This is a genomic window from Rhodococcus sp. BP-241 (assembly GCF_019836145.1).
Lineage (GTDB): Bacteria > Actinomycetota > Actinomycetes > Mycobacteriales > Mycobacteriaceae > Rhodococcoides.
Window position 1 is genome coordinate 1 of the sequence record NZ_JABUEI010000011.1, and the last position, 57,671, is coordinate 57,671.

The following is a 57,671-nucleotide window of genomic DNA, read 5'->3' on the forward strand; positions in this document are numbered from 1 at the left end:
AACGCCCGGACCCATTCCGAACCCGGAAGCTAAGCCCTCCAGCGCCGATGGTACTGCACCCGACAGGGTGTGGGAGAGTAGGACACCGCCGAACAACCCTTCCCAGAAAGCCCCCCGACCACCGGTCCGGGGGCTTTCTGCATTCCCGGGTCATGCACCGCCAGAAGGTCTTTCGCCGTGCCCCCGCCGGCCGGCATGGTGCTACCGGGAGGCGCCCACTGCCTTCACGGCAGCTCCGACCACCTTCTCGACGCCGTCGACATCCGGCACACCCGCGCCGTGCTCGTCCGCCTGGAGGTCCTCGAGGGTGTCGAACTGCGACTGCAGCAGAGACGGGGGCATGAAGTGCTTCCTGCGCGACATGCGGTCGAGAAGCGTGTCGTAGTCCGCTTGCAGATGGACGAAGAACAGATCCGGGTAGCCCCCGCGCAGCCAGTCCCGGTACCGCCGCGTCAGGGCGGAACAGGCCGTCACCGACGTTCCACCCTCGCCTGCCACTCGTCCGATCTCACCTGCCACCGCGGCGAGCCACGGTCGACGGTCGTCGTCGTTCAGCGGGTGGCCTGCAGACATCTTGTCGATGTTCGCCTTGGGATGAAAAGTGTCGCCCTCGATGAAGGTGCTCCCCAGTGTCGTCGCCAGTGCGCTGCCGACGGTCGTCTTCCCGGTCCCCGACACACCCATCACGACGATGTGTCTCGGAATGCCGTCGGCGTGGTCCGTCACGTCAGAACACCACCCAGAGCAGTGAGGCGAGCGCGAAGACCGCGAGTCCCAATGTCGTTTCCATGACCGTCCAAGTCTTCAGAGTCGTCTTCTCGTCCATGCCGAAGAATCGGCTGACGAGCCAGAAACCCGAGTCGTTCACGTGCGAGAGCACGGTGGCTCCCGCAGCGATCGCGAACACGAGCAGTGCGATGTCGAAGTTACCCAACCCGAGCTCGACCACCTGAGCCGAGACCAGGCCGGCAGTGGTCGTCAGCGCGACCGTCGCACTGCCCTGCGCGACGCGGAGAGCCGCCGCGATGAGGAACGCCTGCACGATCAACGAGAACCCGAGATCCGACAGCGACTCCGTCAGAGACGCACCGATGCCGCTGGCGCGAAGAACTCCGCCGAACATTCCGCCGGCGCCCGTGATGAGGATGATCGCGCACACCGGGCCCAGGGCGTCGTCCATGAGCGACGTGGCCTTGGAGACGGAGAACCGTCCGGGTGCCAGGACCACGAGTGACAGGAGCACCGTCAGCAGCAGAGCGACGGGTGTCTGCCCCAGGAGAATGAGTGCGTCCGCCCATCCGGCGTCCTCCGAGACGATTCCGGCGGTCTGCAGCGTCGAGACACCGGTGTTCAGGCAGATGAGTATCAGCGGGAACAGGAGCAGTCCGAGGACGGCCAGGAAGCGCGGTGGCGCGACGGCAGGAGCGTCGGGGTCGTCGGCGGCATCGGCGAACAGCGCGGCCGGGCTGGTGACGAACCGGCGACCCAGGCGCGTACCGACCAGGTAGGAACCGAGGAACCACGCGATGATCGCGACCGGGAGCCCGACGACGAGAGTGACGCCGATGTCTCCGCCCATGAGGTCCGCCGCTGCCACGGGTCCCGGGTGCGGCGGCACGATCGCATGCATGGCCGCGAAGGCGCCGGCTGTCGGCAGCGCGTAGAGCAGGACGGATCCGCCGAAGCGCCGCGCCACCGAGAAGATGATCGGCAGGAAGATGACGAGACCGGCGTCGAAGAAGATTGGGAACCCGAAGATCAAGGCGGCGACGCCGAGCGCGAAGGGAGCGCGCTTTTCACCGAAGCGCGCGATGAGGGTGTCCGCGAGAACCTGGGCCCCACCGGTCTTCTCGAGGAGTCGGCCGAGCATCACGCCCAGCGCGACGAGCAACGCGACGTTGCCGAGTGTCCCTCCGAAGCCCGAGAGGAGCGTGTCGGGTACGTCCGCGAGCGGGATGCCTGCGGCGACCGCCGTCACCATGCTGACCAGAACGAGCGACAGGAAGGCGTGGAGCTTCACCCTCATGATGAGGAAGAGCAGGACGGCCACGGCGATGGCCGCGACCGACAGCAGGTAGGCCGTTCCGTGTACCGGTTCCATGATGTCCACGCCGAGTCACCCTTTCGCGTGCCGAGATGTGTCCCGACACTAACGGCGCGACTCGCACGCACGGCGTTGCACGCGCCTCACCGTGTCCGAATCGTCACGTCCGGCGGGGTGTCATCGAGCGCGTGCCACGCGGCCCTCGTCCCACACCGGTTCACCCGACTCGTACACCCGACCGTCCGCCCCGAAGACGAGGAACCGGTCGAAACTCCGAGCGAACCATCGGTCGTGCGTCACCGTGACCACGGTTCCGTCGAACGCGACGATCGCGTCCTGCAGGGAGTCGGCCGACTCGAGGTCGAGGTTGTCGGTGGGTTCGTCGAGGAGAAGCATCGTGGCGCCGGACAGCTCCAACAGCAGGATCTGTAACCGTGCCTGCTGACCACCGGAGAGGTCGTCGTACCTCTGCTCCGCCTGGCGGGAGAGCCCGTAGCGGTCCAGTGCGCGGGACGCGGCCTCCCGTCCCATCCCGTCACGGTGCGAGGTCCCGCGGTGCAGGATGTCCAGCAATGTGTTGCCCTCGAGATCGGGACGGGTGTGGGTCTGAGCGAACAGTCCCGGGCGGACCCGCGCACCGAGAGTGGCTGTGCCCGTGTGCGGTACGGGTGCCAGGTCGAGTTCGCCGACGGGGAGGTGCTCGAGGTCGGGATCGGTTCCGCCGGCAGCGAGCAGCCGCAGGAAGTGCGATTTGCCGGACCCGTTGGAGCCCAGTACGGCCACGCGGTCGCCGTACCAGATCTCCGTGTCGAAGGGCTGCATGAGTCCGGTCAACTCGAGTGACGTGCACACGAGTGCACGCTTCGCGGTCCGTCCTCCCGTGAGCCGCACAGCGACGTTCTGTCGGAGCGGCACCGCCTCGGGTGGGCCCGCCTCCTCGAACTTCGCGAGCCTCGTCCGGGCCGCCTGATAGCGCGAGGCCACACCGTCGTTGAACTTCGCCTTCTCGCGCAACCGCAGTACGAGCGCCTGCAGTTTCACCCGCTCCTCGTCCCACCGCGCCTTCAACTCGTCGAGTCGCGCGTTCCGCCTCTCGCGTGCCTCGGTGTAGGTGGAGAAGCCGCCTCCGTGCACCCACGCCGAGGCGCCGTTGATGCCCGGCTCCAGTGTCACGATGCGAGTTGCGGCCGTGGACAACAACTCTCGGTCGTGGCTGATGAACAGTACCGACTTGTCCGACGCGGCGATGGTGCGCTCGAGCCACCGCTTGCCCGGCACGTCGAGGTAGTTGTCGGGCTCGTCGAGCAGCAGCAGCTGATCGTTGCCCGCGAACAGTGCCTCGAGCACGAGCCTCTTCTGCTCGCCGCCACTGAGCGTGGACGCGGCCCGCCATTTCGCGCGTTCGAACGAGGTGCCCATCGCGGCCATGGTGACCTCGTCCCAGAACGGCTCGAGGTCGTACCCACCGATGTCGCCCCAGTCGGACAGCGCCTGTGCGTAGGCCATCTGGGTCGCTTCGTCGTCGTGCTCGATCATCGCGTTCCCGGAGTCGTCCAGTCGCCGGGCGGCCGTACGGACGGGCTCGGCGCACACGGACAGCAGGAGGTCACGCACCGTCGACTCGTCGCGCACCTGGCCGACGAACTGCCGCATCACCCCGAGCGTTCCGGAGCGCGTCACGCTCCCCTCGTCCGGCGACACGTCACCGGCGACGATGCGGGTGATGGTGGTCTTGCCGGTCCCGTTGGGTCCGATCAGTGCGGTCTTGGCGCCGTCACCGACCCGGAAGGACACGCCGTCCAGCAATTGGCGGCCGTCGGGCAGGAAGTAGTCGACGTCGGACAGTTCGAGATGGGACACAGGACGTCAGACTACGGCCGGTCGATCGCGTCCTCCACGCCATATTCGTGCGTCGCTGGAGACGTCGCGGAACCCCGTCGGGCAAACTTGACCGATGCAGCCCACACAGCGACCCGTCACTCCCGGCGAGACCGGACGGCCGCGGCTCGTCGCATCGGACGTCGACGGAACGCTCATCGACCACCACGAGCGCGTGACGGCTCGAACGAAGGCCGCGGTGCACGCCGTCGTGGCGGCCGGGGACACCTTCGTGCTGTCGACGGGTCGACCGCCGAGGTGGATCGGGCCCATCGTCGAGCAGCTGGGTCACGCGCCCATGGCCGTGTGCGCCAACGGTGCCGTGATCTACGACAGCGAGAACGACGTGGTCGTGTCGGCGCGGACGTTGAGCGTGACCGATCTGGCCGAGCTGGCCGCTCTTGCGGAGTCCCTCATCGCCGGGTGCGGCCTCGCGGTGGAGCGGGTCGGCCGCAGCGCGCACGACGCGGCGACGCCGCAGTTCGTGAGCTCCCCCGGCTACGAGCACGCGTGGCTCAACCCCGACAACACCGAGACGTCCTCGGAGGAGGTGCTGTCCGCCCCCGCCGTGAAATTGTTGATCCGGCAGTCGTCGATGACGAGCGGGGACATGGCGGCCGCGCTGACGTCCCATGTGGAGCACCTCGCCGACGTGACCTTCTCGACCGACAACGGGCTGATCGAACTGAGTCCGCCCGGAGTGTCGAAGGCGTCGGGACTGCTGGAGATCGCGCGCACTCTCGGCATCGACGCGTCCGAGATGATCGCCTTCGGAGACATGCCGAACGACGTGCCGATGCTGACGATGGTCGGCCACGGCGTCGCGATGGGCAATGCGCACCCTGCTGCGATCGCCGCGGCCGACGAGGTCACCACGAGCAACGCGGACGACGGCGTCGCCCGCGTGCTCGAACGGTGGTGGAGTTAGAGGAGAACGATCAGCCGACGGGCGCTGCCTCGGGAGCCGGGGCAGCCTCGGGGGCCGGTGCGGGAGCGTCCACCGGCGCGCCGGCGTTCATCTCCGCGGTGTACGTGTCGGTGAAGGTCTTCACGACCGTCGTCACGATGCCCGTGATCTCGTCGAACGAGAGCGACCCGTTCTCGAAGTCGGACTGCCATCCGTTCGGGATGCGGTACTCGTCGGACGTCGGCAGTCCGAGAGATCCGGACTCCGAGCCCATGGCGACGAACTGCTTGAAGATCTGGCCGAGCACCGAGACCACCTGGCCGGTGGGCGTCGTGTAGATCGATCCGTTGGCGAAGTCCGCGCGGGTCTGTCCCTCGGGTGCGGGGAGCAGTCCGGTCAGGGCGGCGCCGAGTCGACCCGACTCACCGCCCTCGGCGACCCACTTCTGCACGATCGGGTTCTGGACGCCCATCGCGAGGAGTTCGGACACGAGCCCGGTCAGCGTGTTGCCGGGTGCCGGTGACGACGCGTCGACACTCGGGGGAGCGGCGACGGGCGGCGCCACCAGGCCCTCGTCGGTCGAGGTCCCGGTACCGGGCTCCGCCGGTGTCGGGGTGCCGGTCCCGTTCAGGTTGGCTGCCGCGATGGACCGGATGTCGTCCATACGTGCGTAGGCGGCGTCGCCCGGGCACTCGGTGTTGCCGACGTCGCGGTGCGCGAAGATCACCGGGAGATCGATCGAGCGGCCCTGCTGGACGAACGTGTACTGCGTGCCCTCGGACGTCATCGTGGTGGTCCCCTTCGGGTCCAGGCCGGCCTTGCCGAGACGCCACCCGAGGAACTTGCCGGCAGCGTCGAGCGACTCCTGCGTCGGCTGTTCCGAGCTGTAGTCGCCCATCAGCGCGATGCCCATGGTGTTCTCGTTGAAGCCGCCCGCGTGCGCGCCCTCGACGTTGCGATCGAGGCCACCTGCGCGGCCCTCGAACACCTGGCCGTATTTGTCCACCAGCACGTTGTAACCGATGTCGCACCAGCCGAGGGTCTGCGCGTGGTACGCGTAGATCGCCCGGACGATGCCCGCGGACTCGTCCTTGCTGTAGTTGTTGCTGCCCGCGGTGTGGTGCACCGTGGCGCCGCCGAGAGAGTCGTCGTACGTGGGAGAACCGCAGCGCTTCGACTCGTCCGCTCCCCACTGGGCGCGGGTGATCACGGCGGGTCCGGAGCCGTCGACGGGGGTCGCGATGTCACTCAGCGTGCTGTCGGCCGCCGAGGTGCCGGGCGTGATGAGCACGGCGGTCGCGTCCGCGAGGGCGTTCGCGATCGGCTGGGCCCGCAGCGGGCGGGACGACGACGCCGGGACGTAGCCGAGCTCGGGTGCCGGCGCGACGGGATCGGCCGCGTCGGGAGCGGGAGCCGCCTCGGGTGCCGGTGCCGCCTCGGGAGCGGGTGCCGGCGGCTCGACCGGGAAGGCCGGGTCGGCGGGGTTCAGCACGGCGCCGGCCGGGACGGTGGGGCTCAGCAGGAACTGGACGCGCTTGGTCAGGCCCACGTAGATGGGCTCCGTGCCGTTGGCGACGGCGGGCACGTCCGAATCGGTGCGACCGGTGTCGATGGACTGCGTCTCGTTCCACGGACCCCAGGAACCGTCGTCGAGCTGGGCACGCACACGGGCCACCGCAGAGCCGAGCTGGTCGGCCGTCAGCGCGACCATGCTGAAGGGGGTGTCCTGGGACACCTCCTTGACCACGGCGCCGTCCTGCGAGCCGTCCACCTCGGACGGCGCGGGGGCTGCCGGATCGGTGGGCGACGCGGCGGGCACCTCGGGAACCGTGAGTCCGGGGATGGACGGGATCTCGAAGGAGTCGGGCAGCGACAGATCGCGCAGCGACCCCAGGTCGATGTCCGGCAGATCCAGCCCGGTGAGTTCCTTCACGGGTATGACGATGTCGGGTGCGTTCGCGAGCGCCAGCTTGGCGATCTGCGTGGGAACGACGGTGGTCGTGTCGTTGGCCGCGCGCACTCCGGTGGTGCTGTCCCCGACGGCGTAGACCACGACAGGACTCGTGACCGCGAGTGCGGCGACGACACCCAGAATCAGTGACGGCTTCGGTCGACGGTGCAAGACGATTTCTCCCCTGGTAGACGTTGCCCCGCGATCACCGTCACATGTGACGGATGTGACTCATGTGATAGATGATGCGCAACAAGCGCCACACTAGCCACAGAAACACCAACCATCAACCTCAAGTAGAGGGTTCGGCCAGGTGTTCGAACGATTCGCCCGTCGGGAGGGTCGACGTGCGGGTTGCGGGACGACTACACAGCGTCGGATACCCTGGTCACCCGTGACTGATACTTCGCGAGGACGGTACGACCTGATCGTCGTGGGGTCCGGTTTCTACGGCCTCACGATCGCCGAGCGGAGTGCCGCGGAACTGGGAAAACGAGTGCTCGTGCTCGACCGGCGCTCCCACATCGGAGGCAATGCCTACTCCGAACCCGAGCCCGGTACCGGCATCGAGATCCACAAGTACGGCGCCCACCTCTTCCACACGTCGAACGAGAAGGTGTGGGAGTACGTCACTCGCTTCACCGAGTTCACGGGCTACCAGCACCGCGTGTTCGCCCTGCACAAGGGCCAGGCGTACCAGTTCCCGATGGGCCTGGGCCTGGTGTCCCAGTTCTTCGGCCGCTACTTCACTCCCGCCGAGGCGCGCGCGCTCATCGAGGAGCAGTCCAGCGAGATCTCGGTCGAGGATGCCGCGAATCTCGAGGAGAAGGCCATCGCGCTGATCGGCCGCCCGCTGTACGAGGCGTTCGTCCGCGACTACACCGCCAAGCAGTGGCAGACCGATCCCAAGGATCTGCCCGCGGGCAACATCGCGCGGCTCCCGGTCCGTTACACCTTCGACAACCGCTACTTCAACGACACCCACGAGGGTCTGCCCGTCGACGGCTACACCGCGTGGCTCGAGAACATGGCGAAGAGCGACCTCATCGAGGTCCGGCTGGACACGGACTGGTTCGACGTCCGTGACGAACTCCGGGCCGAGAGCCCGGACGCGCCGATCGTCTACACGGGACCGCTGGACCGATACTTCGACTACTCCGAGGGCGAACTGGGTTGGCGCACACTCGACTTCGAGACCGAGGTGCTCGACACCGGTGACTTCCAGGGCACCCCGGTGATGAACTACAACGATGCGGACGTGCCCTACACGCGCATCCACGAGTTCCGGCACTTCCATCCCGAGCGCGACTACCCCGCGGACAAGACGGTCATCATGCGCGAGTACTCCCGGTTCGCGGAGTCGGGAGACGAGCCGTACTACCCCATCAACACTCCCGACGACCGCGCGAAGCTGGCGGCCTACCGGGCCCGCGCCAAGCAGGAGACGGCCGAGAACTCCGTCCTGTTCGGCGGCCGACTGGGCACCTACCAGTACCTCGACATGCACATGGCCATCGCCAGTGCGCTCACCACGTTCGAGAACACGTTGCGCCCCCACCTCGAATCCGGTGCTCCACTGGGTGATTCGGCGTGAGCGAGGACCAGTTGCTGGGGCGGTCGCTGCTCCAACGCATCCTGCTCCCGCGCGCCGGTGAGCCGCTCGACGTCCGCACCCTGTACACGGACGAGGCCCGCACCAACCCGCGCCGCGCGCATTCGCTCTCTCGCACCTCGGTGTCCATCGGATCCGAGTCGGAGGTCTCCTTCGGCACGTACTTCAACGCGTTCCCGGCGAGCTACTGGCGACGGTGGAGCACGCTGGATTCCGTCGTCCTGCGGGTCGAGCTGATCGGCCACTGCCGCGTCGACGTCTACCGCTCGAAGGCGGACGGGTCCCGGATCCACGTCCAGGGCGGCGACACCGACGACGCGACGACGGTCGACGGCGACGTCACGACTCTCGAGTTCGTCGTCGAGCTCGGTCCCTTCGAGGACGGCGGATGGATCTGGTTCGACGTCACCACGGACACCGACGTCGAGGTGCGGTCCGCCGGGTGGTTCGCACCCGTCGACGCGCCCGGACGCGCGTCCGTGGCCATCGGCATCCCCACGTTCGACCGGCCGACGGACTGCGTGAAGGCGCTGACGGCGATCGCGTCCGATCCACTGGTCATGGCCGTCGTCGACGCCGTCATCGTGCCCGACCAGGGCACCCGCAAGGTGCGCGACGAGCCCGGATTCGACGATGCCGCGGCCGCGTTCGGTGATCTCCTCAGCATCCACGACCAGGCCAACCTCGGTGGATCCGGCGGATACAGCCGGATCATGTACGAGGCACTCGAGAACACCGACGCCGAGCACATCCTCTTCATGGACGACGACATCGAGATCGAGCCCGACTCGATCCTGCGGGCGCTCGCCATGGCCCGCTTCGCGAAGGTGCCGACACTCGTCGGTGGCCAGATGCTCAACCTGCAGGCACGAAGTCACCTGCACGTGATGGGCGAGAAGATCGACACCGGCATCTTCATGTGGGGTGGCGCCCAGAACGTCGAGTACGACCACGACTTCGCCGAGAAGCCGCTCCGCGAGTCGACACTGCTGCACCGCCGGATCGACGTCGACTACAACGGCTGGTGGATGTGCCTCATCCCGCGGGTGGTCGCCGAGACGATCGGTCAGCCGCTGCCGCTGTTCATCAAGTGGGACGACGCCGAGTACGGACTGCGAGCCCGCGAGGCCGGGTTCCCCACGGTGACTCTGCCGGGGGCCGCGATCTGGCACATGGCGTGGAGCGACAAGGACGACGCCATCGACTGGCAGGCGTACTTCCACCTGCGCAACCGCCTCGTGGTGGCGGCGTTGCACTCCCCGGGTTCCGCCCGCGGCCTCGTGGTGAACACCGTCAAGGCCACGATGAAGCATCTGCTGTGCCTCGAGTACTCCACGGTCGCGATCCAGAACATGGCGATCCGCGACTTCCTCGCCGGCCCCGAGCACATCATGGACATCCTGCCGACGGCGCTCGCCGAGGTGCACCGGGTACGCAGGCAGTACCCCGACGCCGTGGTCGTCCCGTCGTCGACGTTGCTCCCGCCGGCCAGCGGCGCGGACGTTCCCGCCGTCGCCGAGCCGGTCGGCGCCGTGGCCAAGGTGTCCCGGCTGGCGAAGGGCCTGATCCACAACGCCCGAGGTGCGCAGCGGCAGCACCACGACCGTCCCCAGCTCAACGTGCCGACGCTCGATGCGCGCTGGTACCTGCTCTCGCAGGTCGACGGTGTCACCGTCACCACCGCCGACGGACGCGGCGTCGTGTACCGCAAGCGGGATCCGAAGATCGCCTCCGCGCTGCTCGGAGAGGCGCTCTCGCTGCGCCGCGAGCTGGCGTCGCGCTTCCCCGAGCTGTCCGACCGGTACCGTCGCGCCGTGCCCGAACTCACCAGCAAGGAGCGTTGGGAACGTGTCTTCTCCTATCCGAACTGACAACCTGGTTCGAACCGACCTGCGGGTCCTCACCGCGGTGCAGGGCAGCGTCGGATCACTGCCGGGCGCCGTGCGTGTCGCTCGGGGGATGTCGCACTTCGGTGAGCACGCCCTCGGGTGGATCGCCATCGGCGGTGTCGGTGCCGTGGTCGACTCGGCGCGGCGCGAGCAGTGGGCGTCGGTCGCGGTCGGTGCCGTCGGTGCGCACGCGGCGTCGATCGTCGTCAAGCGCATCTCGCGGCGTCGGCGCCCGACCCATCCGTCCGTGCGCGTCGGCGTCTCCACGCCCAGCCGGTTCAGCTTCCCGTCGTCGCACGCGACGTCCACCACGGCCGCGGCGCTCCTGATCGGCCGCGCGAGCGGTCTGCCCGTGGCACCGGTGCTGGTGCCCGCGATGCTGGTGTCGCGCCTGGTGCTCGGTGTTCACTACCCTTCCGACGTACTCGTGGGCTCCGCGCTCGGCGCGCTGTCCGCGGCGGCGACGGTGCGAGCCGAGAAGAACGCGGCGGTCCGATTCGGCCTGACCGGCGGAGACGCAGCGGCCACGACAGCAGGAGCAGCATGAGCGAGGAACCCGCCGTCGTCGGCGCGCCCCCGAAGAACCTGGCCACGGGCATCGTCAAGGCTGTGCGCCCGCGCCAGTGGGTCAAGAACGTGCTGGTCCTGGCGGCGCCCCTGGCTGCCGGCTCGGTCACCGAGAGCTCGGTGCTCCTGCCGGTGGCGCTCGCGTTCCTCGTCTTCTGCATGGCCGCGTCGGGCATCTATCTGGTCAACGACGCGATGGACGTCGAGGCGGACCGGGCGCACCCCACCAAGCGATTCCGTCCCATAGCGGCGGGTGTCCTCCCGGTCAACCTGGCCTTCGCGATGGCGGTGGTGCTGCTCGGCGGCGCGATCGGGCTCTCGTTCCTGGCCAACTGGAACCTCGCCGTGGTCATGGGCGTCTACATCGCGGTCCAGCTCGCGTACTGCTTCGGCCTGAAGCACCAGGCGGTGCTCGACATCTGCATCGTCTCGTCCGGCTTCCTGCTGCGCGCGATCGCGGGCGGCGTGGCGGCCGACATCCCGCTGTCGCAGTGGTTCCTGCTGATCATGGCCTTCGGATCGCTGTTCATGGCAGCCGGCAAGCGGTACGCCGAACTGCAGCTCGCCGAACGCACCGGCGCCAAGATCCGCAAGTCGCTGGAGAACTACACCACCACCTACCTGCGGTTCGTGTGGACGCTCAGCGCCACGGCCGTCGTCATCTGCTACGGACTGTGGGCCTTCGACCAGGACGCGAAGAACGGCAGTTCCCTCTTCGCCATCTCGATGGTTCCCTTCACTGTCGCTATCCTGCGGTACGCAGTGGACGTGGACGGTGGCGAAGCGGGCGAGCCCGAGGAGATCGCACTCGGGGACCGGGTGCTCCAGATGCTCGCCATCGTGTGGATCGGAGTGGTGGGTGTCGCTGTCTACCTCGCATGAGGAACTGACAGAACGTACCGGCGACGAGCAGTCGCGGGCCGAGGACCGGGTGGGAACGCCCGGGTGGGCCCGAGCGACCGGCGTCGCCGGTATCGCCGTGGTCGCGGTGCTGACCTTCTGGGGCGCCTGGGACCGCCGTTGGATCGCGGACGACGGACTGATCGTGCTGCGCACGGTCCGCAACCTCCTGGCCGGCAACGGGCCGGTGTTCAACGCGGGCGAGCGCGTCGAGACCAACACGAGCGCCGCCTGGACCTATGTCGTGTACGCCTTCTCGTGGCTCAGCGGTGTCCGCCTCGAGTACGTGGTGCTGACCATCGCCCTCGTGCTGACGACGGCGGCCGTCACGGTCGCGATGATCGGCACGGCACGCCTGTACGCCGGGCGCGCGGTGCTCGCGCTCCCCGCAGGAGCGCTCGTCTACATCGCCGTACCGCCGGCACGCGACTTCGCGACGTCCGGCCTCGAGTCGTGCCTGGTCATCTTCTGGATCGCGGTCCTGTGGTGGCTGATGCTCCGGTGGGCGGACCGGCGGGTGGAGAACCCGTCGACGGCACTCGTGCTCGTCATCGCGTTCTGGGGCGGACTGTCGCCCCTCGTCCGCCCGGAACTCGTCATCGTCGGCGGCCTCGCGCTCCTCATGCTCGTCGTCGCGACGTCGGGATGGATCCGCCGCGGCGCCATCGTCGTGGTCGCCGGTCTGCTCCCGGTGGGCTACCAGATCTGGCGCATGGGCTACTACGCGCTGCCGTACCCGAACACTGCGGTGTCGAAGGACGCCGGCGGCGCCAAGTGGGCGCAGGGTTCGACGTATCTGTGGAACCTCGTGGGGCCCTACGCCCTGTGGGTGCCCGCGGTGCTGGTCGTCGTGGCCGCGGCACTGGCCGCCACCCGGATCGGGCCCGGTGCGGCTCGCCGTGGCGAGGCGCCGAGCGGTCTCGCCGGACTGGTCTCGCGGATCCGGACGCCGAGCGCCGTGGTGGTCTTCGCGCTCGTGTCGGGTCTGATCTCCACGGTGTACGCGGTGCGAGTTGGCGGCGACTTCATGCACGGCCGCACTCTGCTCCCCGCGCTGTTCCTGCTGCTGCTCCCGGTCGCCGTCGTGCCGATCCCGCTGCGGCGCGGAATCGTGGCGCTGGTGTCGTGCGTCGCGCTGTGGCTCGGCGTGGTCGTCTGGGCGGTCTTCGCGGCCACCACCACAGGCATGCCGCAGGGCACGACGGTCGGGCGTAGCGGCATCGTCGACGAGCGGGCCTTCTACTCCGAGAACACCGGCCACCGCCATCCGATCCTGGCCAGCGACTACCTGGACTACCCGCGCATGCGGGCAATGGTGCAGACCATCGAGAACACGCCGGACGGCGGTCTGTTGCTGCCGTCCGCGCAGTTCACCTACTGGGACGTGGTGCCGCCGCCCCTGCCGATTCCCGAGGGCGGCGACGAGCACGTCGTCTACTTCCTCAACTTGGGAATGACCAGCATGAACGTGGGGCTCGACGTCCGGGTGCTGGATCAGATGGGCCTGGCGTATCCGTTGGCGGCGCACACGGAACGGCTCGACAACGGCCGCATCGGACACGACAAGAACCTGTACACGGACTGGGTGGTCGCGGACACCGGAATGGTGGACGTGCATCCCTTCCTGCCGTTCTATCTGGACGAGGAATGGGTGGAGCAGGCGCAGGTCGCGTTGACCTGTCCGGAGACGCAGGAACTGCTGACGTCCTACCGTTCGGAGCTCACGCGGGCCCGATTCGTGCAGAACTTCAAGCACTCGTTGGATCTCGCGGGGTACCGATTCGACCGGGTGCCGAAGTACGAAATACAACGGTGTAATTTAGAGATGCCCCCGGAGCGGCCCGCATCGTGACGATGTGCGGCAAGTGAGATCCGCGTCACAGTGAGATCACCGGGTCATGGCGTTTCGGTGTCGTGAGTATTCCGATTTCGACGTCCCGGCTGGATTCCGGCATCTCGTTTGTGTAACGCTGTCTCCGTCGGCGGAGATATGTGTAGATGATGTGCGTCGACGTGCAGGATCGCCCGCGGGGCGATCGTGCGCGGAAGACGAGACCGATGGTTCAGGTTCCGAGGTCTTCCTCGGAGCGTGACCGGATATCGATCGACGAAGCGGTGCGGCCGTCCGGCTGCACGGAACTGTGAGAGGCCGAATGTATGCGTGACGGGTCCGTTACCGATGTCGCTGGTGACGACAGCGCTCTGCCGCGTAAGGCTTCACGCCTGCGCACCCCCCGAGTGGGCCGACGTATGCGTCAGGCCCTCGTCTCCGTCGTGATGGCCGCCGCCATCCCTCTCGGCCTCGCGGTCGTGGGCACCGGAGCCACTGCCAACGCCGAGATCCGTGCCGGATTCGACGTCTGGTCCGACTCGTCCATGGGTCCGATCAAGAGTCGCGTCTGGCGCGCCGCCGACGGCAACACGTCGAAGGTCGTGTACCTCCTCGACGGTCTCCGCGCGACGCCGGACATCAGCGGATGGGAGCACGAGACCAATGCGGGCTCGTTCCTCTCGGACAACAACATCAACGTCGTCCAGCCGGTCGGCGGTGAGTCCAGCTTCTACACCGACTGGTACGCACCGTCGAACTTCAACGGCCAGCAGATCACGTACAAGTGGGAGACGTTCCTGACGCAGGACCTCCCCAACCGTCTCGCAGCGGGTGACCTCGGCTTCTCGCGTCAGAACAACGGCATCGTCGGTCTGTCGATGGGCGGCAGCGCTGCGCTGACACTCGCCGCGTACCACCCGAACCAGTTCAGCTACGCCGGCTCGCTGTCCGGCTACCTGAACATCTCGGCGCCCGGCATGCGTGAGGCCATCCGCGTCGCGATGCTCGACGCCGGTCGCTACAACGTCGACAGCATGTGGGGACCGCCCTGGAACCCGGCGTGGCTCCGCAACGACCCGTTCGTCTTCGCGCCGCGTCTGCGTGACAACGGCACGCGTGTCTGGGTCTCGGCTGCCAGCGGACTCCCGGGCAACTACGACCGTCCGGGCTCGCTGCTCGACTACTACAACACCGCCAACGGCATGGGCCTCGAGGCTCTGGCGCTCGCCAACAGCCGCGCGTTCCAGGTCCGCATGGCATCGATCGGCGCCAACAACGTCACCTACAGCTTCCCCGCGCAGGGAACGCACCGGTGGGGTTACTGGTTCGATCAGATCGTGCAGATGATGCCCGACCTGAAGGCCAACATCGGCTGAGTCAGCTCGGTAGTCGACAGCCCCGGCCCTCGCTTCGGCGACGGTGTCCGGGGCTGTCGCATGTTCTGAGGCGACTCCAGTAACATTTGCACCACCAGTCACAGCGAGTCTCCCCGAGACCGTCGCCGTGACCGTGTAGAACAAGATCGGCGGCAGTCTCGACGTACCGGACCTCTCCGGCACGCCGACGGCCCCGCACAGTCTGACGTTTCGAGGAAGCGAGTCCCACACATGCGAGTTCCGAACGGCCGGATTGCGCGGATCCTGTCCGCCCTGGCGGTCACGCTGGTTCTTCCGCTCGCAGGGGGCCAGGCCGCCACGGCGGTCGCGTCTCCGGTCCACGCGGCACCTGTCCAGGCAGCGCCGCTGCGCGCGCAGGCGGATGCCGGCGCCACCGTGTCCGCGGTCGACTGGATCACCGACCGCCGTGTCGCGGTGTGGGTGAACTCGCCGTCCATGGGAGTCCCGATCCAGGTGCAGCTGCTGCTCGCGCGGGACTGGAACAAGAACCCGCAGGCCACGTTCCCGTCGGTGTGGATGCTCGACGGCATGCGCGCGACCGACACCGAGAACGGCTGGACCGCCGAGACCGACGCCGAGTCCTGGTTCGCCGACAAGAACGTCAACGTCGTGCTGCCCGTCGGCGGTCAGTCGAGCTTCTACTCCGACTGGGCCGAGCAGAACAACGGCCGGAACTACAAGTGGGAGACGTTCCTGACCAAGGAGCTCCCGCCCATTCTCGAGCGTGACTGGCGCTCCAACCAGACGCGCGCGGTCGCCGGTCTCTCCATGGGCGGCACCGCCGCGATGACGCTCTCGGCGCGGAACCCGGGCTTCTTCCGATTCGCCGGATCGTTCTCCGGCATCCTCAGCACCACGACGCTCGGCATGCCGCAGGCCATCGGGTACGCCATGCAGGACGCGGGCGGCTTCGACGCCGGTGCCATGTGGGGCGTGCCGTCGAGCGAGCTGTGGGCTCAGCACGACCCGTACGTTCTCGCGGAGAAGCTGAAGGGCATGAGCCTGTACGTCTCGAGCGGCAGCGGTACCGCCGGACCGTACGACCAGCAGTCCGACATCCCCGGCATCAGCACGAACTACGCCGGCATGGGTCTCGAGATCCTGTCGCGGCTCACGTCGCAGACGTTCGCGACCAAGCTCAACAAGCTCGGCATCCCGGCCTCGATCAACTACCGGCCGTCCGGAACCCACTCGTGGCAGTACTGGCAGTTCGAGCTCCGCCAGGCATGGCCGCAGATCGCCACCGCCCTCGGCGTCGAGGTGGACAAGCCCGCGTGCAGCGTCGGCGGGAACATCGGCGGCACCGCGAGCGCCAACGGATGGCTCGGCGACTGCCTCACCTCCGAGTACGACGTCGCGGGTGGGCGCGCACAGGACTTCCGGTTCGGTCGCATCTTCTCCTCCGACGGGGGCACGCACGTCGTCGCCGGTGCGATCGGTGGCGCGTACGCGGCCAACGGTGGTCCGGCCGGCGCACTGGGCATGCCGCTGTCGGGTGAGCTCGGAACCCCGGACGGCCGTGGACGCTACAACTCGTTCCGCAACGGAATGGTCTACTGGACCCCGCAGACCGGTGCGCACGCAGTGCGCGGCGCGATTCTCGACGAGTGGGCCCGCCAGGGCTACGAGGGTGGGCCGCTGGGCTACCCGCTGCGCGACGAGGTGCAGACCCCGAACAAGCCGGGTGCGGTCCAGGGCTTCGAGATCGGTGCGATGTACTTCTCGCCCGACACCGGTACGCACGCCGTGATGGGCAAGATCATGGAGAAGTACGGCCAGCTCGGGTGGGAGAACGGAGCCCTCGGCTTCGCGAAGACCAACGAGGTCCCGGTCCGTGACGGCGGTCGCTTCACCGAGTTCCAGGGCGGCAACATCTACTGGTCGCCCGCGACCGGCGCGTGGTCCATCCTCAACGGCCAGATATTCGACGCGTGGAAGAGCGTCGGGTACGAGAACGGTCGCCTGGGATACGTCACCAGCGATCAGTTCGACATTCCCGGCGGTGTCCAGCAGAACTTCCAGAACGGCTTCGTGACGGTGCGGGACGGCGTCGTCCAGATCGTTCCCTGACCCGACACCGGGCGGTGCCGACACGGTGGGACTTCGCCCCGCGGCCGGCCTCCGGCCTTGCCGCACACAGAGTCCTCTCAGACCGTGCCGGTACCGTCCGCTGTCAGTTGCCGTGCCCCGATGACAGTAAGGACGTTTTCGTGACCTCGAGGTTCGCCACCACCGTCGCTCCCGTGATGCTGGCCGTCGCGGCCGGTGCTCTGCTCACCGCGTGCGGCGGCGACGACTCCTCGGCCAGCAGCACGCCGTCCCTCACGTCGAGCGCCACCGCCGCTGCGACCACGACGGAGGCGCCGACCTCCACGTCCGCGTCCGCCACGTCGACCTCGCCTGGCGCGACCACGATTCCGGGCGCGGCGGCGACCGCTCCCGACGAGGCGGAACCGGTGCCCAGTGGCTTCCCCGGCCCGACCGAGGTGCCGATCGACGCCCGTGGAACCGCGTTCCTCGACGCTCTGAAGTCCCGCGGCGTCACGGTGGCCGGCAACGGCGACATCGCCATCGGCACGGCGAGCTACATCTGCGCCGCCCAGTCCGAGGGTGTGGCGGACGACCAGGTCCTCACCTTCGTCACCGCGAACGTCGGTGCCGAGGCGTCGGCGTCCGGTGCGACCATCAGCGCCGAGGACGCGTCGCGGACCGCACAGACGTACGTCGACGTCGCGCGCTCGACGTACTGCGGATAGGCGGCGCCTCGTGACACGATCCGGTCGGCCCGGGCCGCCGCGTCGGCGTTCGGTGGCGCGCACACTGCTCGTCCTGCTCGCGGTCGCGCTCGTCGTCGTCCTCGTCCTGCTGTTGCTCTGGTACCTGCTCGCGGGTCGACTGACGACACCCGGTCCCGGTGAGCCGCAGGTTCCCGGTGCCGAGCCGCCCACCTCGCAGCCGGCGTCGTGCCCCGACGTGTTCGTGCTCTCGGTGCCGGGCACGTGGGAGTCGAACGCGGCGGACGATCCCTACGCTCCCACCGCGAACCCGATCTCGTTGATGCTGAACGTGACTCAGCCGCTGCAGCAGCAGTTCGGCCCCGAGCGCGCCGAGGTCTACACGGTTCCGTACGTCGCGCAGTTCTCGAATCCCATCGCGTTCCCGCCCGACGGCCAGGCCTCGTACAACGTCAGCCGGTCGGAGGGCGCCGCGAAGGCGAACGAGATCCTGGCGCAGCGGTCCTCGGAGTGCCCGCTCACGTCCTACGTGCTCGCAGGGTTCTCTCAGGGAGCAGTCATCGTCGGCGATCTCGCCGCGTCGATCGGCGCAGGGGCGGGTCCGGTTCCGGCGGAGCGAGTCCTCGGCGTCACCGTCATCGCGGACGGCCGACGCGACGGCACCAGCGCGCAGCAGATCGGCCCGCCGGTGGACGGCGTGGGCGCGGAGGTGGCTCTCGGCGGTCTCGACGTACCCGGAATCACCATGACCGGTGCCCGCCAGGGTGGGTTCGGTGCGCTCGCCGATCGGACCTTCTCGATCTGCGCTCCCGGCGACCTCATCTGCGCGGCGCCGCCCGAGGCCATGTCGCTCCGGAACATCCCGTCGTCGCTGACCGCACTGGCCGGTGCGGCGGGTAATCCGGTGCACGGCAACTACGCTCGGTACGTCATCGACGACGTCGGCACCACCGCCACACAGTGGACGGCGAACTGGGCGGCGGGGCTCGTCGCGTCGGCTCCGACGCCTGCTCACAGCTGACGGAAGGTGTTGCGCGGGGCAACTTTGGTCTCGAGCCGGTAACGGTTAGAGTGGCGAGTCGGCTTCGACTCCGGCCACCGCACCTTCCCTCGACGCTGCAGGAGAGAAAATTCATGAGTTCTGCCGACGCCGCGGCCACCACTGCGCCACTGCGCACGTTCCGCTTCGCGGCAGGCGGTGAGGGCAACCCGGACGAGGGCGGCGCACGGCGTTTCGTGAAGTTGGCGCAGAAGGCGGAGGAGCTGGGTTTCGACAGCTTCATGATTCCCGACCACCTGGGCAACCAGGTCGGCCCCATCGCCGCGCTCGGCGCGCTGGCCGTCGCCACCGACAAGATCCGCCTCGGGACCGCAGTCCTCGCGAACGGTTTCCGTCACCCGGCGGTGCTGGCGAAGGACGCGACGACCATCGACCAGATCTCCGGCGGACGGCTCGAGCTGGGAATCGGTGCGGGCTGGCTCAAGGAGGAGTACGACAAGGCGGGCATCGCCTACGAGAGCCCCGGTGTGCGCATCGAGAAGCTCGACGAGTCGCTCACCATTCTCGACACCCTGATGCGTGGGCAGGAGTGCCACTTCCAGGGCAAGCACTACCAGGTGAACGGGTTGCAGGGCAGCCCGCGGCCGCGCCAGGGCCCCCGGCCTCCCATCGCCGTGGGCGGCGGCGGCCCGAAGATGCTCGCGATGGCAGCCAAGCACGCCGACATCATCTCCCTGGTCCCCAGCACCACGCGCGAGGGCAAGCTCAAGCTGTCCGAGATCACCATGGAGAAGAGCATCGAGCGCGTCGAGCTCATCCGCGCCGCTGCGGGCGACCGGTTCGCCGACATCGAGCTGAACTGGACCATCACGACCATCCTGATCTCGGACGATCGGGAGCAGACGGCGGAGATGGTCATCGGTGCGCTCGACAACGGCTTCCCGCCCAACATGGAAGTCGACACCCGTCTGACCGTCGAGCAGATCCTGGAGTCGCCGTACATCGCGATCGGGAGCTTCGAGGAGATCGCGGACCAGATCCGGAACGTGCGGGCCCGGACGACGATGTCGTACGTCGGTGTCTTCCCGACGCAGATGGACGCCTTCGCTCCGGTCATTCCGCTGCTGGCGGGAGAATGACGGTCGTCGCTCGGCGGGTCTGTACCATGCTTGTGGTTCTCGCTGTCACGATCGGTGAGCGGGACCGGTGAGACTTACCGGTGAGTAAGATGACGACGCTCGAGAACGAGCGCGTGCATCCAGCAGACCGCGCCCACATCAGAACTGGGCGGTGTCGTGTAGCCGGCGGTGTCGCACTGCTTCGGAGGAGAGAATGATGAGTAACTCGTTCGACGATTTCGTCGACGACACCGGCAACATCGTGATCCGCGAGGATCTGACGCTGGTCCGCCACGTCGAGCAGAACGTCGCGGACAACGGCGACGACCTGGCCTACCGCTACGTGGACTACTCGCGGGAGCGTGACGGTGAGGTGCACGAGCTCACCTGGTCGCAGTTCGGTGCCCGTCTGCGCGCCGTGGCCGCGCGTCTGCAGCAGGTGACGTCGCCCGGTGACCGCGTGGCGATCCTCGCTCCGCAGGGCCTCGACTACGTCGTGGCGTTCTTCGGTGCCGTCTACGCGGGCACCATCGCGGTACCGCTCTTCGATCCGGACGAGCCCGGACACAGCGACCGCCTGCACGCCGTGCTCGACGACTGCTCGCCGTCGGCGATCCTCACCGCGACCAACTCGGCCGCCGGTGTACGCCAGTTCTTCCGTGCTCTTCCCGCGGCGCAGCGCCCCCGCATCATCGCGGTCGACGCCATCCCGGACAGCGTCGGCGCCACCTGGACCGAGCCGCCCACCGACATCGACGCGATCGCGTACCTGCAGTACACGTCCGGATCGACCCGCGTGCCGGCCGGTGTGGAGATCACGCACCGCGCCGTCGGCGTCAACGCCCTGCAGATGGTCGACGCGATCGAGCTGAACCACGACTCGCGCGGCGTCACGTGGCTGCCGCTGTTCCACGACATGGGCCTGCTCACGGTGATCCTGCCGGCGCTGGGCGGCAAGTACATCACCATCATGAGCCCGCGTGCCTTCGTGCAGCGGCCGTGGCGATGGATCAAGGAACTCGCCGCCGTGTCCGACGGTGCCGGCACGTTCGCGGCTGCACCGAACTTCGCGTTCGAGCACGCGGCACAGCGCGGCCTGCCGAAGAACGGCGAGTCGCTGGACCTGTCCAACGTCATCGGCCTGATCAACGGCAGCGAGCCGGTCACCACCACGTCGATGAAGAAGTTCAACGACGCGTTCATGCCGTACGGACTGCCGAAGACGGCCATCAAGCCGTCGTACGGCATGGCGGAGGCGACACTGTTCGTCTCCTCCACCAAGCACTCGGACGAGGCCAAGGTCATCCACGTCGACCGCACGGAGCTCAACTCCGGACGTGTCGTCCAGGTCGCCGAGGGAACGCCCAACTCCATTCCGCAGGTGTCGTGCGGCTACGTCGCACGCAGCCAGTGGGCCGCCATCGTCGACGCCGACTCCGCGTCCGAGGTTCCCGACGGGCACGTCGGTGAGATCTGGCTGCACGGCGAGAACATCGGCAAGGGTTACTGGGGTCGGGAGAAGGAGACCTCGGAGACCTTCCACAACAAGCTGGTCTCGCGCCAGACGGAGAACAGCCACGCCGACGGTGCGGCCGAGGGCGCGAACTGGATGCGCACCGGCGATTTCGGTGTCTACGTGGACGGCGAGCTCTACATCACCGGTCGCGTGAAGGACCTGGTCATCGTCGACGGCCGCAATCACTACCCGCAGGACCTCGAGGCATCCGCCCAGGACGCGAGCACGGCGCTGCGCCCCGGTTTCGTGGCGGCCTTCGCCGTGCCCGCGAACCAGCTTCCCGACTTCGTCTTCGAGCACGGCGGCGCCGGACTCACCCGAGACCCGGGTGACTCGTCCGAGCAGCTGGTCATCGTGGCCGAGCGGGCGCCGGGCGCCGGCAAGGCGGATCCGCAGCCCATCGCGGACACCGTGCGTGCGGCGATCTCGACTCGCCACGGCGTGACGGCACGCGACATCCTCCTGGTTCCCGCCGGTTCGATCCCGCGTACGTCCAGCGGCAAGATCGCGCGTCGGGCCTGCAAGGCGGCGTACATCGAGGGCACGCTGCGTGGTGGCTACCAGCAGACGGCGTTCCCCGACAATCCCGAAGACTGATCACCCGACGCGGGTAGTTTGGCGAGCTGATGGCTGAAGAAGAGACAACGACGTCCGCACCGGAGCCGACAGGTGACGCCGGGGCCCCGCAGGCGGGCGACATGACCGTCGCGCAGCTGAGGGACTGGCTCCGCGCCTGGGTCGCCGAGGCCACCGGCAAGGACGTCTCGGAGATCTCCGACGACCGTCCGATGGAGGAGTTCGGTCTCGCGTCCCGCGACGCCGTCGCGCTGAGCGGCGACATCGAGGATCTGGTCGGCGTCACGCTGACGGCCACGGTCGCGTACCAGCACCCCACGATCGCCTCGCTCGCGACACGCATCATCGACGGGGAGCCCGAGTCGGAGAGCGGCACCACCGACGACGCGTTCTACCTGTCCGGCACCACCGACGACAGTCACGACATCGCCGTCGTGGGCGTGTCCACCCGCTTCCCGGGTGCCGGCCACACGCCGGACGAGATGTGGGACATGCTGTCCGGCGGACGCGACGGCATCACCGATCTGCCCGAGGGCCGGTGGTCCGAGTTCCTCGGCGACCGTGCCATCGCCGAGGCGGTGGAGAAGACGGTTACCCGCGGCGGGTACCTCGACGACGTCAAGACGTTCGACGCGGAGTTCTTCGCCATGTCGCCGCGCGAGGCGGCCAACGTCGACCCGCAGCAGCGCCTCGCGCTGGAGCTCACGTGGGAAGCGCTGGAGGACGCGCGGATTCCGGCCAACGAACTCAAGGGCACGCAGGTCGGCGTCTTCATCGGCACGTCGACCAACGACTACCAGATGATCGCCGTCAGCGATCCCGACCCGCACCCCTATGCACTGACCGGCACGTCGACCGCCGTCGTCGCGGGGCGCGTGTCCTACTTCTACGACTTCCGCGGGCCGTCCGTCGCGCTGGACACCGCGTGCTCGTCGTCCCTCGTCGCCGTGCACCAGGCGGTGCGCAGCCTCCGCACCGGTGAGTCGAGCCTGGCCCTGGCCGGCGGAGTGAACATGCTGCTCTCGCCCGCCGCGACGCTCGGATTCGGGCAGACCGGCGTGCTCGCACCCGACGGCCGCATCAAGGCGTTCTCGTCGGACGCCGACGGCATGATCCGCTCGGAGGGCGGCGGCCTGGTGGTGCTCAAGCGTCTCGAGGACGCCGAGCGCGACGGGGACACCGTGCTCGCGGTCATCGCGGGCAGCGCGGTCAACCAGGACGGTCGCTCGAACGGGCTGGCCGCGCCCAACCCGGACGCCCAGGCCGACGTCCTGCGGACCGCCTACCGCGACGCCCGCATCGTGCCCACCACCGTCGACTACATCGAGGCGCACGGCACCGGCACCATCCTCGGCGACCCCATCGAGGCCGATGCACTGGGTCGCGTCGTCGGCCGCGGACGCGACGCGGACAAGCCCGCGCTGCTCGGTTCCGCGAAGACGAACTTCGGCCACCTCGAGAGTGCCGCGGGCGCCGCGGGGCTCATCAAGGTGATCCTCGCGATGCGCGAGAACCAGGTGCCGCCGTCCCTGAACTACGCCGGACCCAACCCCTACATTCCGTTCGACGCGGCCAGGCTCCGCGTCGTCGACACCGCGACGGACTGGCCCCGGTACTCCGGCACCGCCATCGCCGGTGTCTCCGGCTTCGGTTTCGGCGGCACCAACGCGCACGTCGTGGTCCGCGAGTACGTTCCCGCCGCGTCGGCGCCGAGCGTTGCCGGCGCACCCGAGTTCGATTCGCCGGAGTTCGATTCGACAGCGGTCGATCCGGAAGCGCTGATCGGGGAGCCCGTGGGCGTTCCCGAGGAGACGCCGGCGGACATCGAGCGGGTACTCGCGGGTGTGTCGGCGTCTCCGGCCGAGTCCGAGGAGGCGCCGGAGCCGGGACCCGTTCTCCTCGCCGTGTCGGCGAGCATGCCGTCGCGCCGTCGTCGTGCGGCATCGGATCTGGCCGACTGGATCGAGTCCGAGGTCGGCAGCACCACGGACCTCGAGGCTCTCGGTCGGTCCCTCGCCCGTCGTAATCACGGGCGCTCCCGCGCCGTCGTGCTCGCCACGACGCGTGCCGAGGCCGTCGCCGGACTGCGCGCCGTCGCCGACAACAAGCCGGGCCCCGGCGTGTTCTCCGCCGACGCGCCCGCGTCCAACGGCCCGGTGTGGGTGTTCTCCGGCTTCGGTGCGCAGCACCGCAAGATGGCGAAGGACTTCTACGCGTCCGAGCCGCTGTTCGCCGCGGCGCTCGATCGCGTCGACGCGCTCATCGAGGACGAGTCCGGGTACTCGATCCGGGCGATCGTCTCGGACGACTCGCTCACGTACGACTTCGAGAACTCGCAGGTCGGGATCTTCGCGATCCAGGTGGCGCTCGTCGAGACCCTGCGTGCGTACGGCGCTGCGCCGACCGCGGTGGTGGGCCACTCGATGGGTGAGGTCGCCGCCGCGTACGCCGCCGGAGGTCTGAACCTCGAGGACGCGGTGCGCATCATCGTGGCGCGTTCGCGACTGCTCGGCGAGGGCCAGGAAGGTCTCGGCGACGCCGAGGCCGGCGCGATGGCGCTGGTGGAGTTCTCCGCGCAGGAGGTCGCCGACCTCACCGACCGCTTCCCCGGGGTGGAGCCCAGCGTGTACGCAGCGCCGACGCACACGACCGTGGGCGGACCGGCCGAGCCGGTGCGACAGCTGGTCGAGTACGCCGAGTCGCTCGGCAAGATGGGCCGCGTCCTCGACGTGAAGGGCGCCGGTCACACCTCGGCCGTCGATCCCTTGCTGGGCGAGCTCGCGGCCGAACTGATGGGCATCGAGCCCACCCCACTCGCCGTGTCGGTGTTCTCGTCGGTGGACAGGGAAGCGTTCTACCGCGCGGGTCACGAGCCGATCCACGGTGTCGAGTACTGGACCAAGGGCATGCGCCATCCCGTCTGGTTCACCCAGGCGGTCAAGCTGGCCGTGGATGCCGGCTACACCACCTTCGTGGAGTTGTCGCCCAATCCGGTGGCGCTGATGTCCGTCGCCGCCACGGCCTGGGCGACGGGTGTCCCGGACGCGACGCTGATCGCGACGCTCAAGCGCAAGGAGAGCGAGCCCGCGACGTTCCTCGCCGCACTCGCCGACCTCTACGTGCACGGCCATGCCGTGACGCTGTCGAGTCTGTTCGGGCCCGGCGAGTACGCGGAACCGCCACGCACCGCCTTCGTGCGCAAACACCACTGGATCGACGCCGCGGTGCACCTGGGCAGCGGCAGCGCCGGGGGCGCGCGAGTCGCGTTGCCCGACGGCCGCGTCGTCTGGGAGACACCGGTGGCCGGTGTGTCCGCCATCGGAGATCTGGTGTCGACACTCGCCGGCGAGGTGCTGGGCGACGTGACGGTCGGCGCCGTGGTCACGCAGCGTCCCGTGCCCACCACCGGTTCGCTCACCACCACGCTCACCCCGCATCCGGGCGGTGCGTCCCTCCAGGTGCACTGGAACGACGGCACCCTCTTCGTGCCGGTCGCCGACGCCGTGGTCACCGCGGCGGGCGGTGTCGGATCACTGTCTCCCGCAGGCGATTCCGCCGCGGCGGCTCCGTTCGTGGAGGAGGAACCCGAGGTCGTCGACGACTTCGGCGATCGCTGGATCCCGAACGGGACCCAGACGATGGAGGATCGTCTCGCGATCATCGTCGCCGAGTCGATGGGGTACGCGCCGGAGGATCTGCCGGCCGAGATCCCGTTGATCGAACTGGGTCTCGACTCACTGATGGCCGTGCGCATCAAGAACCGCGTGGAGTTCGAGTTCGACATCCCCCAGGTGCAGTTGCAGGCCGTGCGCGACGCCAGCCTGCGTGAGGTGGAGAAGTACCTCCGCTACGCGCTGGACAATCGCGAGGAGGTCGCGGCGCTCGCCGAGCAGCAGGAACGCGAGCGCACGGCCGAGCAGGCCGCCGATCAGACGCCCGAGCAGGAACCCCCTGTCGCACAGCCCGATCCGGTGATCGCCGAGCCCGAGACGGCGGTCGACGAGACCGTACCGGGATCCGACAGCGGCCAGGCGGGCCCGACCACGGCGACGGCGTTCGAGGCGCCCGTCTCCGACGCGGTGACCGACGTGGGCGACGCACAGTCGTTCGCGGAGGCGACCGGGACGGACGTCGCACCGCGTGACGCCGCGGAGCGCCTCACCTTCGCGACGTGGGCCGTCGTGACGGGGCAGTCCGCCAGGGGCATCTTCAATCCCCTTCCTGTGCTGGACGATCCGACGGCCGAGAAGCTCGCGGAGCGTCTGAGCGAGCGGTCGAAGGGCGAGATCACGTTCGACGACATCCTCGACTCGGAGACGATCGAGCAGCTCGCCGACGTGGTGCGGCCGTTCCTCGAGTCGGGCGACGTCACCGGACTGGTGCGCACGCTGCGCGCTCGCCCGGAGGGCTCCACCGCGGTGCCGGTGTTCGTCTTCCATCCCGCGGGCAGTTCGTGCGTCGTGTACGAGCCGCTGCTCAAGCGACTCCCGGCGGACACGCCGATGTACGGCTTCGAGCGCACGGAGGGACCGATCGAGGATCGCGCCCGCGAGTATCTGCCCCTGCTCCGGGAGATCCAGGGCGACGGGCCGTACGTGCTGATGGGCTGGTCTCTCGGCGGTGTGCTCTCGTACGCCGTCGCGACGATGCTCCGCGAGGAGGGCGCCGACGTGCGCTACGTCGGGCTCATCGACACCGTCATGCCGTACGAGCCGATCCCGGACACCGCGGAGGAGATCGAGCTCCGCTGGAAGCGCTACGCGCAGGTGGGCAAGAAGCTCTACAACGTCGACTACCCGCTGCCTTACGAGAAGCTGGCACAGGCCGACGACGACGGCCAGATCAAGATCATCATGGACATGGTCAAGATGAGCAGCGCCAAGATCCCCAGCGGCATCATCGAGCACCAGCGCACGTCCTGGTTGGACAACCGCGCGATCCAGACCGCCCGGCCCCAGCACTACGACGGGGACGTCACGCTCTACATGGCGGACAAGTACCACGACGACGCCATCGCGCTCGAGCCTCGACTCGGCAAGCGGGAGCCGCACGGCGGCTGGGCGCCGTTCGCACCGAATCTGGACATCGTGCACATCGGCGGTGACCACCTCGCGGTGATCGACGAGCCGTACATCCGCGCGATCGCCGCGGATCTGACGGGCAAGATGCGAGACATTTCGGCGTCGATCACGCCGGAGGGAAGCGAGTCGCACACGTGAGCACCACTGCCGCCAAGCTGGCCGAACTGCGCGAGAAGTTGGAGGTGGCGCGGGAACCCGCAGGGGACGTCGCCATCGCCAAGCGCGCGAAGAAGGGCATTCCGAGTGCGCGCGAGCGCATCGACATGCTGCTCGATCCGGGTTCCTTCGTCGAGATCGGCGCCCTCGTCCGCGCGCCCGGCAACCAGGACTCGCTGTACGGCGACGGCGTGGTCACCGGCCACGGCACGGTCGACGGCCGACCGATCGCCGTGTTCTCGCACGACCAGACCGTGTTCGGCGGCACCGTCGGCGAGATGTTCGGCCGCAAGGTCGCGCTCATCATGGAGTTCGCGGCGGATGTCGGTTGCCCGTGCGTCGGTATCAACGACTCGGGCGGCGCGCGTGTGCAGGACGCCGTCACGTCGCTGGCCTGGTACGCGGAGCTCGGTCGTCGGCAGGAACCGTTGTCCGGCATGTGCCCGCAGATCTCGGTGATCCTGGGCAAGTGCGCCGGCGGTGCCGTGTACGCGCCGATCAACACCGACATCATCGTGGCCACCGAAGAGGCCTACATGTTCGTCACCGGCCCGGACGTCATCAAGTCCGTCACCGGCGAGGACGTCAGCCTCCACGATCTCGGGAGTGCCCGGAAGCAGGCCGAGTACGGCAACGTGCACCACGTGGCTCAGGACGAGAAGGCAGCGTTCGAGTGGGTGCGCAAGTACCTGTCGTACCTGCCGTCGAACTGCCACGAGCAGCCCCCGGTCATCAACCCCGGTCTCGAGCCGACCATCACGGACGACGATCGTTCGCTGGACACCTTCATGCCGGACTCGGACAACGCCGGGTACGACATGCACGAGATCCTGCTGCGCATCTTCGACGACGGTGACTTCCACGAACTCACCGCACAGACCGCGTCCAACATCATCGTCGGGTTCGCCCGCGTCGACGGTCGTCCGGTGGGAGTGGTGGCCAACCAGCCGATGCACCTCAGCGGCGCGTTGGACGCGGCGAGCAGCGACAAGGCGTCTCATTTCATCAACATCTGCAACGCCTTCGAGATCCCGCTCGTGTTGGTCACGGACACACCGGGATTCCTGCCGGGGCTCGAGCAGGAGAAGATCGGCGTCATCAAGCGCGGTGGCCGGTTCATCTTCTCGTACGTGTGCGCATCGATCCCCAAGGTCACCGTCGTGATCCGCAAGTCGTACGGCGGCGGATACGCGGTGATGGGGTCGAAGCAGCTCGGCGCCGACATCAACTTCGCCTGGCCCACAGCACGTATCGCGGTGATGGGCGCGGAGGGTGCGGTGTCGATCATGGCGCGCAAGCAGCTGGCCGAGGCGGGCGACAACGCTCCGGCGATCCGTCAGGGATTCATCGACTTCTACAACGAGCACGTCGCGACGCCGTGGGTGGCCGCCGAGCGCGGTTACATCGACGCCGTGATCGAGCCGTCCACCACGCGTCTCGAGATCCGCAAGGCCCTGCACATCCTGCGCGACAAGGCCAAGGAACCGCGACCGAGAAAGCAGCATCTGTTCCCGATCTAGTTCCGCCGGGGCTATCGTGCTGCCATGAGACGGACCGTGGTCGTCCTGGCCTGCGTCGGAGCGGTCGTGGTGCTGGTGGTGGCCGCGGTGGTGGCGGTGGTGATCACGCGGTCGTCCACGACGTCTCGCGACGATGCGCGGTTCCAGGACTCGATCGCGCCGTTCTACGAGTCACCGGACACGCCTGCCGCGCCGGGTGAGCTGATCCGCATCGAGCCGATCGACGATCTGGACGTGCCCGGCGGCACGGCCTACCGGATGCTCTACGGCACCCAGCGTCCCGACGGGTCGCCCGCCGTCTCGTCCGGAATGCTCATCGTGCCGACGGCACCGGCGCCGCCGGGTGGGCGTCCGGTTCTGGCGTGGTCTCACGGCACGCTCGGCTTCGGAGACGAGTGCACCCCGTCGCGGCGGTACCACCCGACGATGGACACCCTGGACCTCACGAACTGGTTGCCGTCCGTGATGGAGCGCGGGTGGGTCGTCGCGGCGACGGACTACACGGGCCTCGGCACCGCCGGTGACACCTACTATCTGATCGCCCGCAGCGAGGCGCAGGACGTTCTGAACTCGGTGCGTGCGGCGCGCGATCACGCTCCGGCGCAGGCGAGTTCGGTGTACGCCACCTTCGGGCACTCGCAGGGCGGTCACGCGGCGATCGGCACGGCGATGTTCGCCGACTACGCGCCCGAGCTCCGATCGGTGGGCGCGGCGGCGGCGGCGCCCGCGGCGCTGCTGGGTCCGCTGTTCTCCGAACAGTGGAACACGTTCGTGGCGTGGGGGATCGGGCCCAGCGTCGCGGTCTCGTGGCCGGTCGTGTATCCCGACCTGCCGCTCGAGGGGGTGCTCGGCGATGCGGCGATGTCGCGCTACCGGTCGCTCGCCGACGGGTGCATCACGGACGAACTGCCCGAACTGTTGCTCGAGCGCGCCGAGGGGGAGCAGTTCTTCGACTCCGACCCCATGCAGAACCCGGACTGGGCTGCCGCCGCAGCGGATCAGACCATCGACCTCTCGCGCGTCGACATACCCCTCTTCGTAGTCCAGAGCCTCGCCGACACGGTCGTCCTCCCGAACACGACGGCGCTGCTGGCCCGGACGGCCTGCGCCGCACCGTCTCCCGAGTCCGACGTCGCCTGGATCGGCCAGGCGGCACACCAGGACACGGCGAAGGTCGGCGGCCTGGTGGCGGTCGACTGGTTGCAGGACCGCTTCGACGGCGTCCCCGCGCCGAACTCGTGCTCACACCCGTCGCCGATCGCGCCGGCGGAGCCCACGGGGTGACGAACGCCGTCTAGTAGACCCGCAGCGTCCCCGGCGACCACAGCCCGCTCCGGGTCTGCTCGGTGACCTCGACGGTCGCTGCGGACGCGCTCGGATCGAACCTGTCGTAGCGCTCGAGCGAACCCCAGTCGCGTCCCCAGTCGTGGTTCAGGTACGTCGGGACGGTGGTGGGTGTCGCCAGCATCTCGGTGAAGCCCAGCGGGCCACCGTTCTCCGCGGCCTGCCACGTGTCGGTGGACGAGACCGCCAACCCGCGATCGGGCAGGATGCGGAAGTTCGGCACCTCGGCGACGCCGTCGAGATGGTCGAACGGACGCTGGCACGGGAACTGCAGCCCCACGGCCCAGTCCAGCAGGACGGGCTGCGTCGTGCCGATCTCCTCCTGCAGCGGGACGACCACGGGCACGCGGGGCGGCGTGAAGGCCAGCCACTGGTCACCGGTGAGGTTGGGATCGTTGGCGACCACACGCACGGCATCCGCATCGGGGGAGAGCTCGTCGAGCGGGATGCGCAGGTTGCGCCACGACGGTGCCGGGCCGATGTCCTTGGGGAGGTAGTCGCCCTGGACCTGCACCGAGCCGTCCGGCTGCCGGATGCCGTACTCGACGCGGAGCGACTGACCGTACGTGTTCTCGCCGGTCTCCTGGTTCTCGGACCAGATGCGGCCGGCCGCACTGACCACCACCAGAGGCGCGTCGTCACTGCGCGCGGGGAGGCCGTACCAGCTCGACGTCGCGTAGGCCGGTGTCTGCACCCCGGTCTGGTACGAGCCGAGGACGGGTGTCGTGGCGGGGTCGAGCCCGAAGGGCAGGCGCGCGGTGGAGCCGTTGACGCCGGCGGCGCCGACACCACCCGCGGTACCGGAGGACTGGCCCTCCTCGAAGGACGCGCCCACGGACTGCTGGTCGGTGTTGCCCTGTCCGGGCTTGACCTCCACGGCGTCGGCACTGAGGTCGGTGGGGATGCCGTTGGGTGTGAAGCCGACGGGCTCGGCGCCGCCCAGTGGGCCCGTGGCAGTGTCCACCGGTCCCGGAAGTGGCGACAGCACACCGGCGTTCGGGTCGGACTCCACGAGGACATCCCCGGCCAGTCCGCAGCTGTTGCCGGCCAACGCCTGCACGTTGGAGCGACCGAGCGAGTATGCGGGGTACTGCGAGACGGCACCCTTGAGGAGCGAGAGGATCTCGAACAGGACGAGCAACCCGGCCACCACGGTGAGCGGCGCGGCCGCGAACTTGCGGATGCGCCGCCCGCGTTCGGTTCCGGGCTTCGGTTGCGGCGCAGCGAATCCCTCGCGGAGATAGTGCCATGCCGCGAGTCCGACGGCGGCGAAGAACAGGATCAGCAGCACGGTGTTGGACTGGATCCCCTTGACCGAGACCACCTTGTCGAACCACGGCACGCCGTAACTCGAGACGTACCAGTACCCGTTGATGCCCGAGAACGACAGTGCGAGAACGAAGGCGAGACCGACGACGAAGACGGTGCGGTTGCGCCGCGACCGCAGTGCACTGGCCGAGACCGCGACGGCGGTGAGCGCCGCGAGCGAACCGGCGATGCCGGCGTACACCCCGAAGTGGTGGGTCCACTTCGTCGGGTTGAACATCATGAAGAAGATGGTGCCGAAGACGACACCGATGAGACGCCACGCCGGACCGGACGGGACGCCCGGGATCCGCTTGCGCCGCAGCAGGACGAACACCGTGGTGAAGAGGCACAGCAGCATGGTCAGGAAGGCGAAGCGGCGGGCGACCGATCCGTCGACCGTCTGGACGAAGAGGTAGTAGTACCGCAGGAAGTCGTTGTACCAGGGCAGGTTCGGACCGATGAGCGTGCGCACACGCGTCGACTCCTGGACCGCCGCGAAGGTCTGGTCCCCGTAGACGACGATGAGGACCAGCACGCCGGCACTGGCGATGGGTGCCAGCAGCGGCAGCGTCCCGACCATGCGGTGCCGTTTGACGACGATGCGCACCAGCGGCCGGATGCCCGTCAGGATCGCGGCGACACACATGAGGCCGGTGGGTGCGGCGGCGAGGGTGAAGGCGCCGATCAGCGCTGCCATGGCGGCGGGGAGCAGCCGTCCGGTCGCGATGGCGCGCTCGACGGAGCACCACGTGAGCAGGGCGCCGAGGGCCACGACGGGCTCGGGACGCAGCCCGTTGTTGTACGGCAGCCAGAAGGCGAGGAAGACCAGTCCGCCGGTCCAGACGGCGACCGAGTTGACGCGCACCGCGCGCCCGAGGCGCGGGACCACCTCGCGGCTGATGACCAGCCAGCACAGGATGCCGGCGATCAGCGCGGGCAGGCGCATCCAGGGGCTCGCCGTCGAGATCTTGGCGAACGCGGCCAGCACGTCGTAGTACCAGCCGAAGGGCGCCTCGGGGACGCCGAACCAGCGGAAGTAGTTGGCCATGTAGCCGGCGTTCTCGGAGACGCGGGCCATGGTGAGCAGGTACCCGTCGTCCGCGGTGTTGGCGCCGAAGAAGTGCCAGCCGGCGAGTGCGCCGACCACCACCGCGTCGATACCGGTGACCTTCCACCAGTGCGCGGGGAAGAAGCGGCGGTGGGTGCGGCCGTCGACACCGTCGAGCCTGGCCAGCGCACTCAGTGCGAGCGCCGTGCAGGCGATGGCGGCGGCCATGGCGAGCAGCTTGAGCACGGTGGGCGACGACGAGAAACGGGAGTCGACGGCGATCGACACGTCGAGGCCCGGGTACTGCTCGGCGCTGCCGGCGAGGTCGGAGTAGACGCCGACCACCTGGGGCCGCAGGTCGCCGCCGAGCTGACCCGCGCGGGGATTGCCCTGTGCGTCCACGAGCCCGTCGAACGACGCGGACGTGGCATCGATGGTCGACTCGAAGGTGATCGCCCCGCACGCGGCCGACTGCACCTCGGAGCGCGGGGCGGAGACGATCACGACGTTGCGGTCGAGGACGTCGACCGTGTTCTCGCCGACGCGGACGAACATCGCGTTCAGCGCGGCGCCCTCGCCCTGCGGCGGCGCGGTGGAGAGGAGGATGCCGCCCGCGGCCGGCACGTCCGCGACGGCGCTGCAGGGGATGGAGACCGACATCGAGACCGGCACCTGGGACATCAGGGGTGCATCGACACTGTCGACGGTGCCGTCCTGCGGCCACTGGACGACGGCGTCGTCCTGCGTGACCGGAAGGAACGGGGTCAGAATCGCGAAGAGAACACCGAGAACCCCCGCGACCATCGCCACGAGGCGGGTGGTGCGGTACTGCTGTCGGACGTCCACCGAGCGATCCGGGCCGGCAGGTGTCGGCGCGGTCGGTGAAGAGGTGAGGGCGTCGGGCACGGCTCCCGATGTTATGCGACCGTGATCCGGTTGCTGCACTCGCTGGTTACTTACTGGTACTTGATGTGTCCGGGCGACCAGATGCCCGAACGCGACGACGTGGTCACGTCGGGTTCGACGGCCACCGCGTCCGGGTCGAGGGGCAGATAGCGCTCGAGGGATCCCCAGTCGCGACGGAGGTCGTCCGCCAGGTAGGTCGGTACCGTCTCCGCGCGCAGGACCAGTCCGGTCCAGCCCAGGGGCCCGCCGCCGACGGAGTCCTGCCACGCGTTGGTGGCCTCGGCACCGTTGCGGTCGGGCAGGATGCGCCACTCCGGCAGTTCGGCGACTCCGTAGCGGTGGTCGAACGGCCGCTGGCACGGGAACGCGAGTCCGACGGACCAGTCCAGCAGCACCGGGTCGGTGGACCCGACGACGTCGTTGAGAACGGTGGTCCGCGGTGCGCGCGGCGGGGTGACGGCGAGCCACTGGTCGCCCGACAGATCCTCGTCGGAGGCGACGAGCCGCACCGCGTTCGCGGTCGGCGGGACCTGGTCGAGTGGGACCCGCAGGTTGCGCCACGACGGTTGCGGGCCGATGTCGATGGGCGCGACCCGTCCGAGGATCTCCTCGGCACCGTCCGCGCCGACCGTGGCGTACTCCACCTCGAGGCTCTGCCCCGGCGTGACGATGCCGTCGGCGTCGACCGAGCGGATACGACCCGCGGCGGTGACGGACAGGAAGTCTCGCTGCGCGGTGTCGGGCAGCGCGTACCAGCCGGACGTGAGGCTCGCCGGCGCGGCGTCACCGGAGCCGAAGCTGCCGAGCACCGGCGTGGTCGCGGGGTCCAGCCCGAACGGCAGCGCGATCCGCGAGCCGTTGACGCCGGTGCCGGCGGTGGTGCCGCCCCCGGTGCCCGCGCTGTTCGCGGTGGCCTGCTGATCGGTGTCCGAGGGGTCGACCGAGTTGGCTCCGCCCGTCGCACCCGAGTTCTCGCGATCGGCGCTCAGGTCGCCGGCGACGCCGTTCGGGGTGAAGCCGACGCTGGCGGTCCCGGCGAGCGGGTCGGCGCCCGGCTCGGGGTTCAGCGGCTGCAGCATCGAGGCGTTCGGATCGGTCTCCACCAGGACGTCGCGTGCCAGGCCGCACGACTGACCGAGGATCGAGTTCACGTTGGACCGGGCCACCGAGTACGCGGGGTACTGCGACACCGCCCCTTTGAACAGGGACAACACCTCGAACAGCACAACGAGGCCGGCCACGACGGTGAGCGAGGCCCCGCTGAAGCGGCGGGTCCGCGCCGGCTGGGCGCCGACGTAGGGCGCGCGGAAGTGTTGCCACGCGGCGTACGCGAGCGTCAGCACGGTGAGCCCGAGCAGCAGCGTCGCGAAGCCCTTGCCGGCGATGGACGGGGGCTTGTCGAACCACGGCACGCCGTAGCTCGAGACGTACCACCACCCGTTCGACCCGGTGAACGCCAGCGCGGTGAGGAACAGGACGGCGGCCGTGAACAGAGTCCGGTTGCGCGGTGAACGCTCCGTCGCCGACATCACGGCGATGGCGGCGAGCGCGGCGAGAGACCCTGCGAGCCCGGCGTAGACGCCGAAGTGGTGCGTCCACTTGGTCGGCGTGAACATCATGAGGGCGAGGGCTCCGGCGACGATGCCCAGGATGCGGCGGGACGGACCGGTCGACGTTCCCGGGATTCGGCCGCCGCGGCGCAGCATCACGACGAGGCACGTCACGAGGCACAGCAGCATCGCGAAGACGGCGAAGCGGCGGGCGAGCGACCCGTCCGGAGCGATGTTCAGCAGAGCGTCCCAGCGGTACCGCTCGTCGAACCACTTCACGTTGGGTCCGACCGCGGATCGGACACGGGTGGCCTCGAGGACGGAGGCGACGGTCTGGTCGGCGAACACGGCGAACAGCACCACGGTGCCCGCCGCGAGGATCGGGGCCAGCAGCGCGGGCAGTCCGACGGCGTGGCGCCGACGGACGACGATCTGGATGACCGGGCGCGCGCCGGCCAGCAACGCGGCGATCGCGATGAGGCCGGTGGGTCCGGCAGCGAGGGAGAAGGCGGCGATCACCACGGCCACGGCCGCGGGCAGCAGGCGCCCGGTGGAGACCGCGCGCTCGATGGAGCACCAGGTGAGCAGAGCGCCGAGTGCGATGATCGGCTCGGGACGCAGGCCGTTGTCGTAGGGCAGCCAGAAGGCCAGGAAGACCAGACCGGCCGTCCACACGGCCACCGGTCGGGTGCGCACCGCGCGACCGAGGCGCGGGATGACCTCCCGAGAGATGACGAGCCAGCACAGGACGGCCGCGATCAGCGCGGGCAGGCGCATCCACGGGCTGGCGGTCGACACCTTGGCCAGTGCGGCCAGCATGTCGTAGTACGGCATGCCGAAGGGCGCCTCGGGCACGCCGAACCACCGGTAGTAGTTGGCCATGTATCCCGAGTGCTCGGAGACCCGCGCCATGTTGAGCAGATATCCGTCGTCCGAGGTGTTGGCGCCGATGACGTGCCACAGCAGCAGCGTCCCCACGACCACGGCATCCACGCCGGTGACCCGGAGCCAGTGCCGGGGGAAGAACCGCCGTGCGCGCCGGCCGTCGGCGTCGTCGAGCCGGTGCAGTGCGACCAGCGACGCGACGACCAGGAGCGATCCCAGCACGATCGCGAGCAGTTTCAGCGTCGACGGTGAGGAGGAGAATCGGGAGTCCACGTCGATGCGTACCGACATGTCGGCCGGTGCGGATCCGGTCAGGTCGCTGAACACCCCGACGGTCTGGGGGCGCACGTCGCCCGGGGCCGTGCCGGTGAGATCGCCGACCGCCGCGGTGATGCTCTCCGGCGTCGAGGTGAGAGTGAGCGCATCGCAGCCGGCCACGGTGTCCGCGGGCACCGAGAGCAGCAGTTGGTCGCGCAGCACGACGGTGACGTCGCCGGCGTCGGTCCGTGTGACCACGAGGCCCACGCGCCGGGCGTCCGGTGACTGCGGCGCGACGGTGGACAGCACCAGGCTGCCCGGCGCGGCGTCGGCGAGAACGGAACACGGGACGGTGGCCGACAGCGAGAGCGGGTTGTACGAGACGAGGGGCGTCTCGACGCTGGTGAACGAGCCGTCCTGCGGCCAGGTGATGGACGCGGCGTCCTGCTCGACGGGCAGGAGCGGGGTGAGGATCGCCAGAAGTGTGCCGAGCAGACCCGTGACGATCGCGACGATGCGCGTGGTGGCGAACTGTCCCGACCGGCCTCCGGCCTTCCCGAAGGCGAATCGACTCGGTCTCGACGCCGGGGCCGGTGGTTCGGTCGTCGTCTCGGCGGTTGTCGGCACGCCACGATGCTAGGCGACGAGACCCGCCCCGCCAGAATCCGCGACCGTCAGCGGACGTCCCACACGTACGTGCCGTCGATCTCGGTGGCGGTGCGACCCAGCAGATCGTCGACGGTGTCGCGCAGTGCGTCCTGGTTCTCGGTCGGGGGCAGCATCACCACGTCGGCATCCCAGAACGCGAGGTCCTCTCGCGCCGTGCGTCGCTGATCGTCGTTCAGTGTCGGGACGATGCCGGTGCGTCCCGCGGTGCCGAGCAGCTTCGCGGTGGGTCGATCGATCGCGCCGTACTTCGCCTCCCCGTCCGGTTGTCCGCTCGGTCCGACGAAGTAGCCACCGGCGATGCGGTACTCGAGCCCGGTGTCCACCTGCCAGCGCAGCGCTGCGGCGGTGCCGGGATTCGGGACCGGCACGGTGACGATCGATCCCGGGTCGTCGGTGTCGACGTACTCGCGCCACGTCCCGTCCGCCAGGAACGACGGGGTCTCTCCCCGGTCGGCCGTCGGCAGCGGTGTCGGTGCGAGGGGGACGAGTGCGACGGCGAGAGCGCCCGTCCACACCACGGCGACGCGGCGCGACGCGGGTGCGGTCAGGACGTGATCGGTGACCATCGCGATCAGCAGCGCCATGGCCGGCACCGCGGCCAGTACGAACCGGGTCTCGAGGACGGACTGCAGGAGCGGGATCCGGTCGAGGTACTCGCCGGGCAGGGCGATGCCGGTCTCCGTCCCGTCGACCACGAGGGCGACGCCCAGTGAGGCGACGCCGAGGATCAGGATCGACACGAAGGCGGCCACCGCGATCGGACGGCGGCGCAGCACCACGGCGGAGACCACGACGAGAAGCAGCAGCGGGATGCCGAAGTACGCGTTCTGCTCGGTGGGGTTCAGGGCGACGTCGTCCATCGGAAACGCTGCACCCCAGAGCGACTGGGGCGGGAACCGGACGAGTGACACCAGATCGTTCCCGGGCAGATTGTGGTCGAGGTAGCTGTAGTGCTGTCGCCCGCGGAACTGCCACCACAGGGGTACCGCGACGAGCACCGCTGTCAGCAGTGCGGCACCCAGCACGGGCAGGGCCGCGTGCCGGATCATGGGGACGAACCGGCGCGGCCGGAACACCCAGTACAGCACCGTGAACAGGGCGACGGCGACCGCGAAGACGAGGAGCGGCTCTTCGCCGAGCATCACCTGCCACGCCACCAGGAGACCCAGGACGACGGCGTGACGGCGACGGCGAGTGTTCTCCGCGTCCGCCATTCGGACGAGCAGATACAGGATGAACGGCAGCACTCCGAGCACGACGAAGTTGGGGTGGGCGTTGGCGTGCGAGATCATGCCCGGCGCGAACCCGCAGAGGAGCCCGCCGAGACCCGCGGCCGCACGTGACCGGATCACGGTGCGAGAGAACAGGAAGTACCACCCGTAAGCGGTGGTCGCCAGCCCGAGGGTCAGGGCGAGGGTGAACGTGGCCGCCGGTCCGAAGGCCAGAGTGATCGGTGTCAGAGGTACCGACAGGCCGAGCATCGCGGTGTTGGCCATCATGTTCACGCCGTCGGGCGCGTTCTGCAGGTCGGAGAAGAACGGGTTGTCGAGATGGGTGACCGAGCGGGCGGTCACGGCGAAGAACCACTCCCACATGGTCTGGTCCTGGCCGCTGAAACGGAGGTACTGCGACTGCAGGTGCTGCCACTGGTTGTGCAGCACCAGCACGGACAGCAGCGTGTAGACGGTGGCAGCGAGGAGGTCCGCCCGGCGGGCGGTCACGTGCGCACGACGAGGACGAACGGACCGATCTCGCGGATCTCGAACCGAGGGTCGTCGAACAGCGACTCGGGGTAGGAGACGGTGTAGCGGCGCACGTTCGGATCGTTGGGGTACACGTCCTCCGCGAGACGCAACGTGTAACCGTCGGCGCCGCGGCGGAAGAGGAACGCGTCGGGGGCGCGCCAGGGCAGGGCATCGAGGGCGGCGATCAGTTCGTCGCTGCTGCGCAGATCGCTCCACGACTCGATGGCGTCGGCGCGGGCGGCGAACTCGGCGAGCGGGTTCGCGTAGTGCGACGTCAGCCCCTGGAACCCGAAATACGGGTGGTACGCGAGGAACGTCGTGTCCGAGGTGAGCAACACCGTGTCGGTCCGCGGACCGGGCCGCGCCTCCTGGAGTGCCGCGTCGACCTCGCCGTAGTACGACACGGCGCTCGGTGGTCTCTGATCGGCACGGACGCCGTCGCCGTCGGTGTCCGTGTACGCCACCGTGATCTCGTTCTGCAGGACGTGGGGGATGTCCTGGGCGAAGGCGACGGCGCCGACGATCCCGACCGCGACGGAGACGGTTCGGACCCGGGGCGACTCACTCGCCACCAGGTACAGCGCCCGAGCGCCCTCCAGGAAGCCGAACACGCCCGCGGCGCCGAGGATCAGCACCAGCACCGCCTCGAGTCGGAAGCCGAGCAGGGTGGTACCCGCGACAGTGGCGAGCATCGACAGCAGGCACCACCCGTAGACGGCGACGACGCCGAGACCCAGGGCCTGCGCACGGCGAGAATCACGGACTCGCACCACGATCCACAGAGTGCCGACGAGGCACAGGGCGCCCGTGAGGGTGAACTGCGCCATCGGGAAGGGCAGCTCGGACCCGGACTCCGGCAGGTAGTGCAGAGCGGTTCCGCTCTCCGCCGTGCTGCCCGTCAGCGACGCGAGCAGGTACGGCGCCCAGACGGTGAGCGCGAGCAGCCCGGAGATGCCTGCGATGACGACGAGGCGAAGTGCCGGGTCGAGCAGCACTGCGAGGGAACGGTTCTCCCGATAGCGCAGCACCGCCGCGACCACCGCCATGAGCACGACGGTGAAGGCCGCGATACCGAGATAGAGGGTGTAGACCGTCGCGGCGACACCGAGGAACAGGCCGGTGCCGACGACGGCTCCCCATCCTGCGCCGCGCGTCGACCCCGGGCGATGGAGTGCACCCCACGCCAGGATCAGCACGGGCGGGATCATGACTGCGATCGTGGCGCCGTAGGCCTCGGGTGAACCGTAGGCCAGCATCAGGGCCGTCACGCCGAGCGCGGCCAGTACTGCCAGGTCCGCCCGAACGAGACTGCGCCACAGCACGAGCGAGACCACGGCGGCGACGGCGAGGGACGCGATGGCGTAGGGCTTGTAGGCCTCCCACCCGGCCATGCCGAGGGCGTCCGCGACCCGGCCGCCGACCCAGAACCAGCCCGCGGGATAGTACGGCGGGAGGTCGGCGTAGGTCATGTCGGCCAGTGCCGGCGAGTCGGTGAGGCGAGTGAGGTACTCGGTGCGGAACTCCTGATCCACCGAGATGCCGAACAGGTACAGCTTCGTGGCGGCCAGCGGCATGCCAAGTGTGACGGTGACGAATCCGGAGAGGCCGATCCACGACAGCAGGGTCGCGACACGGGGGGAGCGGCGCAGCCGGAGCATCACCACCGACGCGGCCAGCACGGCGAGAGCAGCCACCTGCCCGACCGTCGCGACGGCGCGAGTCACGTTGGAGGAGTTGAACGCCGGCCACTGCACCAGGGAGAAGGCGTACAGACCGACCGCCGCCACCGCGGCCGCGACGACTGCCGCGGCGACGGCCTCTGCGCTGGTACTCAGAGCCGTCCGCATGACTCTGTTCGGCATGGCCCTGCTCAGATGGGAAGTTTGCGGAAGATCGGACGCGGGACGTGCCGCAGCGCCATCATGACGAAGCGGAAGGGCCCCGGAGCCCACACCAGATCCTTGCCCTTGCGGGACGCGGACACGGCCAGCTTGGCGATGTCCTCCTTGTCCACCGTCAGCGGTGCTTCCTTGACGTGCGCGCTGAACTTGGTGCGCACCATGCCCGGACGGATGACGGTGACACGAGGTCCGAACTCGCGCAGGGCTTCCCCGAGACCGAGGTAGAACCCGTCGAGTCCGGCCTTGGTGGAGCCGTAGACGAAGTTGGAGCGCCGCACGCGCTCCCCCGCGACGGAGGACATGACGATGATGCGGCCGAAGGCCTGCGCCTTCATCTTCTCGCCGAGGAGCACACCCACCGACACCGACGCGGTGTAGTTGATGTTGGCCGTGAGCACGGCCTTGTTCTGGTCCTGCCACAGCAGTTCCGGATCGAAGTCCACCGCGAACGCCACGATCGCGACGTCGACGTCGCCCTTCGACCAGGCCTCGTCGATGACCTTCGGGTGCGACGCTGTGTCGAGCGCGTCGAAGTCGATGACCTCCACGGACTTGGCGCCCTTGGCCGTCAGCTGAGCGACGGCCGCGTCACGCAGGGGATCGTTGGGCAGCGCCGCGAGAATCACGCGAGCCGACGACGTCGAGAGGTACTCCTCGGTGATCGCGAGGCCGATTTCGCTCGTGCCACCCAGTACGAGAATGGTCTGCGGGTCGCCCACAGCATCGATCGTCACAGCAGTTCCAACCTTCTGGCCATATCCGAGGCGAAGACGCCTGTGGGGTCGACGGATCGCCGAACGGCGATCCACTCGTCGATGCGCGGGTACATCGCGTGGAACGTGTCCGCGGACGTCCGGGAGTCCTTGGCTGTGTAGAGCCGTCCGCCGAACTCGAGCACCCGCCGGTCGAGGTCCGCGACGAACGCGCCGAGACCCTCCTTGATCGGGAAGTCGACGCAGACGTTCCAGCCCTCGATCGGGAAGCTCAGTGGCGCTTGGTTTCCCGGCCCGAAGAGCTTGAAGACGTTGAGGAACGAGTAGTGCCCCGAGCGCTGGATGTCGTGGATGATCTTCTTGAACTCGCCGACGGCCTGCGGCGGCACCACGAACTGGTACTGCAGGAATCCGGCCGGGCCGTAGGCCCTGTTCCACTCCCCGAACATGTCGAGCGGGTGATAGAACTGCGTCAAGTTCTGCACCTTGCCGCGGTAGGTACCCGACTTGCGGTACCAGAGCTCGCCGATGGGTCCGAACGTGTACTTGTTCGCGAGGCCGTTGGGGAACACGTCGGGGAAGGTCAGCAGCGGCTTCGCGCTGAAGCGCAGCGGATCCTTCTGCAGCTTCGCCGGCAGCTGGTCCAGGGTCGCGAGCGATCCGCGCGACAGCGCCGCACGTCCCAGCTTCGGCGGACCCGAGATGGCGTCGAACCAGGCGCTCGAGTAGTCGTACCGGCTCTCGCTGCCGTCGCTGTGGATCGCGATGGTCTCGTCGAGGCTCGCCGTCACGTCGCCGTCGGCGATGAAGTACGCGGTCTCGGTCGGCGTCATCTCGATGGTCGCTCGCAGGATGATGCCGGTCAGGCCGTTTCCGCCCACCGTGGCCCAGAACAGCGGCGCGTCGTCGCCGTCGGGCGTGATGTGGCGGACGGTGCCGTCCGCGAGCAAGAGCTCCATCGAGCGCACGTGATTGCCGAAGCTGCCGGCGCTGTGATGGTTCTTGCCATGGATGTCACACCCGATGGCGCCGCCGATGGTCACCTGACGAGTGCCGGGGAGCACGGGGACCCACAATCCGAACGGCAGTGCCGCACGCATCAGCTGGTCCAGGCTCACTCCACCGTCCACATCGACGATGTGCGTCTCCGCGTCCATCGAGTGGATGCGGTTCAGTGCGCTCATGTCGACGACGAGCCCGCCGCCGTTCTGCGCGTTGTCACCGTACGAGCGGCCGAGTCCGCGGGCGATGACGCCGCGCCGCAGATGGGACGGCTTGCTCTCGTTCTGCTCCGCGACCCGGAGGACGGCGGCGGCCACGATCTCGGGATCGGACGTGGTCAGCACCTGCGCCGTGGTGGGCGAGGTACGTGCCCACCCGGTGAGGGTGCGCGCACTGGTGGGTGGCAATTCGGTGATGGACATCGTTCGTCAGGTTACAGGCAGTGAGAGGGCCAGTACGCTGACGCTCTGTGTCATCAGACGATCACCAGCGCCTTCCTCTGCCCGTCGAGATCCCCGTCACGGAGAACACCGCCGACGACGCGCTGGATCTGCGGACCCAGATCGTCCGGTTCCTCGTCACCGGGGTGCTGTCGGCTGTCGTCGACTTCTCCATCACCATCGCGCTGCAGTACGGCCTGGACGTGCAGCTCTCGCTGGCCAAGGCCGCGGGATTCGTCGTGGGCACCACCGTCGCGTACCTGATCAACCGGCGCTGGACGTTCGCGGCACCGCCGTCGCGGGCGCGGTTCGTGGCCGTCGTCGTCCTGTACGCGGCGACGTTCGGTGTCCAGAACGTGCTGTACACGCTGTTCGGGCACCTGTGGCCCGAGACGATCCTCTACAGCGCCGCGGCGTTCGTCATCGCGCAGGGCACCGCGACGGTGATCAACTTCGTGGTCCAGCGAGCGGTGATCTTCAAGTTGCGCTGACGCGCCCGTGCGCCTTGTGCGCATCCAGGGATACGCGAAAGGCGCACGGGGGGCTATGCCCAGTCCGCGAACGCGGGTGCCGCGGCGTCCTTGTCGGAGAGTTGGTAGGTCAGGGGTGTGCCGTCGCGGCCGTGGGTGGGCCAGTCGATGGCGAGGTCGGGGTCGAGCGGGTGGATGTCGCGGTCCGCTCCGGGGGTGTACTCGAGGCTGCACAGGTACATCACCGTGGAGTGGTCCTCGAGGGAGAGGATCGCGTGCCCGAGCCCGACGGGCAGGTACACCGCGCGGCGGTCGACGTCGTCGATGAGCACCGAGTCCCAGGTGCCGTACGTCGGTGAGTCCTTGCGGAGGTCGACCACGACGTCGAGGAATGCGCCGCGGGTGCAGGTGACGTACTTCGCCTGTCCGGGTGGGTCGACGGTGACGTGGATGCCGCGCAGCACACCGGCGGCGGAGACCGAGCAGTTGGCCTGCAGCAGTTCCAGGGGGTGGCCGACGGCGGCGGTGAAGGCGGAGTCCTTGTGCCATTCGAAGAACACCCCGCGGTCGTCGCCGAACTGGCGGGGAGTGAATTCGAACGCCCCGGGGACGCGCAGTTCGCGGAAGCTCACGGTCGGTGTCCTCTCTCGAGCAGGTCCAGCAGGTATGCCCCGTATCCGGACTTGAGCAGTGTCTGCGCGCGGGCGCGCAGGTCGTCGTCGGTGATGAACCCGCGTCGCCACGCCACCTCCTCGGGGGCGCCGATCTTGAGTCCCTGGCGTTGTTCGATGGTGCGCACGTAGTTGGAGGCGTCGAGGAGTGATTCGAAGGTGCCGGTGTCGAGCCACGCGGTCCCACGCGGCAGCACCTGCACCTGCAGGGTCCCCGCCTCGAGGTAGTGGCGGTTGACGTCGGTGATCTCGTACTCCCCGCGAGCGGAGGGGGCGAGGTCGCGGGCGATGGCGATGACGTCGTTGTCGTAGAAGTACAGCCCCGGCACCGCGTAGTTCGATCGCGGGTGCGCCGGTTTCTCCTCCAAGGAGAGGGCGGTGCCGCGTTCGTCGAACTCGATGACTCCGTATGCGCTGGGATCGGAGACCTCGTAGGCGAACACCGCGCCGCCGTCGACGTCGGCGAACCGGCTCAACTGCGTGCCGAGGCCGGGGCCGTAGAAGATGTTGTCCCCCAGCACCAGTGCGGCGCCCTCGGTGCCGATGTGCTCGGCGCCCAGCACGAACGCCTGCGCGAGGCCGTTGGGTTCGTGTTGCACCTTGTAGGTCAGCGAGATGCCGAACTGGGAGCCGTCACCGAGCAGCCGCTGGAACTGCTCGGCATCCTGCGTGGTGGTGATGATCAGGATGTCGCGGATCCCGGCGAGCATGAGCGTGGTCAGCGGGTAGTAGATCATCGGTTTGTCGTAGACGGGCACCAACTGCTTGCTCACGCCCTGAGTGATCGGATGCAGCCGCGACCCCGTGCCACCTGCCAGAATGATTCCCCGCATGATGGGCGAGTCTTTCAGACTGCGTCCGCCCTCGCCTCCCACGTACTCTTCGCCGCATGAGAATGCTCGTGACCGGCGGCGCCGGGTTCATCGGCGCGAACTTCGTGCACCTGACCGCCCGCACCCGCCCCGACATCGAGATCACCGTCCTCGACGCCCTCACCTACGCCGGCAACAAAGCCTCCCTCGACCCTGTCGCCGACCGCATCACCTTCGTCCACGGCGACATCACCGACACCGCCCTCGTCGACAGCCTCGTCGCCGACACCGACCTCGTCGTCCACTTCGCCGCCGAATCCCACAACGACAACTCTCTCGGCGACCCCTGGCCGTTCGTGCACACGAACATCGTCGGCACCACCACCCTCCTCCAAGCGGTCCGCACCCACGACGTCCGCTACCACCACATCTCCACCGACGAGGTCTACGGCGACCTCGAGCTGGACGACCCCGCCCGGTTCACCGAGAACACCCCCTACAACCCCTCCTCGCCGTACTCCTCCACCAAGGCCTCCAGCGACCTGCTGGTGCGAGCCTGGACCCGATCCTTCGGCGTCCGCGCCACCATCTCCAACTGCTCCAACAACTACGGGCCCTACCAGCACGTCGAGAAGTTCATCCCCCGCCAGATCACCGGCGTCCTCACCGGCATCCGCCCCAAGCTCTACGGCGCCGGACTCAACGTCCGCGACTGGATCCACGTCGAGGACCACAACACCGCCGTCTGGACCATCATCGACAAGGGCGCCCTCGGCCAGACCTACCTCATCGGCGCCGACGGCGAGGTCGACAACCGCACCGTCGTCGAGACCATCCTCGAACTCTGCGGCCACGACAAGGCCGACTTCGACTTCGTCACCGACCGCCCCGGCCATGACCTGCGCTACGCCATCGACAGCACCCGCCTGCGCACCGAGTTGGGATGGGAGCCGCGGTACTGCGACTTCCGTGTCGGTCTCGAGGCGACTGTGGCGTGGTATCGGCACAACGAGGCGTGGTGGCGTCCGCAGAAGGATGCCACCGAGCAGGCGTACGCGAAGGCAGGCAAACGCGCACTGGGAAACGACCGGCCCCGCTGAACACGAAGTTGCTCTCCGCGACCTTGCTCGCCGCGGTCCCGGCGCACGCATAGCAATATGCAACGCGATGTGCCAAGTGACCGTTCGACGGTGTGGCGAGCAACCTCAGGGCGGGTGGCGCTCAGACTGCTGTTGCATCATCGCGCTGGGACGTCGCCGAGGCGCTCGACCTGCCCGTAGTCGGCGCGTAGGACCCCGTCGCCGCAGACCATGTGCGGCTGACACCCCCATATCAACCGTGGCCGATCTCGTTCCCGCTAAGGCACTCCAAACTACTGGCCCTTCAGCACCGGTCCCGTGAGCTTGCCCGTCTCCAGAGTCCGGACAGGATTGACATGCTTTTGGTGACTCTGCCGCCGAGTACACAGACGACCTCAATGGGCGGGGTGACGCACATGCCGTTCGAGGGTGCAGTGGATGGGACGTACAAGCTCTAGCGCCAGTAGTCGGATCTGATCCATCAGGTGTTGCAGCACGGTCTGTCCCGAGCGGCCCGTGAACGAGGCGACCCGGACCGCTGAATTCCTGAGGGAACTCCCGCCAGTCGATATTGAGGTGCCGCCCGCCCGTGGATCCAGCGAGTCATGTAGATGTGAGAATGAGAAAACCGTCACCACGGGACGCCGAATAAACGGGCCATACCCATTGCCTCGCGCCGTTCAGTGGTGGCTGAGGCGCATCCGGCGCTTCGACGTAATCGAGTCGATAAGCGGGCGTTATTGGCTGTTGACTGTAGTCGAGATTCGAGTAATTCAGACGCAGAAGGAACCGTTCAACTCCCGACGCCTCTGCCAGGCGGGGTAGCAAGCGGTCACGAATAATAAGGCCGCGATCCGAGAACTCGTCAACGATTGTACAGTCGCAAAAATATGCAAGAGTTCCTATCTCGCCGGGTGATCGCACCGGAGAGTCGCCCACAATTTGCCCCACAGCGCCGCCCACCCTCGCATAATCCTGCGCGCTTGCCCAATTGCCGAAAATGACAGGCGATCTCCAGGGAAAACCGTTCTGGGAGTTGGCTGTGACCGTGAGGGCGAGTAAGGCAGTTCCCATGATGACACCAAAGGGCCAGACTGCGGTCCGGCCTTTCGACACGGCGACTGTCCCAAGAATGGCTACTGTCGTGAGCGAAACAAGTGGAGTCACGTAATACCAGTGATAGGGAACGGTATTCAAAGCTGAGTATGCCCCGTAGTAGGCAACGCCGCCGAATCCAAGTGTCCACAATGCAACTGGAATTTTATGTCGTATTATTGGAACGATCAGCCATAGCGCGGTGATCGCAAGTCCGAGTAACGCGGGGATAAAGGCGGCGCTGGTTGCCAGAGGTTGAGACCATGCGAACATTTCTGGACCGGTTGCATAATTGTAACCTCCGACATCAGTCGCCTGCCCCTCCTTGATGAGGAACGTATCGGGTATTGCAGAGCCAAGCCATAGCCAACTTGCCATGAACCAAGGGCCCCCGGCAATCAGAGCAGCTGGCAATACGATCTTCCATTTCGCGCGAACGGCCGGAGCGCATATGAAGAATGCCGCGGCGAATACAACAAGGTCCAGTCTGGTGAGTACTGCTGCCCCTGTAGCGAGCCCGAACTGCACTCCAGCGCGGCGGTCATTGCTGGACATCCGGAGCCCGAGAGCAGTCATCGACAGCAAGACAGCCGGAATCAACAGCACTTCAAGTCCGATTGCGGAGAGGACAAATGGATTGAGTTGCACGAGTAAAATTGCAGTAGCAGTCGCGAAGGAACCGACAGAAATTGAACGCGCGATAGACCCCAGTGCCCAGCCTATGAGGGCCCCGCACAAAGCGTTGAGCAGGTAAAGGCTGAACTGGGGGTCAGTCGAGCCGTCGAAGACCCGAGTGAGATACGCGATCGACCCGAGCAGCAACACATTGAGTGGTGAGGTAGACGTGTTCGCGGTGGCAGCGTCGATAACGCCCCAATGTAAATTCTCGGCTAGGTTTCTTGCAGCAGCAAGGGTGATATATGCATCATCCGTCAAGCTGTCATGTGTCAACCAGGAGGTGAGACATGACACCAGCACACCCAGAATCGGCATCAAGAACCGAATTGTCCCGCGCTTCTCCACGGATTCAGCTATGCCGGGCGAGCCGGTGGTGTGGCCGCCGGTTAGTCCGATGGGTTTATTCACGAACCGATGCTACCGACGTCAGGGTAAGCAGCTTCGAGCGGTCAGGCTAGATCATTGTGGGGTGACGGTAGCGAGAACACAGTGGTCGAGGATGGAGCCGGGGGACTGGAGGCCTCGGCTGTCGGTCAACTCGGAATCCGCAGGTCGACACGAGAATCTCGCCTGCTCGGCATGTCCTGAACTCGAAGTGGATACGGCCGGTTCGGACAGGCCGGCTCACTCACGTCGGCGAGAATCTCTCGAGCGGGCGCCGGGGTCAGATGAGCGCTTCATTCTCCGCGAAGCCGCCCGGCCTGGAGGTATCTGCATGCTCCGGATGCCATGGCCGGGAACAGGCATGATCGGGCAGTTCGATCCCGGCTCGGGAGCGTACGCGGCCGTCGTCAGTGCGGGCGCTCTCTCGTCGATACATGCCTGCTGGGGTGCGGCGCGCCCGGTCGCTAGGAGGATGCCAGTGCTCGCTCGGTTGCTACTGTAATTCCGTCGTTCGACGTGGTTCGGCACCGTGGTGGCTCACACCGCAGATCCATAGGAGAGTGTGATGAGCAGTTCCGTGCACGCCGATGCTCGATCCAACAACCTCGCGGCAGTACGCCGCACGATGGTCGATCACGACGCCCCGACCCGCCTGGTCGTGCAGCGAGGAACGTTCGCCGGTCCATCCCCCAGGGTGTCGGACGATCTGTACGCCTCCATCACCGTCGGTGACGTCCATCGCCGTCGTTTCGACGTCACGGTGGAGCAGGGTGCGTCCGTCGACACCGACACCTACTTCGGACGCTTCGCGGCGAGCTACTTCCAGCGGTGGACGACCGTGACCGAGGTGGCCGTCTCCTTCGACTTCGAGGGTGCAGGTGAGGTTCGACTTCGTGCGTCCGACTCGGGTGGCAACGACCGGACGGTGACCACCGTGCGGGTGTCGGGCTCCGGCAGGCAGACTCTGTCCTCCCCGGTGAACAGCTTCCTCGACGGTGGCTACCTGTGGATCGAGATCGCGGCGGTCGAGGACAGGGTGCGAGTGTCGGCCGTCGAGTGGACGGTGGCCGCACCGGCCGTCGTGCGCCCCGCCGCCGTAGCCATCTGCACCTTCAACCGGGCCGACGACTGCGCCGAGACGCTCGCCGCGCTGGCGGCCGACGAGCAGCTGGTCGCGGGCCTCGATGCGGTCTTCGTCGTCGACCAGGGCACGGACGTCGTCGCCGACCGGCCGCTCTTCGCGGAGGTCCGCGCGATCCTCGGAGACAAGCTGGTCTACATCCAGCAGCCGAATCTCGGAGGCGCGGGCGGTTTCACGCGTGGGATGTTCGAGATCACCGCCATCAACGAGCACGCCAACGTCATTCTGATGGACGACGACATCCTGTGTGAGCCGGAGAGCATTCTCCGAATGAACGCGTTCGCCAACGTCACGGTGACTCCCACGCTCGTCGGCGCGCAGATGCTCTACCTCATGAATCCTCTCAATCTGCATGTCAGTGGCGAGGAAGCGGACCTGCCGAAGCTGAAAGCCGGCCGCTGGTCGGCTCATTCGCTGCACGACGCCGATCTGACCGAGAAGCGCCAGAACAAGCGCGTCGATGCCGGATACAACGCGTGGTGGTCGTGTCTGATCCCCGCCGAGGTCATCTCGGAGATCGGGTTGCCGCTACCCATGTTCTTCCAGTGGGATGACATAGAGTTCGGCATCCGGGCGCGGGCGCACGGGTTCGCGACGGCGACACTTCCCAACGCGGGTGTGTGGCACGCCGATTTCCACTGGAAGGATCGCGACGACTGGGCCAAGTACTTCAGTGCCCGGAACTCGTTGATCGCCGCTGCACTGCACAGCGACTTCGACGTCAAGTCCCTCAGTAAGCAGTTGACACGCGAGATCTCGCAGTTCGCGGTGTCGATGCAGTACGGCCTCGCGCTGACCACACTGCAGGCGATCGAGGACTTCCTGGTCGGTCCCTCGATCCTCGAGGACGGTGGACAGTCCGTGCTCGCCTCGGTGCGAGCCATGCGAAGCGCGCACCCGGAGACGGTGAAGCATCCGGCCAGTGCTGTTCCCGGCGTCGTGTCCTCCGAGTTGGTCACGCGTCTGGCGGGTTTCACCCCGAACAAGAAGTTGCTCGATCTCGTTCTCCTCAAGAGAGTGCGTGATCAGTTCCGAGGGCGAGTGCGAGGCGAGTTCGCCTACATCCCTGCGGCGGAGGCGCATTGGTGGCACGTGTCGCTCTTCGACCGTGCCGTGGTGGCGGACGCGTCCCAGTCCGGAGTACGAGTGCGCCGACGCGACGTGGCCGAGGCCAAGGTCGTCGCCGCGCGTCTCAAGGACGTCATGCGGCGCTTCCGCACCGAGGGACCGGAGGTCCAGCGGCAGTTCCGCGCTGCCCTGCCGGCCCTGACGAGTCGCGAGAACTGGGCCCGGCTCTACGGGATCGACGCCGACGCTCCGACCACCGAATCGGTCAGGTGAGCCGGACCGCCACCTGCTCGTTGTTGGACGTGTAGGCGAGGTACTCGAACGTCACCCCGGTGCGGTGGACGAACTCGGTCCACGCCTTGTACTCGTGCAGGGCCCAGCCGGGGAAGTTGAAGAACTCGTCGAACACGATGACGGTGCCCGGCACCAGCCGTGACTCGAGACGACGCAGGACGAAGTCGGTCGACGAGTACAGGTCGGCGTCGAGGTGCAGGAACGCGACCGGGCCGCGGTTCTTCGACAGGAACGGCCCGAGGGTCTGCTGGAACATGCCCTTCACCAGGTGCGCTCCCGGAACGTCCGGTAGAGCGTCCTGAGCGAAGGTCCCGGCCTCGAAGCCGGTGCGCCAGTCCTCCGGCAGGCCCTCGAAGGTGTCGAAGCCGGCGATGACTCCGACGTTGGCGGCGCGGCGCCACTCGTCGACGATGGTGCCGAGGGTGGTCCCGGTGGCGACCCCGAACTCGAGTGCCATGCCGTCGATGGAGACGGCTCTGAGCGCGTGTCGGAGCGTGAGGTCGGGGTGGGTGAAGGACGGCGTCATCGGGAGATGTGTCTCGGCGAAGTCGGCACTCGAGGCGGTGGCCTCGAGGTCCGAGGCGAACGGGATGTCGCGGCGCATCCGGAACTCCAGCGTGGTGATGGATTCCTGGAGGTCGGCGATCGTCTTCGCCTGACCCGTGATCAGGTCTATCAACTCACTGTGACGACGGTCGGCCTCGGGTGCCACGGCGTCCTGGACTGCCTGCACGACCTTGCCCCGCGCCGAGGCTCTGACGCGTCGGCTCCACCGCATCACCCGCACCGTCCACTCGTCATGGGGACATACCGTAGTTCAGGGTTTGCGGAAGTACTCATCCCGGCCGAGCTTGCGCAGACGCAACCACTCGCGCAGGCCGCGGAGGTCCCGTCGTGTGACCACGAAGTACCACCCGAAGCGCACCCATTCCTGCGGGAGAAGCTTGCGCATGCCGGGTTGAGCCATCAGGTATCCGCGGTTGCGGTAGGTGAAGTAGCGCTTGGTGGCGTCGTCCGGATACTGCGTGTGCATCCGGCCGCCGAGGATCGGCTTGAACTCGTCGGCGCCGTTCGGATGCAGGTACGCGGTCTGCAGGCACGTGCCGAAAGCCAGCCCCGAGCGTGTGAGGCGACGGTGGATCTCGACCTCGTCGCCGCGGACGAAGAGCCGGAGGTCGGGGACACCGACGGCGTCGATCGCAGCGGCCGAGAACAGCGCACCGTTGAACAACGACGCGTAGGACGGCAACAACTCCTCGTCACCGAGTTCGGACCGCCACCGTCGCCACGCGGTGCCGCGTCGCAGCGGGAACGCGAGGTGATCGGGATCGTCGATGTCGCACACGACGGGGGAGACCTCGTCGAGGCCGTGGCGCACCGCGCAGTCGAGGAGCGTGGCGAGGACGTCCGGCCCCTCCGGCCTGCCGTCGTCGTCGGCTAGCCACACCCGCTCGGCACCGAGGGACAGCGCGTGCAGCATCCCCAGCGCGAAGCCGCCGGCCCCACCGAGGTTGTGCTTGCTCCCGAGGTAGGTGGTCGGCACGGCCGCGCTCTCGACGAGCTCGCGGACCGCTGTCTCGTTCGCGTTGTCCACCACGATCAGATGGTCGAGCGGACGGGTCTGCGACGTCAGGACGGCGAGGGACTGGGCCAGTAGCTCGCGGCGCTGGTGGGTGACCACCACGCCGACGATGAACTCAGGCATGCGGATCGTGATCGGCCTGGCCACGATCCGCGGCCTCCAGCTCACGAATGACGTGCGCGACGTGGTCTCCCGCGTCGTCGCCCTCGTACGACCGCACGACCTCCTCGATACCGCCCTGCTGCCGCACGTGGCCGTGATCGATCCACATCGCCGAATCGCAGAGCTGGGCGAGGAACTCGTTGGAGTGCGAGGCGAAGACGAGGATGCCCGAGCGCTGCACGAGCTTCTGCAGACGAGTGCGCGCCTTCTTCATGAACTCGGCGTCGACCGCGCCGATGCCCTCGTCGAGCAGCAGGATCTCGGGGTCGATGCTCGTGACGACGCCCATGGCGATGCGCACGCGCATGCCCGTCGAGTAGGTGCGCAGCGGCATGTCGAGGTACTCGCCGAGCTCGGTGAAGTCGGCGATCTCGTCGATCTTCGACATCATCTGCTTGCGTGTCTGGCCGAGGAACAGGCCGCGGATGATGATGTTCTCGTAGCCGGAGATCTCCGGGTCCATGCCGACGCCCAGGTCGAAGACCGGCGCGACGCGACCCCGCACGACGGCACTGCCTCGGGTGGGTTCGTAGATGCCCGCCAGCAGGCGTAGGAGCGTCGACTTGCCCGCACCGTTGTGGCCGACCAGTCCGACGCGGTCGCCCTCCTTCAGTGAGAGCGTGATGTCGCGCAGCGCCTCCACGACGACGACGTCACTGCTGTTGCGTCCGATGGTGCCGCCGGCCTTGCCGAGGAACGCCTTCTTCAGCGACCGGGTCTTGGCGTCGAAGATGGGGAAGTCGACGCACGCGCCGTGCGTCTCGATGCTGACTGTCATGTGTGTCTCGTCCGATCAGACCCAGTAGGGCACGCGGGCCCGGAACGTACGCATCGCCACCATGGTGACGGCCAGGCCGACCACGGTGAACGCCAGCACGATGTACCAGTGGTACGCCTGCTGGTCCTCGCCGATCAGGGGCGCGCGCAGGATGTCGAGGTAGTGGAACAGCGGATTGATCTCCACCAGCCGCGCGCGGTCCGCCGCGGCCCCGCCCATCTTCTGCAGATTCGCCGTGGTCCACACGATCGGCGTCATGAAGAACAGCAGCGTGACGACGCTGCCGAGGATCGGGGCCAGGTCGCGGTAGCGGGTGGCGATGATGCCGAAGAGCAGTGACACCCACACCATGTTGACGACGATCAGACCGAACGCCGGGATCGCCATGACGATGGTCCAGTGCAGCTCGGGACGGAACACCGCGAGCATGATCAGGTAGATCAGCATGTTGTGGCCGAGGAGCAGCACCTGGCGCCACACGAGCCGATAGATGTGCACGCTCAGTGCCGACGGCAGCTGTTTGATCAGGCCCTCGTTGGCCACGAAGACGTCGGCGCCCTCGAGGATCGACGCGCTGATGAGGTTCCAGATGATGAGCCCGACGGTGACGTGGGGCAGGAACGACTTCAGGTCGATGTCGAGGAGGACCGAGTACAGCAGACCCATCGCGACGGCCTGCACACCCGTGGCGATGGTGATCCAGAACGGGCCGATGACGGAACGCCGGTACCGCTGCTTGATGTCCTGCCACCCGAGACTCAGCCACAGCTCACGCTGGGCGTAGCCCTGCCGGAGATCGCGGACGGCCCGGCGGAACGTCTGCGAATCGGACGCGGGTGCATCCCCGGAGTTCGAGTCCCCGGTGTTCGAGTCGATCGCTGGTGCTGCCACGACCGACGACCCTACAGACGAGAACCGTCAGAGGTACTGGCCGGTGCCCTGCCCGTGCTGGCCCTGACCGCCGCCGCCGATGGACACACCGGGCGGAAGTGCACCCTGGCGCATCTGCTCGAGCTGGGCGCGCGCCGCCATCTGCTGAGCGAAGAGTGCCGTCTGGATGCCGTGGAACAGTCCCTCCAGCCAGCCCACCAGTTGTGCCTGGGCGATGCGGAGCTCGGCGTCGGACGGCACCGCGTCCTCGCCGAAGGGTAACGCCAGGCGCTGGAGCTCGTCGCGCAACTCCGGCGCGAGTCCCTGCTCGAGCTCACGGATGGAGGAGGTGTGGATCTCCTTGAGGCGGGTGCGGCTGGCGTCGTCCAGCGGTGCCGCGCGCACCTCCTCGAGGAGCTGCTTGATCATGGTGCCGATGCGCATGACCTTGGCGGGTTGCTCGACCATGTCCGCCAGCGATTCCTGGTCGTCGCCGTCCGACGAGTCGCCGGCCCCGGTGACGTTCGCGCGGGCCGCGGCGGCCGCCGCCTCGCGGGGACTGAGCGCGATCGGCTGCCCGTCCGGACCGATGACGACGACGTGGTCGGCGCTGTCGTCCGCGCGGCCGCCGTCCGAGTTCTGCTCGTGTGAAGACGTCATGTCTCCATCTTGACCCGGGTCGCTCACCAGGATGGGGTCCGGGGCGTGCCCGTGCGTGCCCGCCCTGTCGCCGTCGGCGCCTAGAGTGTGCGGCATGACCTACGACGTCGCCCGCGTACGAGGGCTGTTTCCCTCGCTCGGCGACGGCTGGATCCACCTCGATCCGCAGCTGGGCATGCAGATCCCCGACCGGGTGGCCACGGCCGTGTCCACCACCTTCCGTGGGACCGCATCGACGCACATCGGTCGGCACCCCTACGCGCAGCGCAGCGCGAAGGTCGCCGACGACGCTCGGCAGGCCGTCGCAGATCTGGTCGGTGGAACCCCCGAGGGCGTGGTCCTCGGTCCGGACCACGGCATCCTCCTGACCGCTCTCGCGGAAGCCCTCAGCACGCGTCTCGGCCTCGGTACGGGCATCGTCCTGTCCCGGCTGGACGACGAGGCGAACGTGGCACCGTGGCTGCGCATCGCCAATCGGTACGGCGCCCAGGTGCAGTGGGCCGAGGTGGACATCGAGACGTGCGAGCTCCCCAGTTGGCAGTTCGGGGAACTCATCGCGGCGAACACTCGGCTCGTCGCGCTGACCGCGGCGTCGACGGTGGTGGGGTCGGCCCCCGACGTCCGTGTCGCCGCCGACCTCGTGCACGACGCCGGCGGGCTGCTGGTCGTCGACGCGGTGGGTGCGGCCCCTTACGCGGTGCTCGACATCGAGGAACTCCGGGCGGACGTCGTCGCCGTCAACGCCGCGGCCTGGGGTGGGCCTCGCGTCGGAGCGCTGGTGTTCCGGGACCCCGAGCTGCTCGACCGGTTGCCGTCGCAGGCGCTCGACACCGATGCGAAGGGTCCGGCGCGGCTCGAGGTCGCCGGTCTGCACTACTCACTGCTCGCGGGCATGACCGCGTCCGTCGACTGTCTCGCCGCCCTCGACGAGAACGCGAGCGGGACACGTCGACAGCGTCTCGAGATGTCCATCGGCTCGCTGCAGGACTATCAGGATCGGCTCTTCGCGTACCTGCAGGAACGTGTGGCGGCACTGCCGCACGTCATGGCCATCGGTCAGGCGTCCAGCCGCATCCCGTGCCTGAGCATCAGCGTGGACGGCGTCGACTCCGACAAGGTGGCGGCGCGACTGGCGGACAACAGGATCGACGTGGTCGGTGGCCTGCACGGCGGCAGCCGCCTGCTCGAGTCGCTGGGTGTCGCCGATGCCGGTGGCGCGATCACAGTGGGGCTGGCCCCGTACACGACGCGGCACGAGATCGACCAGCTCGTCACGGTTCTCGAGACGCTGACCTGATCCGCGCCCGTCAGCGGACGCGCAGGATCACCTTGCCCACCGTGGCGTGGTCGTCCAGCATGCGATGAGCCTGCGGTGCGTCCGACACCGGCACCTCCGCGTGCACGACGGGCACGACCGCACCGTCGGCGATCATCGGCCACACGTGCTCGCGCACCTGGCGCACGATGTCGGCCTTGCCGCCCTGGCCGGTGAGGGGGCGCGCCCGCAACCCGGCGCAGTGCACACTGCCGCGCTTGGCCATCAGCGCGCCGAAGTCGAACTCGGCCACCCGGCCGCCCTGCATGCCGATCGTGACCAGGCGGCCGTCCATCGCGAGCGCAGAGATGTTGGGAGAGAGGTACTTCGCGCCCATGTTGTCGAGAATGACGTCGGCTCCGTGCCCGTCCGTCGCGGACCGTAACTCCTCGGTGAAGTCCGAGGTCTTGTAGTCGATGAGGATGTCCGCGCCGAACGATCGGCAGATCTCGAGCTTCTCCGCCGAGCCTGCCGTCACCGCGACGCGCGCGCCGAGGGCCTTCGCCACCTGGATGGCGTGCGTGCCGATGCCGCTGCCACCGCCGTGGATCAACAACGTGTCCCCGGCGGACAAGCCGGCGTACATGACGACGTTGGACCACACCGTGCACGCGACCTCGGGCAGCGAGGCGGCCACGTGCAGGTCGAGCCCGTCGGGAACGCGCAGCACCTGTCCGGCCGGCACCACCACCTGCTCGGCGTAGCCGCCACCCGCGAGCAGCGCGCAGACCCGATCGCCGACGTTCCACGAGGTGACGTCCGCACCGACGTCGGCGATCACACCGGAGCACTCGAGCCCGAGGATGTCGGAGGCGCCGGCGGGCGGCGGGTAGTTGCCCTGCCGTTGCTGCAGATCGGCGCGGTTGACGGCGGACGCGGACACCGAGATCAGGACCTCGCCCGGGCCGGGCACCGGATCGGGTACCTCGGTCCAGACCATGACCTCCGGGTCGCCGTACTCGGTCAGCGTGATGGCATGCACGTCTCGATCGTATGCCGCCCTCAGATACGGGAGGGTTCCTCCCACAGGTTGATGCCGGACTCCTTGGCGTGCTCGTCGATGCGGCTCAGTTCGTCGTCGTCGAATCGGAGTTGCGCGAGTGCACCCACGTTGTCGTCGAGCTGCTCGACGGACGAGGCGCCGATCAGCACCGTCGTGACCCGCGGGTCCCGCAGCGCCCACGCCAACGACATCTGGGCGAGCGACTGCCCCCGCGCCGCGGCGATGTCGTTCAGCGCGTTCAGATGCCCGCGCATGTTCTCAGTCAGCCACTCGGGATCTAACGACTTCCCCTGTGCCGCGCGCGACTCGTCGGGGATGCCGCCGAGGTACTTGTCGGTCAGCATGCCCTGCGCGAGAGGGGAGAACGCGATCACGCCGACTCCCAGCTCGTCGACGGCCGGCAGTAGATCGGACTCGATCCAGCGATTGAGCATCGAGTAACTAGGCTGGTGGATCAGCAGTGGCACTCCCGCATCGGACAGCAGTGCCGCCATCTGGCGGGTGCGCGCCGCCGAGTACGAGCTGATGCCCACGTAGCGCGCCTTGCCCTGCTCGACGGCACTGACCAGCGCGCCCGCGGTCTCCTCGACGGGTGTGTCCTTGTCGGGGCGGTGGCTGTAGTAGATGTCGATGCTGTCGAGCCCCATGCGCTCGAGTGAGCGGTCCAGTGAGCTCAGCAGGTACTTGCGCGACCCGCCGAAGCCGTACGGGCCCGGCCACATGTCCCACCCCGCCTTCGTCGAGATGACCAGCTCGTCGCGGTACGGCCCGAAGTCCTCCCGCAGGATGCGGCCGAAGTTGATCTCCGCGCTGCCGTACGGCGGCCCGTAGTTGTTGGCGAGATCGAAGTGGGTGATGCCGAGGTCGAACGCCCGGCGGAGGACGGCGCGCTGGGTGGCGAGCGGCACGTCGTCACCGAAGTTGTGCCACAGCCCCAGCGAGATGGCGGGCAGCTTCAGTCCGCTCTCACCGGTACGGCGGTAGGGCATCGCTGTCGGGCGGTCGGTGTCGTAGCGGTCGGGGGAGGCGACATAGGGATCCGGCATGGCGCCATCCTGCCGGACATGTGACGCTCACCAGCGTGAAATCGTGTTGCCGGGCGTGCGCGTTCGCTAGCGTTTGCGTGTGAGCACTTTCGGCAACTTCCAGAACGAGATCTACC

The 57,671-nt window shown here is 68.1% G+C and carries 40 protein-coding genes and 1 rRNA gene (1 of these 41 running past the window's edge); 21 read left to right on the forward strand and 20 right to left on the reverse strand.

Features of this window, described 5'->3' with window-relative positions; genetic code table 11:
- A 5S ribosomal RNA gene (rrf, locus tag HQ308_RS18770) occupies positions 1-94 on the forward strand; the annotation flags it as partial.
- Positions 95-201: 107 nt separating this feature from the next.
- Here rrf and HQ308_RS18775 read toward each other — a convergent pair.
- From HQ308_RS18775 to HQ308_RS18785, 3 genes are all read right to left on the reverse strand, one after another.
- Positions 202-726 (reverse strand): gluconokinase, encoded by a 525-nt coding sequence (locus HQ308_RS18775; protein ID WP_374197683.1) that lies wholly within the window; start codon positions 724-726, stop codon positions 202-204.
- A gap of 1 nt (position 727) precedes the next feature.
- Complete coding sequence (locus HQ308_RS18780) at positions 728-2,110, reverse strand: GntP family permease (protein WP_222647497.1); 1,383 nt, start codon at positions 2,108-2,110, stop codon at positions 728-730.
- Between the two features lie 111 nt (positions 2,111-2,221).
- On the reverse strand, positions 2,222-3,904 hold the full coding sequence (locus tag HQ308_RS18785) for an ABC-F family ATP-binding cassette domain-containing protein (protein ID WP_222647498.1): 1,683 nt from the start codon (positions 3,902-3,904) through the stop codon (positions 2,222-2,224).
- Between the two features lie 94 nt (positions 3,905-3,998).
- On the opposite strand from HQ308_RS18785, the gene HQ308_RS18790 reads away from it, so the two are divergent.
- A complete protein-coding gene (locus HQ308_RS18790) occupies positions 3,999-4,850 on the forward strand; it encodes a Cof-type HAD-IIB family hydrolase (RefSeq protein WP_027507268.1) in 852 nt (283 codons plus the stop codon).
- 10 nt (positions 4,851-4,860) lie between these two features.
- Here the strand turns inward: HQ308_RS18790 and HQ308_RS18795 are convergent, their stop codons facing one another.
- Positions 4,861-6,951: an N-acetylmuramoyl-L-alanine amidase gene (locus tag HQ308_RS18795; RefSeq protein ID WP_222647499.1), complete on the reverse strand. Its 2,091-nt coding sequence runs from the start codon at positions 6,949-6,951 to the stop codon at positions 4,861-4,863.
- A gap of 223 nt (positions 6,952-7,174) precedes the next feature.
- Between HQ308_RS18795 and glf the strand changes: the two genes are divergently transcribed.
- The 14 genes from glf (at position 7,175) to HQ308_RS18865 (ending at position 29,962) form a co-directional block, all read left to right on the forward strand.
- Positions 7,175-8,374 carry a UDP-galactopyranose mutase gene (glf, locus tag HQ308_RS18800; RefSeq protein WP_231476480.1) on the forward strand — a complete coding sequence of 400 codons (1,200 nt, stop codon included), beginning with the start codon at positions 7,175-7,177 and terminating at the stop codon, positions 8,372-8,374.
- Complete coding sequence (locus HQ308_RS18805) at positions 8,371-10,263, forward strand: glycosyltransferase (protein WP_222647500.1); 1,893 nt, start codon at positions 8,371-8,373, stop codon at positions 10,261-10,263. The genes glf and HQ308_RS18805 overlap by 4 nt, the downstream gene beginning before the upstream one ends.
- A 19-nt stretch (positions 10,264-10,282) precedes the next feature.
- A complete protein-coding gene (locus HQ308_RS18810) occupies positions 10,283-10,828 on the forward strand; it encodes a phosphatase PAP2 family protein (protein ID WP_051613706.1) in 546 nt (181 codons plus the stop codon).
- Positions 10,825-11,730: a decaprenyl-phosphate phosphoribosyltransferase gene (locus HQ308_RS18815; protein WP_027507272.1), complete on the forward strand. Its 906-nt coding sequence runs from the start codon at positions 10,825-10,827 to the stop codon at positions 11,728-11,730. Before HQ308_RS18810 ends, HQ308_RS18815 begins: the two co-directional genes overlap by 4 nt.
- A gap of 49 nt (positions 11,731-11,779) precedes the next feature.
- Positions 11,780-13,600, forward strand: a complete 1,821-nt coding sequence (gene zomB / locus HQ308_RS18820) for a flagellar motor control protein ZomB (protein WP_308115828.1) — start codon at positions 11,780-11,782, stop codon at positions 13,598-13,600.
- 398 nt (positions 13,601-13,998) lie between these two features.
- Positions 13,999-14,955 (forward strand): alpha/beta hydrolase family protein, encoded by a 957-nt coding sequence (locus tag HQ308_RS18825; protein ID WP_261770348.1) that lies wholly within the window; start codon positions 13,999-14,001, stop codon positions 14,953-14,955.
- Positions 14,956-15,186: 231 nt separating this feature from the next.
- Positions 15,187-17,046, forward strand: coding sequence for an alpha/beta hydrolase-fold protein (locus HQ308_RS18830; RefSeq protein WP_222647501.1), 1,860 nt, complete (start codon positions 15,187-15,189; stop codon positions 17,044-17,046).
- A gap of 140 nt (positions 17,047-17,186) precedes the next feature.
- Positions 17,187-17,732, forward strand: coding sequence for a DUF732 domain-containing protein (locus HQ308_RS18835; protein WP_374198546.1), 546 nt, complete (start codon positions 17,187-17,189; stop codon positions 17,730-17,732).
- A gap of 10 nt (positions 17,733-17,742) precedes the next feature.
- Positions 17,743-18,732 carry a cutinase family protein gene (locus tag HQ308_RS18840; protein ID WP_222647502.1) on the forward strand — a complete coding sequence of 330 codons (990 nt, stop codon included), beginning with the start codon at positions 17,743-17,745 and terminating at the stop codon, positions 18,730-18,732.
- Between the two features lie 113 nt (positions 18,733-18,845).
- Positions 18,846-19,850 (forward strand): LLM class F420-dependent oxidoreductase, encoded by a 1,005-nt coding sequence (locus HQ308_RS18845; protein WP_027507278.1) that lies wholly within the window; start codon positions 18,846-18,848, stop codon positions 19,848-19,850.
- Positions 19,851-20,046: 196 nt separating this feature from the next.
- The gene (gene fadD32 / locus HQ308_RS18850; RefSeq protein WP_027507279.1) at positions 20,047-21,942 is read left to right on the forward strand and encodes a long-chain-fatty-acid--AMP ligase FadD32; all 1,896 of its coding nucleotides are present in this window, start codon (positions 20,047-20,049) and stop codon (positions 21,940-21,942) included.
- Positions 21,943-21,971: 29 nt separating this feature from the next.
- The gene (gene pks13, locus HQ308_RS18855; RefSeq protein ID WP_374198547.1) at positions 21,972-27,140 is read left to right on the forward strand and encodes a polyketide synthase Pks13; all 5,169 of its coding nucleotides are present in this window, start codon (positions 21,972-21,974) and stop codon (positions 27,138-27,140) included.
- Positions 27,137-28,678 carry an acyl-CoA carboxylase subunit beta gene (locus HQ308_RS18860; RefSeq protein WP_056443109.1) on the forward strand — a complete coding sequence of 514 codons (1,542 nt, stop codon included), beginning with the start codon at positions 27,137-27,139 and terminating at the stop codon, positions 28,676-28,678. Before pks13 ends, HQ308_RS18860 begins: the two co-directional genes overlap by 4 nt.
- Positions 28,679-28,702: 24 nt before the next feature.
- On the forward strand, positions 28,703-29,962 hold the full coding sequence (locus HQ308_RS18865; RefSeq protein ID WP_222647503.1) for a lipase family protein: 1,260 nt from the start codon (positions 28,703-28,705) through the stop codon (positions 29,960-29,962).
- Between the two features lie 10 nt (positions 29,963-29,972).
- Here HQ308_RS18865 and HQ308_RS18870 read toward each other — a convergent pair whose 3' ends face one another.
- The 6 genes from HQ308_RS18870 to HQ308_RS18895 are packed head-to-tail and all read right to left on the reverse strand — an operon-like array spanning position 29,973 to position 42,429.
- Positions 29,973-33,284 carry an arabinosyltransferase domain-containing protein gene (locus HQ308_RS18870; protein ID WP_222647504.1) on the reverse strand — a complete coding sequence of 1,104 codons (3,312 nt, stop codon included), beginning with the start codon at positions 33,282-33,284 and terminating at the stop codon, positions 29,973-29,975.
- Between the two features lie 50 nt (positions 33,285-33,334).
- Entirely contained in the window at positions 33,335-36,604 is a 3,270-nt protein-coding gene (locus HQ308_RS18875) for an arabinosyltransferase domain-containing protein (protein ID WP_222647505.1), read from the reverse strand.
- A 47-nt stretch (positions 36,605-36,651) separates the two neighbouring features.
- A complete protein-coding gene (locus HQ308_RS18880) occupies positions 36,652-38,367 on the reverse strand; it encodes a 6-pyruvoyl-tetrahydropterin synthase-related protein (protein ID WP_222647506.1) in 1,716 nt (571 codons plus the stop codon).
- Complete coding sequence (locus tag HQ308_RS18885) at positions 38,364-40,253, reverse strand: galactan 5-O-arabinofuranosyltransferase (protein ID WP_261776323.1); 1,890 nt, start codon at positions 40,251-40,253, stop codon at positions 38,364-38,366. Before HQ308_RS18885 ends, HQ308_RS18880 begins: the two co-directional genes overlap by 4 nt.
- A gap of 8 nt (positions 40,254-40,261) precedes the next feature.
- A complete protein-coding gene (locus HQ308_RS18890; RefSeq protein WP_027507284.1) occupies positions 40,262-41,026 on the reverse strand; it encodes a decaprenylphospho-beta-D-erythro-pentofuranosid-2-ulose 2-reductase in 765 nt (254 codons plus the stop codon).
- A complete protein-coding gene (locus tag HQ308_RS18895) occupies positions 41,023-42,429 on the reverse strand; it encodes an FAD-binding oxidoreductase (RefSeq protein WP_056443121.1) in 1,407 nt (468 codons plus the stop codon). The genes HQ308_RS18890 and HQ308_RS18895 overlap by 4 nt, the downstream gene beginning before the upstream one ends.
- A 47-nt stretch (positions 42,430-42,476) precedes the next feature.
- On the opposite strand from HQ308_RS18895, the gene HQ308_RS18900 reads away from it, so the two are divergent.
- Complete coding sequence (locus tag HQ308_RS18900; protein ID WP_082544389.1) at positions 42,477-42,938, forward strand: GtrA family protein; 462 nt, start codon at positions 42,477-42,479, stop codon at positions 42,936-42,938.
- 53 nt (positions 42,939-42,991) lie between these two features.
- Here the strand turns inward: HQ308_RS18900 and HQ308_RS18905 are convergent, their stop codons facing one another.
- Positions 42,992-43,549: a dTDP-4-dehydrorhamnose 3,5-epimerase family protein gene (locus HQ308_RS18905; RefSeq protein ID WP_056443125.1), complete on the reverse strand. Its 558-nt coding sequence runs from the start codon at positions 43,547-43,549 to the stop codon at positions 42,992-42,994.
- Positions 43,546-44,421 carry a glucose-1-phosphate thymidylyltransferase RfbA gene (rfbA, locus tag HQ308_RS18910; RefSeq protein WP_222647507.1) on the reverse strand — a complete coding sequence of 292 codons (876 nt, stop codon included), beginning with the start codon at positions 44,419-44,421 and terminating at the stop codon, positions 43,546-43,548. The genes HQ308_RS18905 and rfbA overlap by 4 nt, the downstream gene beginning before the upstream one ends.
- Positions 44,422-44,477: 56 nt before the next feature.
- Here rfbA and rfbB point away from each other — a divergent pair, with 56 nt between their 5' ends.
- Positions 44,478-45,500, forward strand: coding sequence for a dTDP-glucose 4,6-dehydratase (gene rfbB / locus HQ308_RS18915; protein WP_222647508.1), 1,023 nt, complete (start codon positions 44,478-44,480; stop codon positions 45,498-45,500).
- 582 nt (positions 45,501-46,082) lie between these two features.
- Here the strand turns inward: rfbB and HQ308_RS18920 are convergent.
- Complete coding sequence (locus HQ308_RS18920) at positions 46,083-47,660, reverse strand: glycosyltransferase family 39 protein (protein ID WP_222647509.1); 1,578 nt, start codon at positions 47,658-47,660, stop codon at positions 46,083-46,085.
- Between the two features lie 541 nt (positions 47,661-48,201).
- On the opposite strand from HQ308_RS18920, the gene HQ308_RS18925 reads away from it, so the two are divergent.
- Positions 48,202-50,118, forward strand: a complete 1,917-nt coding sequence (locus HQ308_RS18925) for a glycosyltransferase (protein ID WP_222647510.1) — start codon at positions 48,202-48,204, stop codon at positions 50,116-50,118.
- On the opposite strand, the gene HQ308_RS18930 is transcribed toward HQ308_RS18925, so the two are convergent.
- From HQ308_RS18930 to HQ308_RS18950, 5 genes are read right to left on the reverse strand one after another with little or no spacing between them, the layout of a single operon-like run.
- The gene (locus HQ308_RS18930; protein ID WP_222641199.1) at positions 50,111-50,917 is read right to left on the reverse strand and encodes a class I SAM-dependent methyltransferase; all 807 of its coding nucleotides are present in this window, start codon (positions 50,915-50,917) and stop codon (positions 50,111-50,113) included. The genes HQ308_RS18925 and HQ308_RS18930 overlap by 8 nt on opposite strands.
- A 39-nt stretch (positions 50,918-50,956) precedes the next feature.
- Positions 50,957-51,844, reverse strand: coding sequence for a glycosyltransferase (locus HQ308_RS18935; RefSeq protein ID WP_222647511.1), 888 nt, complete (start codon positions 51,842-51,844; stop codon positions 50,957-50,959).
- Positions 51,837-52,661, reverse strand: a complete 825-nt coding sequence (locus HQ308_RS18940) for an ABC transporter ATP-binding protein (protein ID WP_056443150.1) — start codon at positions 52,659-52,661, stop codon at positions 51,837-51,839. Before HQ308_RS18940 ends, HQ308_RS18935 begins: the two co-directional genes overlap by 8 nt.
- A 15-nt stretch (positions 52,662-52,676) precedes the next feature.
- Positions 52,677-53,552 carry an ABC transporter permease gene (locus HQ308_RS18945; protein WP_027506560.1) on the reverse strand — a complete coding sequence of 292 codons (876 nt, stop codon included), beginning with the start codon at positions 53,550-53,552 and terminating at the stop codon, positions 52,677-52,679.
- 27 nt (positions 53,553-53,579) lie between these two features.
- Positions 53,580-54,191, reverse strand: a complete 612-nt coding sequence (locus HQ308_RS18950; protein WP_051613544.1) for a bacterial proteasome activator family protein — start codon at positions 54,189-54,191, stop codon at positions 53,580-53,582.
- Positions 54,192-54,285: 94 nt separating this feature from the next.
- Here HQ308_RS18950 and HQ308_RS18955 point away from each other — a divergent pair, with 94 nt between their 5' ends.
- On the forward strand, positions 54,286-55,488 hold the full coding sequence (locus tag HQ308_RS18955) for a cysteine desulfurase-like protein (RefSeq protein ID WP_222647512.1): 1,203 nt from the start codon (positions 54,286-54,288) through the stop codon (positions 55,486-55,488).
- A 10-nt stretch (positions 55,489-55,498) separates the two neighbouring features.
- Here HQ308_RS18955 and HQ308_RS18960 read toward each other — a convergent pair whose 3' ends face one another.
- Both HQ308_RS18960 and mgrA read right to left on the reverse strand, forming a co-directional pair.
- The gene (locus tag HQ308_RS18960) at positions 55,499-56,488 is read right to left on the reverse strand and encodes an NAD(P)H-quinone oxidoreductase (RefSeq protein ID WP_222647513.1); all 990 of its coding nucleotides are present in this window, start codon (positions 56,486-56,488) and stop codon (positions 55,499-55,501) included.
- A 20-nt stretch (positions 56,489-56,508) separates the two neighbouring features.
- Entirely contained in the window at positions 56,509-57,555 is a 1,047-nt protein-coding gene (gene mgrA, locus HQ308_RS18965) for an L-glyceraldehyde 3-phosphate reductase (RefSeq protein WP_222647514.1), read from the reverse strand.
- A gap of 79 nt (positions 57,556-57,634) precedes the next feature.
- On the opposite strand from mgrA, the gene HQ308_RS18970 reads away from it, so the two are divergent.
- Positions 57,635-57,671 carry the beginning of an alpha-hydroxy-acid oxidizing protein gene (locus tag HQ308_RS18970; RefSeq protein ID WP_308115823.1) on the forward strand. Its footprint extends 1,139 nt past the window's final position, so only the first 37 of its 1,176 coding nucleotides appear in the window; it begins with the start codon at positions 57,635-57,637; its stop codon lies beyond the right edge, outside the window.

Excerpts from the sequence above, each read along its gene's own strand:
- HQ308_RS18790 (WP_027507268.1), top strand. The coding sequence starts at position 3,999 with ATGCAGCCCACACAGCGACCCGTCACTCCCGGCGAGACCGGACGGCCG.
- HQ308_RS18815 (WP_027507272.1), top strand. The coding sequence starts at position 10,825 with ATGAGCGAGGAACCCGCCGTCGTCGGCGCGCCCCCGAAGAACCTGGCC.
- HQ308_RS18825 (WP_261770348.1), top strand. The coding sequence starts at position 13,999 with ATGCGTCAGGCCCTCGTCTCCGTCGTGATGGCCGCCGCCATCCCTCTC.
- HQ308_RS18830 (WP_222647501.1), top strand. The coding sequence starts at position 15,187 with ATGCGAGTTCCGAACGGCCGGATTGCGCGGATCCTGTCCGCCCTGGCG.
- HQ308_RS18845 (WP_027507278.1), top strand. The coding sequence starts at position 18,846 with ATGAGTTCTGCCGACGCCGCGGCCACCACTGCGCCACTGCGCACGTTC.
- fadD32 (WP_027507279.1), top strand. The coding sequence starts at position 20,047 with ATGAGTAACTCGTTCGACGATTTCGTCGACGACACCGGCAACATCGTG.
- pks13 (WP_374198547.1), top strand. The coding sequence starts at position 21,972 with ATGGCTGAAGAAGAGACAACGACGTCCGCACCGGAGCCGACAGGTGAC.
- HQ308_RS18865 (WP_222647503.1), top strand. The coding sequence starts at position 28,703 with ATGAGACGGACCGTGGTCGTCCTGGCCTGCGTCGGAGCGGTCGTGGTG.
- HQ308_RS18885 (WP_261776323.1), bottom strand. The coding sequence starts at position 40,253 with ATGCCGAACAGAGTCATGCGGACGGCTCTGAGTACCAGCGCAGAGGCC.
- HQ308_RS18895 (WP_056443121.1), bottom strand. The coding sequence starts at position 42,429 with ATGTCCATCACCGAATTGCCACCCACCAGTGCGCGCACCCTCACCGGG.
- rfbA (WP_222647507.1), bottom strand. The coding sequence starts at position 44,421 with ATGCGGGGAATCATTCTGGCAGGTGGCACGGGGTCGCGGCTGCATCCG.
- rfbB (WP_222647508.1), top strand. The coding sequence starts at position 44,478 with ATGAGAATGCTCGTGACCGGCGGCGCCGGGTTCATCGGCGCGAACTTC.
- HQ308_RS18925 (WP_222647510.1), top strand. The coding sequence starts at position 48,202 with ATGAGCAGTTCCGTGCACGCCGATGCTCGATCCAACAACCTCGCGGCA.
- HQ308_RS18930 (WP_222641199.1), bottom strand. The coding sequence starts at position 50,917 with ATGCGGTGGAGCCGACGCGTCAGAGCCTCGGCGCGGGGCAAGGTCGTG.
- HQ308_RS18935 (WP_222647511.1), bottom strand. The coding sequence starts at position 51,844 with ATGCCTGAGTTCATCGTCGGCGTGGTGGTCACCCACCAGCGCCGCGAG.
- HQ308_RS18940 (WP_056443150.1), bottom strand. The coding sequence starts at position 52,661 with ATGACAGTCAGCATCGAGACGCACGGCGCGTGCGTCGACTTCCCCATC.
- HQ308_RS18950 (WP_051613544.1), bottom strand. The coding sequence starts at position 54,191 with ATGACGTCTTCACACGAGCAGAACTCGGACGGCGGCCGCGCGGACGAC.
- HQ308_RS18955 (WP_222647512.1), top strand. The coding sequence starts at position 54,286 with ATGACCTACGACGTCGCCCGCGTACGAGGGCTGTTTCCCTCGCTCGGC.
- mgrA (WP_222647514.1), bottom strand. The coding sequence starts at position 57,555 with ATGCCGGATCCCTATGTCGCCTCCCCCGACCGCTACGACACCGACCGC.